The 57671-nt window shown below is 43.5% G+C and carries 57 protein-coding genes (1 of these 57 running past the window's edge); 44 read left to right on the top strand and 13 right to left on the bottom strand.

What is annotated here, in order from left to right; genetic code table 11:
- Positions 1-153 precede the first annotated feature (153 nt).
- The 5 genes from KFT32_RS16480 to KFT32_RS16500 all read left to right on the top strand — a co-directional run bounded on the left by KFT32_RS16480 (position 154) and on the right by KFT32_RS16500 (position 4029).
- A complete protein-coding gene (locus KFT32_RS16480; RefSeq protein WP_211748330.1) occupies positions 154-714 on the top strand; it encodes a C40 family peptidase in 561 nt (186 codons plus the stop codon).
- A gap of 246 nt (positions 715-960) precedes the next feature.
- Complete coding sequence (locus KFT32_RS16485) at positions 961-1674, top strand: cupin domain-containing protein (RefSeq protein WP_211748331.1); 714 nt, start codon at positions 961-963, stop codon at positions 1672-1674.
- Positions 1675-1788: 114 nt separating this feature from the next.
- The gene (locus KFT32_RS16490) at positions 1789-2688 is read left to right on the top strand and encodes an SDR family oxidoreductase (protein WP_211748332.1); all 900 of its coding nucleotides are present in this window, start codon (positions 1789-1791) and stop codon (positions 2686-2688) included.
- A gap of 256 nt (positions 2689-2944) precedes the next feature.
- Entirely contained in the window at positions 2945-3211 is a 267-nt protein-coding gene (locus KFT32_RS16495; protein WP_211748333.1) for a CD3324 family protein, read from the top strand.
- 245 nt (positions 3212-3456) lie between these two features.
- Positions 3457-4029, top strand: coding sequence for a GNAT family N-acetyltransferase (locus tag KFT32_RS16500; RefSeq protein WP_211748334.1), 573 nt, complete (start codon positions 3457-3459; stop codon positions 4027-4029).
- A gap of 99 nt (positions 4030-4128) precedes the next feature.
- Here the strand turns inward: KFT32_RS16500 and KFT32_RS16505 are convergent, their stop codons facing one another.
- Positions 4129-5406, bottom strand: coding sequence for an ABC transporter permease (locus tag KFT32_RS16505; RefSeq protein WP_211748335.1), 1278 nt, complete (start codon positions 5404-5406; stop codon positions 4129-4131).
- Between the two features lie 19 nt (positions 5407-5425).
- Positions 5426-5860, bottom strand: a complete 435-nt coding sequence (locus KFT32_RS16510) for a MarR family winged helix-turn-helix transcriptional regulator (RefSeq protein WP_211748336.1) — start codon at positions 5858-5860, stop codon at positions 5426-5428.
- A 332-nt stretch (positions 5861-6192) separates the two neighbouring features.
- Between KFT32_RS16510 and KFT32_RS16515 the strand changes: the two genes are divergently transcribed.
- Positions 6193-6756 carry a hypothetical protein gene (locus KFT32_RS16515; RefSeq protein WP_211748337.1) on the top strand — a complete coding sequence of 188 codons (564 nt, stop codon included), beginning with the start codon at positions 6193-6195 and terminating at the stop codon, positions 6754-6756.
- Positions 6753-7319: a hypothetical protein gene (locus KFT32_RS16520; RefSeq protein WP_211748338.1), complete on the top strand. Its 567-nt coding sequence runs from the start codon at positions 6753-6755 to the stop codon at positions 7317-7319. Before KFT32_RS16515 ends, KFT32_RS16520 begins: the two co-directional genes overlap by 4 nt.
- A 36-nt stretch (positions 7320-7355) precedes the next feature.
- Here the strand turns inward: KFT32_RS16520 and KFT32_RS16525 are convergent, their stop codons facing one another.
- Complete coding sequence (locus KFT32_RS16525) at positions 7356-7793, bottom strand: Rrf2 family transcriptional regulator (protein ID WP_211748339.1); 438 nt, start codon at positions 7791-7793, stop codon at positions 7356-7358.
- 188 nt (positions 7794-7981) lie between these two features.
- On the bottom strand, positions 7982-8617 hold the full coding sequence (locus tag KFT32_RS16530; protein WP_211748340.1) for an NAD(P)-dependent oxidoreductase: 636 nt from the start codon (positions 8615-8617) through the stop codon (positions 7982-7984).
- 147 nt (positions 8618-8764) lie between these two features.
- On the opposite strand from KFT32_RS16530, the gene KFT32_RS16535 reads away from it, so the two are divergent.
- The 13 genes from KFT32_RS16535 (at position 8765) to KFT32_RS16595 (ending at position 23192) form a co-directional block, all read left to right on the top strand.
- Positions 8765-9949, top strand: coding sequence for a metallophosphoesterase (locus tag KFT32_RS16535; RefSeq protein ID WP_249435938.1), 1185 nt, complete (start codon positions 8765-8767; stop codon positions 9947-9949).
- Positions 9950-10360: 411 nt separating this feature from the next.
- On the top strand, positions 10361-10840 hold the full coding sequence (locus KFT32_RS16540; protein WP_211748341.1) for an Lrp/AsnC family transcriptional regulator: 480 nt from the start codon (positions 10361-10363) through the stop codon (positions 10838-10840).
- A gap of 108 nt (positions 10841-10948) precedes the next feature.
- The gene (locus KFT32_RS16545) at positions 10949-12502 is read left to right on the top strand and encodes an ABC transporter substrate-binding protein (RefSeq protein WP_211748342.1); all 1554 of its coding nucleotides are present in this window, start codon (positions 10949-10951) and stop codon (positions 12500-12502) included.
- A gap of 76 nt (positions 12503-12578) precedes the next feature.
- Positions 12579-13529, top strand: a complete 951-nt coding sequence (locus KFT32_RS16550; RefSeq protein ID WP_211748343.1) for an ABC transporter permease — start codon at positions 12579-12581, stop codon at positions 13527-13529.
- 5 nt (positions 13530-13534) lie between these two features.
- Complete coding sequence (locus KFT32_RS16555; protein ID WP_211748344.1) at positions 13535-14365, top strand: ABC transporter permease; 831 nt, start codon at positions 13535-13537, stop codon at positions 14363-14365.
- A gap of 16 nt (positions 14366-14381) precedes the next feature.
- The gene (locus KFT32_RS16560) at positions 14382-15347 is read left to right on the top strand and encodes an ABC transporter ATP-binding protein (protein ID WP_211748345.1); all 966 of its coding nucleotides are present in this window, start codon (positions 14382-14384) and stop codon (positions 15345-15347) included.
- Positions 15348-15353: 6 nt separating this feature from the next.
- The gene (locus tag KFT32_RS16565) at positions 15354-16379 is read left to right on the top strand and encodes an ABC transporter ATP-binding protein (RefSeq protein WP_211748346.1); all 1026 of its coding nucleotides are present in this window, start codon (positions 15354-15356) and stop codon (positions 16377-16379) included.
- Between the two features lie 57 nt (positions 16380-16436).
- Positions 16437-18050 carry a gamma-glutamyltransferase family protein gene (locus KFT32_RS16570; protein WP_211748347.1) on the top strand — a complete coding sequence of 538 codons (1614 nt, stop codon included), beginning with the start codon at positions 16437-16439 and terminating at the stop codon, positions 18048-18050.
- Positions 18051-18332: 282 nt separating this feature from the next.
- Entirely contained in the window at positions 18333-19556 is a 1224-nt protein-coding gene (locus KFT32_RS16575; protein ID WP_211748348.1) for a multidrug effflux MFS transporter, read from the top strand.
- Positions 19557-19906: 350 nt separating this feature from the next.
- A complete protein-coding gene (locus tag KFT32_RS16580) occupies positions 19907-20512 on the top strand; it encodes a copper resistance CopC family protein (RefSeq protein WP_211748349.1) in 606 nt (201 codons plus the stop codon).
- A gap of 2 nt (positions 20513-20514) precedes the next feature.
- The gene (locus KFT32_RS16585) at positions 20515-21594 is read left to right on the top strand and encodes a copper resistance D family protein (protein ID WP_211748350.1); all 1080 of its coding nucleotides are present in this window, start codon (positions 20515-20517) and stop codon (positions 21592-21594) included.
- 161 nt (positions 21595-21755) lie between these two features.
- Positions 21756-22067, top strand: coding sequence for an ArsR/SmtB family transcription factor (locus tag KFT32_RS16590; protein ID WP_211748351.1), 312 nt, complete (start codon positions 21756-21758; stop codon positions 22065-22067).
- A 141-nt stretch (positions 22068-22208) separates the two neighbouring features.
- Positions 22209-23192: a Gfo/Idh/MocA family protein gene (locus KFT32_RS16595; protein WP_211748352.1), complete on the top strand. Its 984-nt coding sequence runs from the start codon at positions 22209-22211 to the stop codon at positions 23190-23192.
- An 85-nt stretch (positions 23193-23277) separates the two neighbouring features.
- Here KFT32_RS16595 and KFT32_RS16600 read toward each other — a convergent pair whose 3' ends face one another.
- On the bottom strand, positions 23278-23763 hold the full coding sequence (locus KFT32_RS16600) for a CarD family transcriptional regulator (RefSeq protein WP_211748353.1): 486 nt from the start codon (positions 23761-23763) through the stop codon (positions 23278-23280).
- Between the two features lie 184 nt (positions 23764-23947).
- The gene (locus tag KFT32_RS16605; protein ID WP_211748354.1) at positions 23948-25231 is read right to left on the bottom strand and encodes an ammonium transporter; all 1284 of its coding nucleotides are present in this window, start codon (positions 25229-25231) and stop codon (positions 23948-23950) included.
- Positions 25232-25803: 572 nt separating this feature from the next.
- Here KFT32_RS16605 and KFT32_RS16610 point away from each other — a divergent pair.
- Positions 25804-26946 (top strand): AI-2E family transporter, encoded by a 1143-nt coding sequence (locus tag KFT32_RS16610; RefSeq protein WP_211748355.1) that lies wholly within the window; start codon positions 25804-25806, stop codon positions 26944-26946.
- 80 nt (positions 26947-27026) lie between these two features.
- Here KFT32_RS16610 and KFT32_RS16615 read toward each other — a convergent pair whose 3' ends face one another.
- Entirely contained in the window at positions 27027-27401 is a 375-nt protein-coding gene (locus KFT32_RS16615; RefSeq protein WP_211748412.1) for an ArsR/SmtB family transcription factor, read from the bottom strand.
- Positions 27402-27592: 191 nt separating this feature from the next.
- Between KFT32_RS16615 and KFT32_RS16620 the strand changes: the two genes are divergently transcribed.
- Complete coding sequence (locus tag KFT32_RS16620) at positions 27593-29914, top strand: heavy metal translocating P-type ATPase (RefSeq protein WP_211748413.1); 2322 nt, start codon at positions 27593-27595, stop codon at positions 29912-29914.
- 59 nt (positions 29915-29973) lie between these two features.
- On the opposite strand, the gene KFT32_RS16625 is transcribed toward KFT32_RS16620, so the two are convergent.
- Positions 29974-30306, bottom strand: coding sequence for a hypothetical protein (locus tag KFT32_RS16625; RefSeq protein WP_211748356.1), 333 nt, complete (start codon positions 30304-30306; stop codon positions 29974-29976).
- Positions 30307-30522: 216 nt separating this feature from the next.
- Here KFT32_RS16625 and KFT32_RS16630 point away from each other — a divergent pair, with 216 nt between their 5' ends.
- Both KFT32_RS16630 and KFT32_RS16635 read left to right on the top strand, forming a co-directional pair.
- On the top strand, positions 30523-31956 hold the full coding sequence (locus KFT32_RS16630; RefSeq protein ID WP_481856346.1) for an aldehyde dehydrogenase family protein: 1434 nt from the start codon (positions 30523-30525) through the stop codon (positions 31954-31956).
- A gap of 169 nt (positions 31957-32125) precedes the next feature.
- Positions 32126-32872, top strand: a complete 747-nt coding sequence (locus KFT32_RS16635; RefSeq protein ID WP_211748358.1) for a MerR family transcriptional regulator — start codon at positions 32126-32128, stop codon at positions 32870-32872.
- 104 nt (positions 32873-32976) lie between these two features.
- Here the strand turns inward: KFT32_RS16635 and KFT32_RS16640 are convergent, their stop codons facing one another.
- On the bottom strand, positions 32977-33459 hold the full coding sequence (locus KFT32_RS16640) for a GAF domain-containing protein (RefSeq protein ID WP_211748359.1): 483 nt from the start codon (positions 33457-33459) through the stop codon (positions 32977-32979).
- 199 nt (positions 33460-33658) lie between these two features.
- Between KFT32_RS16640 and KFT32_RS16645 the strand changes: the two genes are divergently transcribed.
- Complete coding sequence (locus KFT32_RS16645; RefSeq protein ID WP_211748360.1) at positions 33659-33943, top strand: hypothetical protein; 285 nt, start codon at positions 33659-33661, stop codon at positions 33941-33943.
- Positions 33944-34043: 100 nt separating this feature from the next.
- On the opposite strand, the gene KFT32_RS16650 is transcribed toward KFT32_RS16645, so the two are convergent.
- On the bottom strand, positions 34044-35075 hold the full coding sequence (locus KFT32_RS16650; RefSeq protein ID WP_211748361.1) for an alpha/beta hydrolase: 1032 nt from the start codon (positions 35073-35075) through the stop codon (positions 34044-34046).
- Between the two features lie 169 nt (positions 35076-35244).
- Here KFT32_RS16650 and KFT32_RS16655 point away from each other — a divergent pair, with 169 nt between their 5' ends.
- From KFT32_RS16655 to KFT32_RS16680, 6 genes are all read left to right on the top strand, one after another.
- The gene (locus KFT32_RS16655) at positions 35245-35814 is read left to right on the top strand and encodes a GNAT family N-acetyltransferase (protein ID WP_211748362.1); all 570 of its coding nucleotides are present in this window, start codon (positions 35245-35247) and stop codon (positions 35812-35814) included.
- 24 nt (positions 35815-35838) lie between these two features.
- Positions 35839-36603 carry an energy-coupling factor transporter transmembrane component T family protein gene (locus KFT32_RS16660; protein ID WP_211748363.1) on the top strand — a complete coding sequence of 255 codons (765 nt, stop codon included), beginning with the start codon at positions 35839-35841 and terminating at the stop codon, positions 36601-36603.
- A gap of 121 nt (positions 36604-36724) precedes the next feature.
- A complete protein-coding gene (locus KFT32_RS16665) occupies positions 36725-37327 on the top strand; it encodes an ECF transporter S component (RefSeq protein WP_211748364.1) in 603 nt (200 codons plus the stop codon).
- A 13-nt stretch (positions 37328-37340) separates the two neighbouring features.
- A complete protein-coding gene (locus KFT32_RS16670; RefSeq protein WP_211748365.1) occupies positions 37341-38825 on the top strand; it encodes an ABC transporter ATP-binding protein in 1485 nt (494 codons plus the stop codon).
- Positions 38826-38888: 63 nt separating this feature from the next.
- Positions 38889-40400, top strand: a complete 1512-nt coding sequence (locus KFT32_RS16675; protein WP_211748366.1) for an MDR family MFS transporter — start codon at positions 38889-38891, stop codon at positions 40398-40400.
- A 135-nt stretch (positions 40401-40535) separates the two neighbouring features.
- Entirely contained in the window at positions 40536-40973 is a 438-nt protein-coding gene (locus tag KFT32_RS16680; protein ID WP_211748367.1) for a hypothetical protein, read from the top strand.
- Positions 40974-41052: 79 nt separating this feature from the next.
- Here the strand turns inward: KFT32_RS16680 and KFT32_RS16685 are convergent, their stop codons facing one another.
- Positions 41053-42315, bottom strand: coding sequence for a BaiN/RdsA family NAD(P)/FAD-dependent oxidoreductase (locus KFT32_RS16685; protein WP_211748368.1), 1263 nt, complete (start codon positions 42313-42315; stop codon positions 41053-41055).
- Positions 42316-42582: 267 nt separating this feature from the next.
- On the opposite strand from KFT32_RS16685, the gene KFT32_RS16690 reads away from it, so the two are divergent.
- From KFT32_RS16690 to KFT32_RS27610, 7 genes are all read left to right on the top strand, one after another.
- The gene (locus KFT32_RS16690; protein ID WP_211748369.1) at positions 42583-44280 is read left to right on the top strand and encodes a two-component system sensor histidine kinase NtrB; all 1698 of its coding nucleotides are present in this window, start codon (positions 42583-42585) and stop codon (positions 44278-44280) included.
- A gap of 451 nt (positions 44281-44731) precedes the next feature.
- Positions 44732-45166, top strand: coding sequence for a BrxA/BrxB family bacilliredoxin (locus tag KFT32_RS16695; RefSeq protein ID WP_211748370.1), 435 nt, complete (start codon positions 44732-44734; stop codon positions 45164-45166).
- Between the two features lie 112 nt (positions 45167-45278).
- Positions 45279-46088, top strand: coding sequence for an ammonia-dependent NAD(+) synthetase (gene nadE / locus KFT32_RS16700; protein WP_211748371.1), 810 nt, complete (start codon positions 45279-45281; stop codon positions 46086-46088).
- Positions 46089-46266: 178 nt separating this feature from the next.
- Entirely contained in the window at positions 46267-46671 is a 405-nt protein-coding gene (gene acpS, locus KFT32_RS16705; protein ID WP_211748372.1) for a holo-ACP synthase, read from the top strand.
- A 49-nt stretch (positions 46672-46720) separates the two neighbouring features.
- The gene (gene mutY / locus KFT32_RS16710; protein WP_211748373.1) at positions 46721-47866 is read left to right on the top strand and encodes an A/G-specific adenine glycosylase; all 1146 of its coding nucleotides are present in this window, start codon (positions 46721-46723) and stop codon (positions 47864-47866) included.
- 162 nt (positions 47867-48028) lie between these two features.
- Complete coding sequence (locus KFT32_RS16715) at positions 48029-48433, top strand: CopG family transcriptional regulator (protein WP_211748374.1); 405 nt, start codon at positions 48029-48031, stop codon at positions 48431-48433.
- 12 nt (positions 48434-48445) lie between these two features.
- Positions 48446-50194 carry an ABC transporter ATP-binding protein gene (locus KFT32_RS27610; RefSeq protein ID WP_211748375.1) on the top strand — a complete coding sequence of 583 codons (1749 nt, stop codon included), beginning with the start codon at positions 48446-48448 and terminating at the stop codon, positions 50192-50194.
- Between the two features lie 83 nt (positions 50195-50277).
- Here KFT32_RS27610 and KFT32_RS16725 read toward each other — a convergent pair whose 3' ends face one another.
- Positions 50278-50889, bottom strand: a complete 612-nt coding sequence (locus KFT32_RS16725) for a superoxide dismutase (protein ID WP_211748376.1) — start codon at positions 50887-50889, stop codon at positions 50278-50280.
- Positions 50890-51432: 543 nt separating this feature from the next.
- On the opposite strand from KFT32_RS16725, the gene KFT32_RS16730 reads away from it, so the two are divergent.
- The 6 genes from KFT32_RS16730 (at position 51433) to KFT32_RS16755 (ending at position 56427) form a co-directional block, all read left to right on the top strand.
- A complete protein-coding gene (locus tag KFT32_RS16730; protein WP_211748377.1) occupies positions 51433-51858 on the top strand; it encodes a GNAT family N-acetyltransferase in 426 nt (141 codons plus the stop codon).
- Positions 51859-52031: 173 nt separating this feature from the next.
- Positions 52032-52616 (top strand): signal peptidase I, encoded by a 585-nt coding sequence (gene lepB / locus KFT32_RS16735; protein ID WP_211748378.1) that lies wholly within the window; start codon positions 52032-52034, stop codon positions 52614-52616.
- Positions 52617-52667: 51 nt separating this feature from the next.
- Positions 52668-54485: a tRNA epoxyqueuosine(34) reductase QueG gene (gene queG, locus KFT32_RS16740; RefSeq protein WP_211748379.1), complete on the top strand. Its 1818-nt coding sequence runs from the start codon at positions 52668-52670 to the stop codon at positions 54483-54485.
- Positions 54486-54606: 121 nt separating this feature from the next.
- Positions 54607-54870, top strand: coding sequence for a YneF family protein (locus tag KFT32_RS16745; RefSeq protein ID WP_211748380.1), 264 nt, complete (start codon positions 54607-54609; stop codon positions 54868-54870).
- Positions 54871-54924: 54 nt separating this feature from the next.
- Entirely contained in the window at positions 54925-55518 is a 594-nt protein-coding gene (folE, locus tag KFT32_RS16750; RefSeq protein ID WP_211748381.1) for a GTP cyclohydrolase I FolE, read from the top strand.
- Positions 55519-55632: 114 nt separating this feature from the next.
- Positions 55633-56427 carry a lipoate--protein ligase family protein gene (locus KFT32_RS16755; protein ID WP_211748382.1) on the top strand — a complete coding sequence of 265 codons (795 nt, stop codon included), beginning with the start codon at positions 55633-55635 and terminating at the stop codon, positions 56425-56427.
- A gap of 108 nt (positions 56428-56535) precedes the next feature.
- Here the strand turns inward: KFT32_RS16755 and KFT32_RS16760 are convergent, their stop codons facing one another.
- Positions 56536-57671, bottom strand: partial view of a Fe-Mn family superoxide dismutase gene (locus tag KFT32_RS16760; protein ID WP_211748383.1) — the 3' portion only. It continues 115 nt past the right edge of the window; 1136 of the gene's 1251 nt are visible here — the last part of the coding sequence; its start codon lies beyond the right edge, outside the window; the stop codon is at positions 56536-56538.

The raw sequence follows: 57671 nt of genomic DNA on the forward strand, positions 1-57671 counted from the left end.
ATTATATTAGGTATAAAGTACTATGTTATTTAGAAATACACTAGGCAGATAGTCTGATGCGTAGTCTGTGATTCTCACCTACAATGAGGACGAGTTGAACGACAACAACAGACAGAAAGATTCAAAACCTATAACTTCTAGGGGGACTACATCATGAAGGTTACAAAAAAGATACTTACTGTGGCGGTATCATCCGCTTTACTATTTGGATCACTTAGCATGCCTATGATTGCTAACCAAGCTTCAGCTGCTTCTTCAACAACAAGTACAAAAAGTTCAAAAGTGGAAAAAGTCATTTCCGCAGGTGCCAAATACATGGGAACACCTTATCAATTTGGAGCAGACCGCAGCAGTACAAAAGTATTCGACTGCTCTTCGTTTGTAAGACGAGCATTTATGGATGGTGCAAAAATTACGTTGCCAACCGATTCTCGCAAGCAAGGGACCTATGTTAAGAATAAAGGAAATGCCAAAACAAGCATTTCTAGCCTCAAGCGCGGAGACTTAATGTTCTTTATGTCCTATAAAGGTTCAAGCAAATCTTCTTATTCCAAAGTAAATAAGAGCAAAGAAACCATTACTCACGTAGGGATCTACCTCGGTAATGGAAGAGTGCTACACACCTACTCTAAAGATTCGGGTGGTGTAAGAACGGATTCTGTTAAGGGTAACACTTGGGAATACCGCTTCTTGTTTGGTGGCAGCGCGTTGTAGGTCTTAGCGGACTAATTCTAGAGCATTACCATTCATAAGTTACTATAATTAGGCACTGTGCGATAAAGCACAGTGCCTTTTGTGTTCTTGAAAATTACACCTATCTTTAGTACGTGCTATATCTACATTTTTCGTCATGTATAGAGAATAACTGAGCCATAGGAGAAGTAGACTGTAAAGAATGTGAATTTGACTGAACGGGAATATAGCTTATTCAAATGGACCGATTCCAAGGGAGGATAAACGATGGCAGTCTCTTATATGGATTTCACATCTCCGAATGTACAGTATTCTTATGATTTGAGAAATAATCGAATATTCATTAAAGACAGAGGTAACTATATCAATGCCTTGGGTGTTCAGCAGCTCAATACACTAGGTAACAGCTCGTTACTCGATATTTTTATGACACGAGGCAACGTAGTGGAACCGCATATCCATCAGAATGCAACGGAGCTCGTCTACTGTATTGCCGGATCAGCCGTAATTTCCATGATAAACCCTTTCACGAAAGCAGTCATTCATGTGACCGTTACTCCAGGTCAGGTCGGAAACGTGCCGCAGGGGTGGTTCCACTGGGAGATGGCGACAGAAGACAACACGCACTTGCTGGCCATATTTGATGCGCCCATACCAGAATTCATTGCCATATCTGATTTCCTGCGTCTTGCACCGCCTGAAACAGTTGCCCATACGTATTGTCTTGACTTAGCTACATATAAAGCTGCGATTGCTCCGATCCAAGATACGGTCGTCATAGGTCCGCCAGCGAATTGTGCACAGTACCATCAGCCTCAACCTCAGCCCTATACGCAGGGGGCAAGTGGTACGGTTCCTGCGAATCAAGGCAATTATCAGCAACAGGGAAACTATCAACAGCAGAGGAACGACCCGCCGCCTCAAGGTAAAGGTTACAAAAATCAGGGGCCAAACTACGGTAACCCTAGCCCTTCTTCTTAAATTAAAAAGAAATAAGGTCACGTCCCGGGGCGTGATCCTTTTTGTTGCGAGGCGTCGCAAGTTAGGAACTGGGCGAATATACTGCTTATCATGTTCGTGACAGGAGGTTAACTTATGATTCCTATGTATCCCTATTACGGGAAGATTACTAAATGTGAAGAGGTACCGATAACATTCCCACCGCAGCACCAGGATCGTCTGCCGGGATTTGAATACGTCATGAATCCAGTGCCTATTTCCGATAACCCTGGTTATGTAGGAAGCGGGAAATTGAAAGGGAAAATCGCCATCATTACAGGCGGTGACAGCGGAATTGGCCGGGCTGTGGCGATTGCTTTTGCTAAGGAAGGGGCAAGTGTGTCCATTCCTTATTATGATGAACACAAGGATGCAGAAGATACGAAAAAGATGGTAGAAGCCTATGGAGTACAGTGTCTTCTTCTGCCAGGTGATCTGAAAGAAGAGTCTCACTGCCGTGCCGTAGTGAATGAAACGGTGCAGTATTTTGGCAAGCTGGATACACTCATTATTAATCAGGCGATGCAAATGTCCCATGACAGTATACTGGAGATTACGGCTAAAGAGCTTGATGATACGTTCCGTACCAACATTTATCCCAGCTTTTTTCTTACTCAGGAAGCACTTCGGTATTTGAGGCCTGGCAGTACCATTATTTCGACTACGTCGGTTACTGCCTATAAAGGAAATAAGCTACTCATGGACTATTCATCAACAAAGGGGGCGATAGTCGCCTTTACCCGTTCTTTGTCTGCTCAGCTCGTGGACTATGGAATTCGAGTGAATGCTGTTGCGCCTGGACCCATCTGGACCCCGCTGCAGCCAGCAAGTTATCCGGCTGAATATATCAAGACGCTTGGAGCAGATACCCCGATGAAGCGTGCTGGTCAGCCGTTTGAGCTCGCTCCAGCTTTTGTCTATCTCGCTTCGGATGATTCAAGTTATGTGACAGGGCAGGTTATACATGTAAATGGAGGCACCATTGTAGGCTCCTAAGGATCCAGATGATATAATACTCACGACGATAGCCTCAAGTGAGGAAGGAGCTGATAAGATGACCAGACGGATCCAAAACGGGAAAACGGAAACGTCCCATGCAAAGCCGAGTATTAGAGAGGCGAATCTTTGCATGGGGTGGCATAAGTAACAACTTTTATTTCGCCCGCAAGTAGCTCGTTTTCTTCTAATACGGTTGGCTTTGCACCTTATGAATCCAAATTAATGGAGCAATATTATAAGGGGCGGACCATAAATGAAATATGTTAGAGCAACCACCGTATTACCAGATCACCTGGTAGAAGAAATTCAGAAATATGTCCAAGGGGAAGCGATTTACATCCCGAAGCCAGCAAGCAAACACGAGGGTTGGGGGATGAGATCCGGCGGCAGAAAGGTACTAGATGAGCGTAATGAACGTATTCGTGTGGCTTATCAGGATGGCCAGACGATACGGCATCTCGCGGAGGAGTACTTTTTATCCGTTGATTCCATTAAGAAGATTATATATGGCAAAAAATAACCACAGTCAAAGGCACGAAAGCACATTTTTGGACTTCGAAAATGTATTTTCGTGCTTTTTTTTTGTTCAGCGCTGCTTGCTGCCTTATGTTAGCTCGGGTAGAATCCATATCTTTCTTTTTGCTCGGAGTGTAAAGATTAGTTCTAAGTTGTACTTTCTCTTTAGACACAGGTAGAGCTTAGGATAAAATAAATTCCGAGCCAGATACAGATCAAGAATATGAACGAAAAGGGTGGGATTGGGTAATGACAGCTACCTTTATACCAAAAGCATTACAAGGACAGAAAGTATATCTGAAACCTGTAAATGCCAGTGATGCTGAAGCATACTATCAGCTTCTATTTGATGCGGAAACAAGTAGGCTGACTGGAACAAAAGCGATTTTTAATTTCGAGCAAATAACTGAGTACATAGACAGGAAGTGGAGAGATGATTCCTCAGTTCTACTGCTGATTGCACGGCAAGAAACGGATGAATTGATTGGGGATATTGCCCTTCAAGATTTGGATTATACAAATCGAAGTGCAAACTTGCGGATTATGATTGACCAGGCGAAACACCAGGGACAAGGCTTCGGGACAGAGGCACTACGGCTCATACTGGATTATGCTTTTGGCATATTGCAGCTCCACCGGGTGGAACTGAATGTATATGATTTTAATGAACGGGCTGCACATGTATATAAGAAGGTAGGTTTTAAAATTGAAGGTCGTCAGCGCGATGCATTGTTCTACAACCATGAATATCATGATGCTATTCTCATGAGCATGCTCGAAGAGGAGTACAGGGAGAAATATCTGACTGCTGATCCGAAGTAAACAATGGGGGATCGTTGTTTTTTATAAGAGTGAATAGTTGAAAAAACGGCACTATTTTATAAGCCATACGCTTATAAAATAGTGCCGTTCTACATGTGACTATACTTGGGCTGAAGCAGGAGTCTGAATGGAATTACTCGTTTCCTGCTGCTCATTATTATGGTTTTTTTGATTATCCTTATTTCCCTGATTTCGTTTCAATACGAATATAAGAACGATAACCGCTGAAAAAAGAAGAAAAAAAGCAGGAACGATAGTCATCGCCTTACCCAGGCCAGCTTCCATATTACCATCATAATACAGCAATGAACGCATGCCTTCGAGCATATATCGGATCGGCATAATATTACCAAGGATCCGATGGAAATCCGGAAGGTTTGTAACCGGGATCGCTCCGCCGCTGGCGAAGATTCCTAAGATGTTAACAGGGAATGCGGCCAGCATGGCCCATTTGCCGAATAACATGCCTATCATTTTGAACATAGTGAACATCGTCATCGTGCATAGCGATGTAAATAAGAAAATGGTAATGATGCCTGATGAATGGAAGCTTCCATACAATCCGAACACAGCTAAAGGAATCACTACTGCAACAGCGATCATTAAGATAACACTCAGCAGCATCTCCGTAGCAAATACTTTTGAATAGGTCAGAGGAACACCACGGCTCTTCAAATTTTCACTAATACCACCTAAATACCCATTAATCATCTGTGTTCCCATAAGCCCTGTAATCGATGCGATTAAGACAATCATAAAAGGGGTCATTCCTTTATTGATATCCGAGGGAAGTCCGAGCACGTTGGTCATTGTGTATTCAATAGGGTGGTCAAGTTGAGATGCGGTCATGGGAGATATGAGTGCTTGTTGTTTTGTCATATCTTCTTTTATTCCGCTGCTAACCATATCAGAAATCGATAAGGCTAGGCTTTGCAATACACTCGTCGAGATGCTTGAAGCCATTTGCGAAGCGCCATCATTCAATAATATTTCAACCGGTACGGCGTTAATATCAGCATCTCCGGATAGGAAAGCTTCTTGCAAGGCAGAAGTCCGCTCGCTGAAATTTGCGGGGATGATCAAAGCCCCGTTTGCTTTGTTTTCTTTTATAGCCTGTATAGCAGTTTCCTTCGAACTTTCAATCTGCCACTGAAAAGAGTGTCCGTCTTGCTGCTTCACAAGATTAGAGATGATCGCTTTACCTTCCGGCGAGTCTGCAAATTGTGAGTCCTCACTGACGAGGATGAGCGGAAAATCGTGCATTCGCTGACTGGCGCCACTAAATACGGGCAAGTAAATGATGACCATGCTCAGCATCAACACGGCTACAGACCAGACGGGAAACCAAGCAAATTTAATCTTTAATAAATTTTTCAATAGATGTATTCTCCTTTAATTACTTCAGTTTACGATTTAGTAAACGAATACTCAGGAATACCATTTCTTTATCCTCTTCATCCAATTGTTCAAATTGCTGCTCGACGGACTGATCCATATCTGGAATGAAAAGTACGTCTAAGCCTTTATCGGTAAGCGTAATCCGCTGACTTCTTCGATCCTCCGGATTTTCAATTCGAGTGACATAACCTCTTTGCTCAAGTGAGTCTACCAGGTAAGTGATCGAGGCTGCTTTGATTTTTAGATGCTGGGCCAAGTGTATGGATAGACAAGATCCTTCGCGCTGAATTTTCGTTAGAATGGAAAATTGATTCAACGTTAATTCATTTTCTCGCAAATGATCTACAAAGGCCTTGATGCGGTAGTTTGACATTTTTTGTGCCAACTCAGTATAAGTTTTCATCAGCATGTCTAGAGAAATTTGATGATCCAAAAGTATTGCTCCTATTCGTAAAATGGTATTAGTGATAGTGAACAAACATTATACTTAGAATGTTCTAATTAGTAAACTGTATATTGTGAAAATTAAATTAAAATTATTATTGTTTTTCATAAAAAACTTAGAAGATTTTAAATAATTATCTCTTTTCTACTATAAAGTGGTGGGGGAGGGGCGGCTTCGAAATAACAAAAATAAGTCTAATTACATCCATATATTGGCTAGGTAAAACTAATAGAATGAGGTAATATAAAGGTGAATATCCTAATATTTCTTATATAATTAATAGTTTTACTCATATACATAAAGGTAATGGCGGTGAGATTTTGAAAAAAATAACTTTCATCTGGACTATCCTAGGGTCCGTATTTCTGATCATCTTGTTTGCTGTACTCATTGGTAAGGAATACGATAACCAGCAACATAATGACGGCAAGACTTTCCCAAGCTACTATAATCGCACTTCATATGGACTTCAGGCTTCAACTTATTATACGGATTCCGTCTTGAACAGAGCAGGGACATTGAGTCAAGATGATGCAAGGGAATTATTTCTAGGCTACACCCGCTTGATCGATACAGCTGATCAAGTTAGGCAACTCCGATATCATGTTTCTGGAGAAGAATTAAGAACAGAAGCTTTAGAGAACAAGCTTAAGAAGCTGGGAGCGGAGCTTTTGCTACAATCTTCGAAGATACTGGAAGGGACAGGCGACCGAAGAGAAATAAAGCAAACTCGTAATCTGATTAACGAACTGCAGGAGCAGATTCCTGGGCTACCGAGTGATACAAATTTCAAGGATTTCCCGAAGGAGCAGAAACGGGAAATTATACATCTTCTGAATCGCATTTCGTTACAACTGGAGAAAGGGCAGGGTGAAATCGAGTGAAGAGCTTCTTAGCAAAACACATAAAAGCCATCGCTATAATGATCTTAACCTGTGCTCTTGTGATGGGGGGATGGTACGCATTTCTACTGGTGGATGGAAAATCTCTGATATCGGATGGAGCTGAGGAGAAACAAAGCTACGATCAGTTTCGAACAGAGCTTCTACAAATGAATGAGCTGATGGGTGAATTTAATGAAAGTGAGAAATCGGAGGACAATGTTCTTGTATTGCAGCAAGCATACGATCACTTTAAACAAGCGGCCGTCTATTTGGACCAATTCTTGTCCTATTTTTCATATCGACTCATAGACCCTTATGTATTGCATGAAATACAGTACGAAGGTGAGGGGGAAATATTCAGCGTAACAATCGATTATATAATGGGAGATGGGGACGAGGGAGATATTCTTTACCTCATGGAGTATTCAAGTAAGCTGCTCGATGTATTCCCTGTAGAGTATATAAAGAAGGATCGGAACGAATTCTTTACCCAACTGAATGATGTAGATGACCAAATCAACATGCATCAATTTAAAAATGAATATACATGGCCATACAAGTGAATGCAAAGAGAACCTCTATAGAGACGGGAAAACCGGTTACTCTAGAGGTTCCTTTTCTTTTTGAGAGAGATCATAGATCACATCGGCCATGGATACACCGGCAAGTTGATCTTCCATCGCTTTTTGGGCGGAAATAAAAATAGGAGAGATCGTATTCTGAATATTGCGTCCCACCACACAGGCTGGGTTCGGCGCTTCATGTACAGAAAATAGGGCTTCTTCTTCCACGGCATTGACCGCACGGTATACGTCAAGTAAAGTGATATCTGCTACGACTTTTTTAAGCTTCGCTCCGGCAACCCCTGGCTTTACTTCAACAAGCCCTGCTTTATTTAGCATCCCCATAATTCTTCGAATGACGACCGGATTCGTGCCCACACTACCTGCAAGATAATCCGAAGTATTGACCTCGCCTTTGTTGATCTCAAGTAGTGATAAAATATGAATGCCAACGGCAAATCGGCTTGTAACCATGAACGTTAACCCCTTTATTCTGCCTGCTCATAGCAGGTCATTCTGAACATCAAGTATGTTAATTATAGTCTAATCTATTGTGCCCTGCCTGAACAACTGTAAGACAAAAAATCCCCTTTCGCACAAAGATCTCGGGATAAGAAACAGATCTTTGTACGAAAGGGGAAATGATTGTGAAAACAAGCCGGTTATTTTTGTTCGCCTACCACGGTGAATCGTTCGCCGATATGCGCTGCATTCTCAATTTCATCAACAATAGCAATAGCATAGTCAGCATAACTGATATAGCTATCCCCTTTCGAATTCACGATGAAGTTGTCTTTTCCTTTTTGATACGAACCTGTACGAGCACCTTCCGCATCAAACATAGCTGCAGGACTGACAAAAGTCCATTTCAGATCTGTAGATGCTTTTAAGTCCTCCAAGTTTTTACTTTGATTGCTTGCTGTTGGTTTGTACAAGTCAGGGAATTCAGGCGTATCGATCAGTTTTGTCGTCTTCGCTTCATCCACGAATAAACTTCCTGCGCCGCCAACAACAATTAGGCGAGTGCCCTGAGCACCGCTCAGTGCCTGAATCAGTGTCTGACCTGCTTCCACATGTTTGTGCTCTTCACCTGGTGCTGCGCCAAAGGCGTTAACAACCACATCGTATTTCGTTAGATCTTGTGTTGTCAGCTCAAATATATCTTTCTCTATCACAGGAACACCGCTGACTTTGGATGCATTTCTTACGATTGCTGTAACCTCATGTCCTCTTTTCCCTGCTTCATCCAGAATAAGTTTGCCTGCTTTACCACTTGCACCAATCACTGCGATTTTCATTGTTAATTCCTCCATTATTATCATAGTGTGAATGATTTCGTTTAACTTGTAACCATTATAGTTACAGGTTGTTGGATTTGTCAAACGTTCATTTCTTTCGATTGGATTTAGGTTTGGTTGTGTAATAGAATCAAGGTGTACGGTAATTTGGATGATAAAGGAGCGCGGCAGGAGCTTATGAAGCTTTCTTTTAAAGCAATTCGGAATATTATTCTCATACTGCTTATTTTTCTTGGGTTACAGCTGTTTATAAGTTGGAATGTGTATTTATTCCTTTCTTACTATTATCCTGAAACATCTCTTGCATGGTTAGGTATTGTTCTTACCGTGATCGCGCTGGGATATGTGATCGGGAGGGTAAAGTGGCTTGGTCCATTGGGACGTTTCTTTAAAGTCATTGGCTCATATTACTTTGCTTTGTTTGAGTTCTTCGTCCTTGCATTGCCGATTGTGGATATTATCGGGTGGATTAGTCATATTGCAGGTGCCGATCCTGTGGGGTATATACCTTTGCTGGGGTGGATTACAATAGCGCTACTCGCGATTTTCTTATTGTTTGGATCTTATAACGCGTGGAGTCCTGTAGTGAGGAAATATGAATTATCCATAGCGAAGAAGCCGGAACCGGGTACTCCAAAAACGTATACCATTGCGGTTGCTTCAGATCTTCATCTGGGCAACATTGTAGGTAATCGATATCTGGCGAAGCTGGTTCACACACTCAATGGTTTGGAGCCTGACGTGACCTTGCTTGTGGGAGATGTGCTTGACGATTCTATTGAGCCCTTTCTAAGGAACAATATGTCACAAGAAATGAAGAAATTAACTGCCAAGTATGGAGTTTATGCGGTTCTTGGTAACCATGAATATTATGGTGGACACATTGAACGTTATGTTAAGGAAATGAGTCAGATTGGGATTCCCGTCCTTCAGGATGAAGTCGTGAGCGCAGCGGACGGAGCTTTACATATCGCGGGTCGTAAGGACATGACGGCAGAAAGTGTGGAACCAGGAAAACGTCTTCCTGTAACAGAGCTGCTTGCTCCGCTGGATCATACGAAGCCTATTATTTTGCTTGATCATCAGCCGTATGCATTTGATAAGGCGATGGAAGCAGGCGCTGATTTATTGCTATGCGGACATACGCATAGGGGGCAGTTTGCACCGAATCATCTGATCACAAAACGATTATTTGAACTGGACTGGGGCCACATGCTTAAAGAAAAAATGCATGTTATTGTATCTTCCGGTTTTGGTTCATGGGGACCTCCAATTCGTATTGCAAGTAGATCAGAGGTGATCCATATTGAATTGACGCTCACAGGGGAGTAAATCACATATCAAAAAAAGACGTCCCGATCAGTAGAGGGATGTCTTTTTTTTGTCTATCTGCCCAAAGTAGGTGGAATTCTTACATCAAATTTACATCACTATGTGAATTAAACAAAGTGTTACAACGTTGATTTGGTAAAGCGATAAATGGAGTAAAAAGAAGATATTCACTTAAAAACAGAGAAAAACAGAGAGATAAAAATTATTTATTGTTCTAATAGATTTACTTTATGAAAAAAATGTCGAAAACCAACTGGAAAGTTCTTGATTTTCTGGGGAGGCTGCATTACGATTTGTAAAACCTAATTCGTACCAAATAATCAAAAAAGTATTGTAAATAGGATTAAAACCCTGAAATTGAATTGTGATTAGGAATTGAATTACGAAATCAAGTCGAAAAGGTGGATTGAAATGACGGAGGATGAAAAGCAACAATCCATGTATACCGGACTTGATGAACTGGATCGTGGAATCGTCAGATTTTTGCAAGAAAATGCCCGTATTCCTTTTACCCAGATTGCGAAGGAACTAAATGTAACTGAAAAGACGGTTCGACTTCGTGTCCAGCAAATGCAGGATGAAGGGATATTAAGTCTCGTAGGGATTGTGAATCCAGTAAAAGCGGGAATCCGGATGGAGACACTCATTTTTATTGCTGTCACGGATCAAAAGCTGGAACAGGTTACAAATGAGCTTGAGTCTATGCCTGAAGTAAGACTGATGATTCTGGTAACAGGTGAATATCAGCTCATGATTCAGGTGTTTACGAAGGACAGCGATGAATTCTCTGATTTTATGATGAAAAAACTGAACAAAGTAGAAGGAATTAATCGAACGAATGTCATCATGGAGCTGAAGGTACTTAAATCCAAGCTGAAGTTCATACGTTGAGCTTCTTGCTTTCAACCTCATTGTATATTTATACACTATATACATTGTTATATCGCTCCTTTCCGGGGCTGATTTATAAATGACTACATAAGAAGAGAGGTCGAGAAGATGTTATCAAAAAAAATGTACAAGGTTTTATCGTCGGTTGTGCTGAGTAGTTTTGTCTTACTTACGGCATGTGGGGGAGGTCAGTCCGAATCTGGGAGTGGAAGTACGTCGGGCGCGGCTTCAAGTCAATCCAAAGTTTTAAATATTGGATTAAAATCTGATCCACCAAGTCTTGATCCTATGTCTTCTTCGTCTTTGTACGATCGTCAGGTGCAGAACAGCCTCTATGACAAATTGTTTGATGTAGATTCGGAAGGCAGCATTGTACCTATGCTTGTATCTGAATATACAATTTCGGAAGATGGTCTTTCTTACACTTTAACACTTCATGACGGTGTTGCGTTTCAGGACGGAAGTGAATTTAATGCCGAAGCGGTAAAGTTCAATCTGGAACGCTATATGGAGGAAGGTTCGAAGCGCATTAGTGATTTGAAATCCATAGATCATATTGATGTTAAAGATGAGAAAACGGTGGTCATAACCTTGAAAGAACCTTTTACTCCGTTGCTTTCGGTACTTGCGGACCGTTCAGGGATGATGGTGTCTCCGACCGCTGTGAAGGAGCATGGAGATAATTATGTGAAGAACCCAGTAGGTACCGGGCCATTTGCTTTTGTAGAGCAGGTGAGCGGTGATCACGTTACGCTGAAGAAGAATGAGAACTACTGGAATGGCGAAGTGAAGCTGGATCAAGTCAATTTCAAAGTGTTTACAAACAACAGTGCAGCTGTACAAAATTTACGTTCAGGTGTTGTTGATATCATTGATGATATTCCAGTAAAGGAAATTCCGGCAGTAGAGAACGATTCTAATCTAACGGTTGTTGCTCAGGCCAATATGGGGTATCAAGGTCTTCACCTCAACAATACCAAGGGTGATCTGCAGAATGTGTATCTTCGTCAGGCTGTCGATCTTGCAATCAACCGTGAATCAGTTGTCAAAGTATTATTCGATGGTTATGGTGCTCCAGCGTACTCTCCGTTTGCTCCTGGAAGTATTGCTTACAACGAAGCGACAGATACACCACCTGCTGCTGATGAAGCGAAGATCAAGGAACTGCTTGCCAAAGGCGGTAAACCGGACGGATTCAGCTTCAAAATGCAAATTGCAACAACAACAGCTAATGAACAGTTCGGTGCTGTCATTCAAAATATGCTGAAACAATACAACATTAATGTTGAGCTAGAGAAAGTGGAGTACGGTACGATGCTGGAAAATGGAGACAGTGGCAATTTTGAGGCGATGCAGCTTGGATGGTCAGGCCGGATTGATCCGGATCAGAACACCTATGACTTCCTTGTAACAGGTATGCCGAATAATCAGAGCCGAATCTCTGTACCTGAACTTGATAAAGTATTGAACGAGGCACGTGCTGAAAAAGATGAAGCGAAACGTAAAGAACTTTACAATCAGGCCATGGATCTGGTTCATGAAAATGCATCGTATGTATACATCTATCACAACTACGATAAATTCGGTGTTTCAAATAAAGTATTGAACTTCACCTATATTCCAGATGGTATTATTCGTACCGCAAAACTGGAGAAACAATAATCCACAGTAATCATCATCGATCATAACCCGTCAGAACTTACGCATAGCCAAAAATCAGCAATGGGAGAGAGAGCTCATGATGTATGTAGTAAAACGTATTTTACTCGCGATCCCCATCCTTTTTCTCGTATCCATAATGACATTCTCCCTTATCCATATGATTCCGGGCGACCCTGCCCGGGTCATTCTGGGACAAGAGGCCACACCGGAAGCATACGCAAGCCTCCGGGCAGAACTTGGACTGGACAAGCCGATTGTAGAACAATATTTTACTTGGCTTGGAAAAATACTTCGCGGTGACCTGGGTACCTCCATTACGGATCATGTTCCCGTCAGCGAACTTATCGCCCAGCGCCTTCCCGCCACAATACAGCTTACGATAGGTACCTTTATCGTAGCCTTAATCATTGCCATTCCGGCAGGGATACTGGCAGCCGTAAGACGTAATACCTGGCTTGACTACCTTAGCTCCTTTGGGGCTCTCGGGGGTATGAGTATCCCGAATTTCTGGCTCGCCATGATGCTAATCATTTATTTCACGGTAGAAAATAACTGGCTTCCTTCCTCGGGGTATGTATCCTTCTTTGATGATCCCAAAGCGAATATCATGGCTCTGATTCTGCCATGTATTGCAACCGGACTTCGGGAATCAGCCGTGCTGATGCGGATGCTGCGTTCCTCTCTTCTAGAAGTAGTGAATATGGATTTTGTGCGCACGGCCAAGGCCAAAGGACTTAATGAGTGGGCAACCATTTTCAGACACGTTCTTCGTAATGCACTCATTCCGGTCGTCACTACATCGGGTTTACTTATCGCAGGACTCCTGGGAGGTCTTGTCATTACGGAGTCTATTTTCTCCATTCCCGGTTTCGGAAGACTTATTGTTGAATCTGTATTTAAACGAGATTATGTAACGGTTCAAGGGGCTATTCTTGTATCCGCTCTGCTTGTTGTGGCAGTTAATATCATTGTTGATTTACTGTACGCAGTCATTGATCCGCGCATTAAATCAGGTAAGGGGGCGTAAGTCGGATGAAAATGTGGAAAAAGTTTTTTAAATCCGGACTGGGTGTCCTCGGCGTCCTTATTATTCTGATCCTGTTCATAACAGCTGTATTTGCAAGCTCTATCGCTCCATATGACCCGAATGCACAAGATTACAATATGATCTTGCAAGAGCCAAGCAGTGAGCATCTTTTTGGTACGGATGATCTCGGGCGGGATATTTTCTCCAGAGTGGTGTATGGTGCTCAGATTTCGATTAAAGCAGCACTGATCTCTGTCGGAATTGCGGTTGGTATTGGTGTGCCGATTGGCCTATTCACCGGTTATTACCGGGGATTCTGGGATGAGTGGGTTGTCATGCGGGTCGTTGACTCCCTGCAGGCTTTCCCATTCCTCATTCTCGCACTAGCGATATCGGCCGTTCTAGGTGCAGGATTCGGTAACGCGATGCTGGCTATCGGGATTGGTTTTGCGCCTTCGTTTGTTCGTATTACAAGAGGGCAGGTTCTGACCCTTCGAAATATGGAGTATGTCCATGCGGCAAAGTCCGTAGGCGTAAAAGACATGCGTATTATTTTTAGTCATATTTTCCCGAATGCAATGGGGCCGATTATTATTCAGTCTACGTTGACTATGGCAACAGGGATTTTAGCAGAAGCATCTTTATCTTATCTTGGACTTGGCGTTCAGCCGCCGACACCTTCTTGGGGCAGCATGCTGAATCAGGCACAAAGTCTAATGAGCGTTGCACCTTATGCCACGCTGTATCCGGGTCTTGCTATCTTTATTGTTGTGTTAGGGTTCAACCTGCTTGGTGATGGATTGCAGCAATTCCTTGATCCGAGGGCGAGAAAATAGAAGGGAGTGCTTGCTCATGACAGCCATATTAGAGGTACAGAAGCTAAGAACGCGGTTCAAAACAGACTATGGAAAAGTCGCGGTGGTTGATGGTGTTGATTTTTCCATAAAGGAAGGGGAAACGCTGGGGGTCGTTGGCGAATCTGGTTGTGGTAAAAGTGTGACCAGCCTGTCCATCATGCGTCTACTCGCGGGAAATGGTTCTTCGGAAGGACATATCTTCTATGAAGGAAAGGACCTGCTCCAGATTTCAGAAAAACAGATGCAGAAAATCCGCGGTAATGATATCGCAATGATCTTTCAGGAACCGATGACTTCACTGAATCCTCTGCAGACGGTGGGCCGCCAGATCGAAGAATCGGTGCTGCTCCACCGCAAAAGCTCTAAGGCAGAAGCCAAAAAAAGAGCGATTGAAATGCTGAAGGCGGTTGGGATGCCTAGACCGGATGAGATTTACGGTGAATATCCGCATCAGTTGTCGGGCGGAATGAGGCAGCGGGTCATGATTGCGATGGCCATGTCTTGTGAACCAAAGCTGATCATTGCCGATGAACCGACGACCGCACTTGATGTAACCATTCAGGCACAGATTCTAGAGCTAATGCAAAAGGTAAAAGAAGAAACCAACACATCCATCATGCTCATCACGCATGACCTTGGGGTCGTAGCTGAGATGTGTGACCGCGTCATCGTTATGTATGCAGGGCAGGTTGTAGAAGAAGCGGATAAGTACGAGTTGTTCGAAAATCCGAAGCATCCTTATACGATCGGGCTGATGAATTCAGTTCCGGATCTGGATGAGGAAGTAGAGTTTCTGGAGACGATTCCAGGCTCTGTTCCGCTGGCTCACCAGATGCCGACAGGCTGCCGATTTGCTCCTCGTTGTAGTAAGGCAATGCCGATCTGTCATGAGCAGGAGCCTGAGTTATTTAAACTTCAGGATCAGCAATGCCGGTGCTGGCTATATGCGGAAGGAGTGTAATGAGAGATGGAACCGATACTGCGTGTTAAAGGACTAAAACAGCATTTTCCGATTCATGCGGGTGCTTTTAATAAAGTAGTAGGCCATGTTCGTGCCGTAGATGGGATTGATCTGGAAGTCTATCCTGGAGAAACGGTCGGGATTGTAGGAGAATCCGGCTGCGGAAAATCAACAACAGGCCGCACCATTCTGCGGCTGAATGAACCAACCGAAGGGGAAGTCATCTTCGAGGGGAAAGATTTAGCGAAGCTGAGTAAAGAATCAATGCGTAAGATGAGACGGGACATTCAGATGGTTTTTCAAGACCCTTATGCCTCGCTCAATCCACGTAAAACCATTCGCAAAATTTTGATGGAATCCCTTGAAGTACATCACATCGGGACGGCGAAAGAGCGGAAAGAAACCGTGGAGAAGATCATTCAGGTCGTGGGTCTGCAAAAAGAACATTTGGATCGTCATCCGCATGACTTTTCAGGAGGTCAGCGGCAACGGATCGGGATAGCGCGAGCGCTGGTCGTGAACCCGAAGCTGATTATCGCCGATGAACCGGTCTCAGCGCTCGACGTTTCTATTCAGTCTCAGATTCTGAACTTGCTCAAAAATCTTAGAAAAGATTTTGATCTGACGCTTCTCTTCATCTCGCATGATCTGTCGGTCGTCAAACATTTATGTGACCGCGTTGCGGTTATGTATCTAGGACGGATTGTGGAAATTGCCGATAAGAAAAGTTTGTTTGCTTCGCCAAGTCATCCTTACACGCAGGCGCTTCTGTCAGCGGTGCCGAAGGCGAATCCGAAGCTCAAAAAAGAAAGAATTCTGCTCACGGGTGATTTGCCTTCACCTGCGAATCCGCCTTCCGGCTGTACCTTCCATCCTCGTTGTCGTTTTGCGACAGAGGAATGTAAAAAGAGCGTGCCGCAGCTGCGAGATTTGGGAGGCGGGCATCAGGTGTCTTGTCACTATGCCGAAGAAATTATGAACAAACGTAACGTAGTAGAAGAGACATCTGAATTTCAAGGCGTTTTACACTAGAAATCGCCATACATTAAAATGTATTTTAGTAAATCTATGGATTATGGAGGAATCACCATGAAGATGTTCGACCCTTTATCCTATCCTTATACATCTCAGCGGAATGCAGTTTATGCAAAGAACGGAATGGTGGCTACTTCACAGCCGCTTGCAGCACAAGCGGGGCTTGATATTTTAAAACGTGGGGGAAACGCCATTGATGCGGCTATTGCTACTGCTGCTTGTCTTACTGTGGTAGAACCTACATCCAACGGTATTGGCGGAGATGCTTTTGCCCTCGTATGGACTAAAGGAGAGCTGCATGGTTTGAATGCTAGTGGTCCGTCTCCACAGGGGATTTCGATTGAAGGCGTTCGAGAAAAAGGACATGACAAGATCCCGACCTATGGTTGGATTCCCGTCACTGTACCTGGTGCTCCTTCTGCCTGGAAGGCGCTGTCTGACCGTTTTGGCAAATTGCCTCTTACCGAAGTGCTTCAGCCAGCCATTGATTATGCAGAACAAGGTTATCCGGTCTCACCGACACTAGGATACTACTGGAATGTAGCCTATAAGAAGTTTAAGGAACAGTTATCGGGACCTGAATTTGAGGCATGGTTCGATACCTTTGCTCCAGAAGGCAGAGCGCCGAAAATCGGAGAGATCTGGAAGTCCCCGGGACATGCCAAGACGCTCCGCAGTATTGCAGAGTCAGGAGTGGAGTCCTTTTACCGCGGCGAGCTTGCGGATGCTATAGATGCAGCTTCCCGTGAGCAAGGTGGATTTCTGCGTAAAGAAGATCTCGCTGCGTATCAACCGGAATGGGTCGATCCGATTTCTGTCCATTACAAAGGATATGATGTGTGGGAAATCCCGCCGAATGGTCAAGGGTTGATTGCCTTACTCGCACTGAATATGCTCAAGGAAGATAACTTCAAAGCACGGGATACGGTACATACACATCATGTGCAGATGGAAGCAATGAAGCTTGCTTTTACAGACGGACTGAAATATATTACCCAGTCAGGCCACATGACTGTGAATGTAGAACAATTGCTATCTGATGAATATGCCAAAGAACGTAGAGCACTCATTGGTGAAGAAGCGCTGGAGCCTGAACCTGGAAATCCTGCACGCAGCGGAACGGTGTATCTGGCGACGGCGGATGGAGAAGGAAACATGGTTTCCTTTATCCAGAGTAACTATATGGGGTTTGGCTCTGGTGTTGTCATTCCGGGAACGGGAATCGGACTACAGAATCGCGGGCATTCCTTCTCGCTGGATGAATCACATGATAATAGACTTGTAGGTGGCAAAAAAACCTACCATACGATTATCCCTGGATTCATGACAAAAGATAATGAGGCGATAGGTCCGTTTGGAGTGATGGGTGGATTTATGCAGCCGCAAGGGCACATGCAAGTTGTCATGAATATGGTTGATTTTGATCTGAATCCACAGTCCGCATTGGATGCGCCAAGGTGGCAGTGGACTTCAGGTAAGACGATTGAGGTGGAACCGAATTTCTCGGACCACATTGCACAGAGTCTTGCGAGAAAAGGACATAACATCCAGCGGGCGAATAGTACAGGCGGTTTTGGACGTGGACAGATTATTATCCGGGACAAGGATAATGGTGTGCTCGTAGGGGGTACTGACTATCGGACCGATGGAGCGATTGCATCCTTTTAATTTACATTATTCTGACTATGTTATCTCATGAGGTTAGTAGTTAATATGATGAAATGAACTTATATATAAGTAGTTAAATGAATAAAACCTTAATCGGTAGAATGTTTCATCCGGTTAAGGTTTTTTATCTATATCTGCTCTTTCTATTCGAATTCCAAATGGTTGTAAACTGTCAGAATTCATGTAAAATGAACCAAGGGATTTATGAAAATCATTACATAAATAGCTGTACTTTACGTTGTAAGCTCTATTATTTATATCTATATAAAGGAGAGAACACCAATGAAACAAGCTCAGGCGATCCAGGAAACACCGGATCGTGCGAAGCGGCTCTGGCTGGCATTTATACTCGGAACACTGTCGGCCTTCGGCCCATTCTCACTAGATATGTACCTGCCTGCACTCACCATACTGGCAGAAGATTTAAACACAACTGCGTCGTATGCTCAGCTCAGTCTTACGGCGTGTATGCTAGGACTTGCGATCGGTCAGCTCGTAGCAGGTCCCATTAGTGATGCAAGAGGAAGACGTGGACCGCTGCTGGTCGGACTCGGATTATTTTCTGTATCTTCGGTGCTATGTTTCATAGCTCCTTCTATTGAAATGTTTGTAGTCATGCGATTTATTCAAGGGGCGGCAGGCGCAGCCGGAATTGTAATCTCAAGAGCGGTCGTTCGCGACTTGTATTCGGGCACAGAGCTTACCAAATTCTTTTCTTTGCTCATGCTCATTAACGGAGCGGCTCCGATCATTGCACCTATTGCCGGCGGTCAGCTGCTCACGGTTACTTCTTGGCGAGGTGTATTCGTCGTTCTCACAGCTATTGGGGTGTTATCCCTCATTGGTGTAGTGCTTGGCCTTCCTGAGTCACTATCGAAAGATCGACGCACAGAAGGAGGGCTGCGCCAGACATTTAAAGCCTTTAGTGCGATTATGAGAGATCGGGTGTTTATGGGCTATGCGCTAGCCCAAGGTTTTGTAGGAGCAGCGATGTTTGCTTATATTGCAGGATCGCCTTTTGTACTTCAAAAGATCTATGAAGTTACTCCTCAAACCTATAGTTTGATTTTTGCCATGAATGGAGCAGGCATTATTATAGCTAGTCAATTTGCTGGAAGACTCGCTGGAAGAATTGGAGAATCGAGACTGTTAATTACGGGGCTATCCATTGCTGGTGTAGGCGGGGTCAGCCTGCTGCTAGCCATATTAGCAGACGCGCCGCTGGTTGGTATTTTGATTCCGCTCTTTCTGGTTGTATCCTGTGTCGGGATTGTAAACACCGCCTCTTTTGGACTTGCTATGCAAAATCAGAAAAATTCTGCGGGTAGTGCGTCAGCATTACTTGGCGTTCTTACCTTCCTATTCGGGGGACTGGTAGCCCCGCTCGTCGGACTCGGAGGCGAAGATACCGCTGTTCCGATGGGAATCGTTATTGCAGCTGCCGATGTGCTTGCTATTGTCGTCTATGTTCTGATGATCGGTTTGCGCTCACGAAAATCGTCTTGATGATGATCTTCGTATGGAATGGGAAGAAGAGAGGATTTAGATCCTCTCTTCTTTTTTAGGTTATCTGAGGATTGGAATGGGAAATATTTATACTATGTAAAATAAATATAGGTTCGACAGACACGTGGTTAAAAGGTATAGAATATAGAATGGGTCAATGACATGGGTCATTATATATTGAGATATTTGAAGTGAAGTTTGTTTTTTGTTCAAAATTTATCCTTTATATGATGTTTTTAATGGAACGTATGACCCGACTGGGCTATTCTCCTGTTCTACGAGTATGCGTTATGCTGAGTCGTAAGTTGATACCAATAATCTAGAAGAGAGAGAAAGGATCGATAATAAAAATGATGAAAAAAGGAATTCTTACCCTGGTTCTGTTTCTAATGCTGATGCCAGGCGCCGCTTTTGCACATACCGGACTTGAGAACGCTACCCCTGGAGACGGTGAGACGGTTACTACGGCTGTAAACGAACTGGTGCTTCAATTTGAAACAGCGATTGAACCGCTTAGCGAAGTTAAAGTTGTGAATGAGCAAGGTAATGAAGTTGAACTTGCCGATATAGAGATCAATAAAGATACGCTTACAGGAAAACTGAACGAACCGCTTCCGAATGGTAAATATACAGTGAACTGGACAATCGTTGGAGAAGACGGGCATACGATTAGTAATAAATATGCTTTTACTGTGAATGTGCCGGAAGCTCCTGCTGAGACGGAACAGCCGAATGATACAGCAACAGAAGAAGGAAGCACAGATGGCGATACTCCTGTAACGAATGAAGATACGACAGGACAAGCAAACAACGATAATACAGCTGCTCCTAAAGATGATGTTACACCTGTACAAGAAGCGAACAATACAGGAAACACGGGGATTTGGATTGCTCTTGTTGTTGTCGTGATTGTTGCGGGAGCTTATGTGGTAGTACGCCGTAAAGGGAAGAAATAAAAATGGGTTTTCTTAGCGAAGGCCTGCTCTATATCTGTTACGCTTTCCTAATGGGAACATTGATTGTGCAGCTTGTTCCTGCTACTGCCAAGCCGAACCTTCGTATCCCTCGTCAGGCTGTCCTATGGAGTATTGTAGGCACAATGTTGCTGGCATTTGCGCCCTTGCTGCAAATCATTATGCGTTTTGGTCCAGGAATAGGGTACGGAAAGGCCATATCTACAGTACTCTTCTCTTTTAAAGAAGGAAAAGCGTACCTGCTTGTATTCGGACTTTGCTTATTGTTGCTGCTGACATTTTTGCTCGTTAAAAATGCACTGCAGGATAAGAAGATATTGTATCCGTCTTTACTGATTGTCCTTTGTATTATAGGAACCTTCGGATATGTAAGTCATGTAGGTGCGATCGGAGGAATCGGGGGAGCTGTAATTCAATTCACCCATATGTTAGCTATGGCAGTATGGACCGGAATTCTTTTTTCAGTCGCATGGTTTACGGCGGAAGCTCGCCACTGGGAGCGTTTCTTGAAATGGTTTACGCCTGTATCGATCGCATGTGTCGTACTGATTCTGGTATCAGGACTCCTCACGATGACTTATACGGTACCTGAATATATTAACTCTTGGATATTGCCGTATGGGCAGGCGTTATTAATGAAGCATTTGTTGTTTGTTCCGATTATTATCTTTGGTTTTTGCAATGGGTTTTTGATTCGGAGTAAAATGGAGCTGAAACAAGGCTTTGCTGTAATTCCTTGGCTTAAAGCAGAAACTATCCTCATTCTGTTTGTGTTTCTGTTCACGGCCTTGATGTCTCAGGAAGCACCACCTCATGCTGTAGCTGAAACACTTCAATATAATGACCCTTCGGCGGTTTTCATGGCGCTTCATCCCGAAGCTAGTGTTCCGTTGCAGTGGCAATTTTCGTTCCCGGCAGCTGCCCTTACTGTACTTGCATTGATTGTGCTTGCGGGAATGGTTTACTCTTTTGTTAATAGGAGAAGTAGACCTGGAATGACGCTGCTTATTGGATTTGTTTTTGTGATCACGGCATATGGAGCTCTTATGTTAAGCGTGCAATAAGCGTTGATGGATAAGAACTCGCTGTAATAGGATACCGCCTTTATCAATGTTGATGAAGGTGGTGTTTTTTATTTTTATACAACATTTCATTCACTGCCGATTAGCGATATGAAGGGGATTCTTTTATTTACAAATAGAAAGGAGCATATATAATTAAGCGTATGGAACCTATTACAATTCATAAAGTGTTGTCTAATGAGACAAGGCGGGATATTCTTGAATGGCTCAAAAATCCGGAAGAACATTTCGGAGACCTATATCATACGCCCCCAAACGGCAATCGGGCTAAAGGGGTATGTGTGGGTGATATTCAGGCAAAGGCAGGGCTTGCACAATCCGTTATTTCAAATTATTTGCTAACGATGCAAAAGGCCGGTCTACTCTCGTCGGAACGTGTTGGTCAGTGGACATATTACAGACGGAACGAAGATGTGATTCAGCAATTTTGTGATGACCTCAAAAAAAATCTATAGAGAAAGGAGGCTTTTTTTCATCATAATCATCTAGATTTTTAGATATAGAGATATGTAACCCACGCTAAAAACCCCTCCTATTCATTTATGATACAATGACAAAAAAGATAAAAAGAGCATGAGCATGAGGAGTGATTCGATTTGGTACGCTTCGGTATTATCGGAACCAATAAAATTACAGAGCAGTTTCTGGAAGCAGCGGGTACGCTAGCTGATTTCAAGTTGACTGCAGTTTATTCCCGGACAGAGAATCGAGCTAAAGAGTTTGCCGCAAAACACGGCGCTGAACATATTTATACGAATCTTGAGCTAATGGCTGCAAGTGAAGAGATCGACGCGGTATACATTGCAAGTCCAAATTCGTTACACAGCGAACAAGCAGTGCTGATGATGAATCATGGCAAACATGTACTTTGTGAGAAGCCGATTGCTTCGAACAGTAAGCAACTTCAGCACATGCTTGATGCAGCTGCTGCGAATAAAGTCGTGCTTATGGAAGCAATGAAATCTACGCTTCTCCCCGGTTTTGCTGCTATTCAGGATCAACTGCCTAAGCTGGGTACAGTTCGTAAATTTATGGTGAACTACTGCCAGTACTCATCACGTTATGATGCTTATAAAGAAGGCAATGTACAGAACGCATTTAAACCTGAATTCTCCAATGGGTCTCTCATGGATATTGGAATCTACTGCATTTATCCGATGGTTGTTCTATTTGGTCAACCGGAGAACATTAAGGCCACAAGCGTGATGCTGGATTCGGGTGTGGATGGAGAAGGAAGTATTGTCCTCCAGTATAAAGAGATGGAAGGAGTTATTACATACTCCAAAATTACGAACTCCTATTTGCCATCTGAAATCCAAGGTGAAGCAGGAAGTATGGTTATTGATCATATTAATGTGCCTGGAAAAGTGCAGATTCATTATCGTCAAGGTGAAACAGAGACAATCTCCGAAGCGTTTGATGGTCCTACCATGCAGTACGAGGCAGCGGAATTTATCCGTCTTGTGCAAAACGGGGAACTAGAATCACCTGTGAATTCTCATCATCATTCCAGTGTGACCATGGCCATTATGGATACGGTTCGTAGACAGATTGGGCTCGTTTATCCGGCCGATCGGTAAAGTATTGGTATAGTAGACAAAAAGATACCCGGTACGCTAGATTCGAGGCGGCCGGGTTATTTGTATGCTTTTTTCATAAATGAAATCAGCTCACTGCATTAATGTTGTTGTCGAGCAGAAGGGAAGCTTCTTCTGGGGAGATATTTCTTGCTGTAATAAGCTCGCTAATAACGAGTTTGCGTGCATTATTCAGCATGTTTTTGTCAGTCCATCCAAGAGATTTTCTTGTATTCAGATGGGTTAGGTCCCGAATGACCTGTATTTCCATACAGAGCTCGCCTGTTTTTAGCTTTTGCAGCAGACCTTGCTGCCTTGCGGTTGGATTGGAGGGTAGATCTACGCATTGTTCACGAAAAACGGAGCGTGCGCTTTCCAGCATTTCTTCATCAGCAATATTTCTGATTCCGAGAACTTCGGCATTATGAATAGGGAATGAAACCTCCATTACTGGATGTTTGATGGTTACCTGGTAGTACCACTTTTTCTCCCCGAGAAATTCCTTCTCTTCCATAGCTTCAATATAACCCGCACCATACATTGGATAGAAAATATAATCGCCTACCTGAAACATTGATAAGACTCCCTTTCCTAAAAGACCCTGAAATAAAAAAACGTAATGAGTATTTGCGGCGAGTGTACCTTTATTATAACATATGTTGAATTTAGCCTATTTTCAGGAGAAGTGACGGCACAAAAAAAGAACCTAACGAACGGTATAGCGACCGTCATCAGGTTCTTTTGAATAACTATATGAACTACATAGTAGCGTTGGATTTATTGTTCTCCGCAGAGAGTTGTTCTGGATATCCATAAGTTCCGTGCTCACTCATATCAAGACCAACCAATTCTTCCTCTTCTGATACACGAATACCGATCGTTTTCTTCATGACCCACAGAATAGCGAACGATACAGCGAAAGCGTAGAGTGCACAAGCAACGACACCCAATGCCTGAACACCCAGCTGACCGAAGCCGCCGCCATAGAATAGCCCCGGGTTACCCACCCCAAGTTTTTCTACCAGTTCAGGTGTAGCGAAGAAACCAGTGGAGAGTGTTCCCCAGATTCCTGCGGTACCGTGAGCGGATAGAGCTGCAATGGGATCGTCGATTCTCAACTTCTCGAAGAAACGGATACTGAAGAATACGAGGATACCTGCAATAAGACCGATGACGATCGCTGCCCAGGAATCTACATAAGCACAAGATGCTGTAATCGCAACGAGACCGGCAAGCGCACCATTCAACATCATGCCCACATCAGCTTTACCCATAACTGCCCAAGCAACAAGGAGAGCAGCAACTGCGCCTGCAGCTGCACCAAGCTGTGTATTGATGGCAACAAATCCGAAGAAACTTCCATCTTCTACGGTCAGTGTACTACCAGCGTTAAATCCGAACCAGCCTACCCACAAGATCATTACACCGAGGGTCGTAAAGACTTGGTTATGACCTGGCATATTGTTAGGTTTACCTTCTTTATTATATTTACCGATACGAGGTTTCAACAAAATAGTAGCAGCCAAAGCTGCACAAGCCCCTGTTAAGTGAACTACGGTAGATCCTGCAAAGTCTTGGTCACCATGTTCAGCGAGCCAACCTCCGCCCCAGATCCAATGTGCAATGACCGGATATACGAGGACTGAGAAGAGTACAGCGAAGATCAGATACGCGGAAAGTTTCGCTCTTTCAGCAAAACCGCCCCACGCGATGGACATAGATACCGCAGCAAAAGCCAGTTGAAAGATAAACATGACGCTTGGCGCTATCGTATCATCTGCTGAAGAACCTGTTACATTAAATGCGAAGTAATCGCCCCAACCAATAACTGCATTGCCTTGACCACCAAAGATAAGTGCATAACCGACTGCCCAGAATACGATGGATACAATCCCAACGGTGAAAATCGTCTTACCTGCTACGTGTCCGGCATTCTTCATTCGGGTCGATCCTGCTTCAAGCAAAATAAATCCGCCTTGCATGAACAATACCAAAATGGCCCCCAGCATTACCCAAATACTGTTTATTCCGATGACTTCCATCTGAACCACTCCTCATGTGTATAAAATGCCTTGCATGATCCTGCTGACTTTTTCATATCCGTTACTCTTACCTTAACTGTTGCAAATCACAATCATCTTCATTGAATGAATTCAAATCGTAAGATGTTGATCTGCCATCTGAAAAAAAGGTTTGCTGAATCCGCATAATCCTCAGAAAGGTTAAGGTTCCTGTTTAAAGGCTCTGACCGTATTTTAGGGGTAAAACCAGTTGTTGTCAATATAGCTAACATAAGAACTTTTTATTTTTCCTAAATTTACATAATAATTGTACATTTGTTTGCACTTTTATACACATATAAGATCTGATATGCATTAATCAGTGTGAATATAATCTAAAGGGAGTGACCGAAAGACGGGAAAGGGAGAGATATAGAGTGGAAATATTGATTTTTTTGTTGATAGAATAGCTGACATGGATCGGGGGTGTGCATTCGATTTTTGTTTTTGAAACGGATATCACAGAAAAACGTATGAAAATTAGGCTATTTTCATTAGTATAGTATATATATGAACAAAGATAAGTTTGTATACAGTAAGAAAGGGATGCATTCATGGAACAAGAGAGAGTTTGGCCAGACAGATTTAAACGATTTTTTCTCAATAATAAATTTGTTCTTTTTTTGTTGATTGTCTTGTTGATCGGTCTCAATATTATGATCCTTAACAAGGTCTCATTTGTTTTCCGGCCTCTAGAGGTCCTGCTCAGAACCATTGTACTGCCGATTGTGCTAACGGGTGTTGTGTATTATTTGCTGAATCCGCTAGTTGATTTGCTAGAACGACGTGGCTTGAAAAGAGTGTATTCGATTCTGGTCTTATATCTTCTTATCGCTGCGATTATTACGATTGTAGTTCTGGCTGTTATTCCGGTTGTGCGTCAACAGGTTAATGATCTGATCCACAATTTCCCAACGTATTACGCAAATGTTGTGTTACAGTTTGAACAGCTTATCGGAAGTGAATATTTGACACAGATCCAGGCTGCCATTAATGTGAATTTTGATGACATGATTAAGGATCTATCCAAACAGGCAAGCAGCATTCTGGATACAACTTTTTCGGGGATTGGCGGATTCTTAGGAATTCTTACAGAGACCGTGCTCACGATTGTGACCGTACCATTTATTCTTTTCTATCTTCTGAAAGACGGTAAAAAATTACCGAAATACCTGCTATCCTTCTTGCCAACGAATATGCGACCAGGGACGACTCGGATCCTTTCCGAATCCAACCATCAAATTAGCTCTTATATTCGCGGGCAAATTATCGTAAGTTTCTGTATCGGTGTCTTGCTGTACATTGGTTATGTAATTATTGGCCTTGACTATGCATTGATTCTTGCGACAATTGCGTCTTTTACAAGTATTGTTCCTTATCTCGGACCAGCGATAGCTATTACGCCTGCGCTTATCGTAGCAGCCTTTACATCGCCAATTATGTTGCTGAAAATGATTGCTGTGTGGACCATTGTTCAACTCGTGGAGGGTAAATTTATATCTCCTCAGATTATGGGCAAATCACTAAAAGTGCACCCCATCACTATTATTTTTGTCATTCTGACAGCAGGTAATCTGTTCGGGGTGGTTGGTATCTTACTGGCCGTACCAGGTTATGCGGTATTAAAAGTATTGTGCACTCATTTGTTCCTCTGGTTCAAAGACAGTTCGGGACTATACGAAAATGAAGTAAAATAAAATACAAAAAGAAGCCACCTACAAATCTTCGTATTTGCAGGTGGCTTCTTTTTTTTGTTGTGGTAAAAGGTAAACCGAACTTACTCGTGTTTAATATGCTGGAGAGTCTGAATAAAGATCTGTTCAATATGTCCATCGTCGAGCGAATAGTATACGGTTTTGCCCTCTTTACGCCGCTTCACGATACGCATGTTGCGTAAGGAACGAAGCTGATGGGAAATTGCGGATTGTCCCATATCCAAAAGCACTGTGAGATCGTGAACGCATAATTCTCTCTGTAATAAAGCATCAATAATACGAAGGCGGGTTGGGTCGCTGAATGCTTTGAACCAGTCAGCCATTTGCACCGACGTTGTTTTGTCTAATAATGAAATCTGCACCTTGTCCAGTGGAGTATCTGAACCGGAGCACGTAGCATCGCAATCTTCTATAGGTATTATTTTTTGTTCTTCCATGTGTATCACCGCCTCTTATATAGCTTTATTATAGCCAAAATGAGGGGGAGTGCATAAAAATAAATTTTTTCCACAAGGATCATTGACTTCATCGGCGACAGGTGAATATAATAATCGTATAACATATGAATGGTTGCTCATATATTGTTTTATATCGTTTTCCTAAAGGAAGTAAGAGGGGATGAGTGAGTGTGAGTACTGAAGCGAAACAAGTGAAACGGGAACTGCTTTTGGAAGGTCTTGACTGTGCAAATTGTGCAATGAAGATTGAAGATGGGGTCAAAAAAGTACAGGGAGTTACGTCTGCATCTGTTAATTTTGCGACTTGCAAAATGATCCTAACTGCACAAGAAGACATGGAAAACGACGTGATTGTTGAAGCAAAACGTAAAATTAAACAGTTGGATTCACATATTAAAGTCTCTGTGGTAGGTGAGAAGAGTGGTCATGGGATTAGCGCAGACCAACTGAATCATGGATCTCCTCCAGCTCAGAACAAGATAAAGGGCGGGCACCATCATCATGAACATGGACACGATCATGGACACGAGCACAGCGACTCCGATGAACATGGCCATGAAGGACATACTCATGATCATAGTTCAGGCAAGCTGCGTGGAACTTTGGTCAGATTAGGAGCAGGAACACTTCTTGCTGTCATGGCGGTATTATTACCCGTAAGCGGCTGGGCTGAGATTACACTGTTTTTGCTTGCATATCTACTCATTGGTGGAGATGTGCTATGGCAGGCAGTGCGAAATATATCAAGGGGCCAGGTTTTTGATGAGTTTTTCTTGATGTCGATTGCTACCATTGGTGCTTTTGCTATTCAAGAATTTCCGGAAGCCGTCGCTGTAATGTTGTTTTACCAAATTGGCGAGATGTTTCAAAGTCTGGCCGTTAATCGTTCGCGTAAGTCCATACAGTCGCTAATGAACATTCGGCCGGATTACGCTAACTTGGAGACAGAACAAGGTACTCGAAAGGTATCACCTGAAGAAGTAGAGGTTGGAAACTTCATTATTGTGAAGCCTGGAGAGCGCGTGCCGCTGGACGGCGTTGTTGTGACAGGGACTTCCATGCTGGATACCTCTGCACTTACAGGAGAATCTCTTCCGAGAGAGGCAGCCCCAGGTAGTGATATGCTTAGTGGTTTTGTTAATTTGAATGGTGTCCTGAAAATCGAGGTTACTAAATCTTATGGAGAATCAACGGTATCAAAAATCCTAGATCTTGTTCAAAATGCTTCGAATAAAAAAGCACCAACAGAAACATTTATCAATAAATTTGCAAGAGTTTATACACCGATCGTAGTCATTGTAGCCGTCCTTCTGGCGGTTGTTCCACCGCTTGTCCTAAGTGGAGCAGAATTTTCTGATTGGCTTTATCGTGCTCTTATTTTTCTTGTTATTTCGTGTCCTTGTGCTCTGGTTGTTTCGATTCCACTGGGATTCTTCGGAGGGATTGGAGCCGCGTCCAAAGCTGGGGTACTCGTTAAAGGCGGAAATTATTTGGAGGCCCTAAGCGATGTTAGAACCGTTGTCTTTGATAAAACGGGTACCCTAACGGAAGGTGTTTTTGAAGTTACGGGTATTTATCCAGCTCGCTTTGCTTCTACAGCTGATGTTACGGAGGAAGCAGCAAAACAAAGAGTGCTAGAATATACAGCTTATGCGGAACTTCATTCACACCATCCGATTGCAGAATCCATTCGGAAAGCTTATCAAGACACGCTTCGGGAAGAGCGGGTTACAGATTATGAGGAATTATCTGGTCACGGGATACGAGCTGTGGTAGATAATCATGTAGTTCTTGCAGGGAACACTAAATTAATGGATCAGCAGGGCGTCACGTATGAAGAAGTGGTACAGTACGGTACCGTGATTCATTTAGCCATTGATGGTTCTTACGCTGGGCATATCGTCATTTCTGACCGAATCAAGGCAGATGCTGCACACGCAATCCGTGAACTTCGGTCACTCTCCATTCGGAAGACGGTGATGCTCACGGGCGATGTTCGTTCCGTAGCTGAATCGGTTGCCGGAGAACTTGGAGTGGATGAAGTCCATGCAGAATTGCTTCCGCAGCACAAAGTAGAGCAAATGGAGCGTATTACAGCATCGAAAGGCTCGAAGGATAAAGTGATGTTTGTCGGCGATGGGATTAATGATACTCCGGTTCTTGCCCAGGCCGATGTAGGCGTTGCGATGGGTGGCCTAGGATCCGATGCTGCCATTGAAGCTGCCGACATCGTTATTATGACCGATGAGCCTTCCAAGATTGCAACTGCCATTCGAATTGCTAAACGGACACGAGCCATTGTGTGGCAAAATATTATTTTCGCGCTTGGTGTTAAGGGTGTATTTCTTCTCCTTGGCGCATTCGGTATAGCAACGATGTGGGAGGCTGTCTTCTCAGACGTAGGCGTCACGGTTCTTGCTGTATTGAACTCCATGCGTATATTAAAATATAAAGAGCCTACTGCAACAACAGCTCATTCAGAAACAGTATAATCTTTTAAAAGTCTACACCTTATTGAAAAGGTGTAGACTTTTTTTATGGAGACTCCACACTATTTATTGAGCTCTGTAGATTCCTCTTCCAGACTGGACTTCAGTTTATGAAGCTTGAGTGTTTTACGACGGTGGCTTGCTAAGGCAACTTGTCGCTTAGCTGGAGGTAGGAGGACCCATCGTTTAAATGCAGATGTACCTAATATGCTCGTGATTATTGGATAAGGAGCATGGATGACATGGAGTGCAGCGTATAACGATGTGCTGAAAATCATTTCTGTAAAAAGGAAGTACATAATATCAGAGCTACTGACGATGATAACTGAATATTTCGGGGGACGAGGAGAGGAACTTGCTGAAAAATATTGACCGACAACACGGTATTTCATCATCTCGTTCCTCCTTCCTGTAGGACCTGAATTTTCTTTTTATCCTATGTTTGGAAAGCTTGGTTCTATGTTCATCCATGTGCACAGGTTCAGGTAGAAAAATAAGCTGTTACTGTTTTAATTACAGCCAGAAGGATATTACATTATATAAGCATTTATTCATATGGAACTATCTTTCATAGATGAATCGTACTTTTACACTAAATGGAGGGTTTTATTATGTTGCTACAACATTTATTTATTAACGGACAATGGAGAGAGGGGAAAACATATCAAACATTGCTTTCTCCTTATAGCGGCGAAACCATTGCCCAAGTTGCTATTGCGTCAGAACAAGATGTGGAAGATGCCATTGATGGTGCGGTGGAAGCTTTTAAAGTCACTCGAAAGATGGCAGCGCATGAACGGTCTGCTGTACTGGGAAAAGTAGTTGAACTGCTAAAAGAACGGAAAGAAGAGGCAGCGGAACTGATTGCTAAGGAAGCAGCCAAACCAATTAAGACGGCAAGAGGTGAGGTTGACAGAACGATTGAGACTTATCGTTTTGCAGCAGAAGAAGCAAAGCGGATTCAGGGCGAGACGTTGCCGATGGATGCAGCTCCAGGCGGAGAGGGGAGAATTGCTTACACAGTTAAAGAACCTGTAGGCGTTGTAGGAGCGATAACTCCTTTTAACTTTCCAATGAATCTCGTTGCACATAAGCTGGGACCGGCCATTGCGGCAGGGAATACCGTGGTGCTGAAGCCAGCAGGACAAACCCCGTTGTCTGCATACTTCATTGTTGAACTGTTTGAAAAAGCAGGTCTACCCAAAGGTGCTCTTCAGGTGATCAGTGGGAGCGGAAAAACGATCGGAGATAAGCTTGTTACTGATCCTCGTGTGAAGCATATTACTTTTACGGGCAGTCCAAAAGTAGGTGTTGGGATTCGTGAAAAAGCAGGCTTAAAAGGGGTGACACTGGAACTCGGCTCGAACTCAGCTGTTATTGTTGATGAAGAGGTGGATAACTTAGAGTCAATTGCCGGCCGAGTTGTAACAGGGGCGTACTCTTTTCAAGGACAGGTTTGTATATCGGTTCAGCGGGTGTATGTCCATGAACGTATTGCGGATACATTTACCCAGCTCTTAGCTGAGAAGGTGTCTAATTTACGTATAGGGGATCCACTCGATCCGAATACAGATGTATCTGCACTGATTACAGAGGAGGATACACAGCGAGTACAGGAATGGATCAGGGAAGCCGAGTCAGAGGGTGGAAAAGTGGTTGTTGGTGGAGAAGTGGAAGGCCGTGTGCTCAAGCCAGCGATCCTGACGGGCGTTCCTCGCTCTGCTAAAGTATCGAGTCATGAGGTATTTGGGCCTGTTATGGTACTTCACAGGGTAAATTCGATAAAAGATGCGATAGAGCAGGTGAATGATTCGATGTTCGGTCTCCAAGCAGGTATTTTCACGAAAAATATACATCATGCACTAGAAGCGGCGGAGGCTCTTGAAGTGGGGGGAGTCATGATTAACGATACACCAACGTTCCGGGTAGATCATATGCCTTATGGTGGTGTTAAGCAAAGCGGACACGGTAGAGAAGGTATAAAGTATGCTATAGAAGAAATGACAGAACTCAAACTTGTCGTTATCAATAGAAACGAGCAGTAGTAATCTACGGAGAATGAAAAGTAATCAACCCTATAAATGATGAATCCCATTAATTGTTTTTTTTGTATAATAAGGTTCATGTCGGATAGAACGGGTAACTAACAAGATGTAGAAAAATTCGAAGCTGAGTCATAGAAGGTACTAAAAAGAAAATGAGGGGGTGGTGAAGTTGCCGTACACACTTGATGACCTATCCTTTATTACAGGGGTAGATCAGGAAACGTTGTATTCTTATCATGAAGAAGGTTTGCTTGAATCGCCTGCGGATGCAGACCTAACTCCACAGTACGGGTATGATAGTTTACTTGCATTGCAACAAATTATGCTGTACCGGGAACAATCGATACCTGTGTATGAGATCAAGGAACATTTGAAATCTGAACCGAAAGCACTGCTCGGAAGACTGCATGATCATCGATTATATTTATTAAGAGAGTCTCACCGAATTCATACCTTAATTCAATCCGTTGATCAAACCATAGAGTCTCTTGAACTGAATAAAGAGATCGAACCAAGCCGATTGTTCGAGGGGTTCAGTCAAAGGAAGCAGCATGAACAATTCTCCTCAGACCCTTCCTATTTCTCGAAAAATGAAGGGGGAAATGAGCCCCCTCCAATGAAGATGAAGGAAGATTATCTAGCTTCTCAGAAGACACTGGACACGATTAATGAACAGCTACAACATGCGATGGAAAGAGGGCTGGCACCGGCGACTGAGGAAGTACAAAAAATAGTACGGATGCATTTGGATTGGGTGAGGCAGTTTTATACACCGACAGCAGCGATATATAAAGGTCTGGCAGAACTTTATGTAGAACAGGCAGGATATAGAGAAATATATAATCGTTATCATCCTGGAATGGCGGAGTACTTGCGTGACAGTATGTTTGTATTAGCTGAGGATGAACTTGAATAGTTAAGGAGCTTAATGATTACGTTAGTGAAATAAAATGGAATGAAAAAAAACAGACACCCTGAGAAACATTTTGGGGTGCCTGTTTTTTTGAGATGGAGTTATTTTTATAGCTGCTCAGACAAGATCGCTACAAACTGTTCTAGAAACTTCTGATCTTCTTGATCAAAACGAGATAATGACGGACTGTCGATATCCAGCACACCGAACAATGCTCCATCCTTCACAATAGGTACAACAATTTCGCTATTGGTTGCAGCGTCACAAGCAATATGACCAGGGAACTCGTGAACATTCTCAATCAGTAACGTACGACGTTCCTGTGCAGAAGTGCCGCATACGCCTCTTCCGAGTGCAATGCGGATGCAAGCAGGGAGCCCTTGGAATGGTCCAAGGACGAGCTCTTTGCCATCATAAATATAAAACCCGACCCAATTGATATCCTTCAAAAACAAATTTAGCAAAGCAGATGCATTCGCCATGTTCGCTACCGCATTGTCTTCTTCATAAATAAGGCCTTTCAACTGATCGAGGACAGCTTTGTATTGCTCTTGACGTGTACCTTCGTACGCAGCCGTTTGAAATGACATGTGTAATCACCTTCCCAGAAGTCGTTAGAATATGTTGATTCATGCGTGAAGCATGGAATTGTCGTTATATTCAGTTAATTGTAAGTGATTGATCTATCATAGGCAAGGGTAATGATGAAGTAAACACTGGAATGTGATGTAAGCACAAGATACCTTCGTATTTTGCTTGTCTATTCTAATCATAAGGAGGAATTATCATATGCTCGCAGACACACAAAATTTATTTATCCGAATTCACATGCTTCATATGGCTCAAAGTGAAGATTTGACGGTTACAGGCGTTCTTACCGCACTAGAAACTCAAGGGTACCGAGTAGGAGAGCGCGAAGTTAAACAAGAGCTGGAGAGACTTACGCAGGAAAATTTTCTGACTTCTCATGACGATAAGTTCAGTATTACGGGTGCGGGTATTGCTGAATTTAAAGAAGTTCAGACTGTGCTAGGTTCCATGACAGCTGAGGTCGTAGAGACTGAGGCAGTGTAATTAATTTATTTATATGTAAAAGAAGAAGCACGTGGACCTTTATGTTTTTAAAAGGTTTGCGTGCTTTTTATGTGCTTATTTTTTTGCGAAATGAATAGGCTTATGCCTGAAGAATGTTCAATGAATTCATCGTTTCGGTAGGATGTGCTGGAAAGGGATTCGGGTGCTCAGGCGTAAGTTGTTGATCCGTTTGATCAAGAGCATGAGCGTTCTCTTCTTCCAAATGCATAATCTCCTCGACAAACTGTATGACTTCGGTACGGTATAAAGTCGGATTTGCCATATAGGCGTTAGCATGAACGGCACCTTCCACGAGTAGTAAGCGTTTGAATCCTATCTTACGAGAAAATAAATCTTCACTCATATGGGTCGGTACAAAACGATCTTCCGTTCCATGAATAAACATAACAGGCAGTTCACTTTCTTCGACTGCGCGAAGGGGGGAAACTTGCTCAATTCGAAAACCTGCTCTTTTTAGTACACGACGCTTAACAAGAGGGTAAAACCAAGATATCGCTTGTAATTTTACTCTTCTAATTTGATATTTCATGAGCTCCGTCAAATCAGAGTAGGGGCAATCAGCAATCACAAATTTTACACACGGCTTAGCAATGGAGAGATATTCAAGAACGGTGCCGCCGCCTAAAGATTGCCCATGGAGACCGATGATACAATCCTGACCTGCACGCTTGTTAATAAACTCAATCCATGCCTCAACATCATACTTCTCTTTGAAACCAAAAGTTGTATAATTACCCTCGCTTTTCCCATGCCGACGCTGATCGATGAGTAGCAAATTAAATCCTAGTTCAGAGAACATTTGAATGTATTGAGTCGAGATGGAGTGAGAAGCTGTATAACCGTGCACTATAATAACCCAGCGATGTGAGGAAGGGTGTGGTTCGATCGTAACACCATGAAGTTTCAAACCATCCTGACTTCGTATCCATACAGCCTCTTTAGAAAGTTCATAATAGGCTGAACGATGATACACACCTGCCTTTTCAAGCATGGTGAATAAATAGTCTTCACTGCGGACCTTCATTCGTATCATTTGTCGGAAAGCAAAGGTGATGAGTCCTTCCATCAGAAGAAAAAAAGAAAGTAAAAAAACAAAAGCAAATTGATACATAGCAGGTCATTCCTCCTTCCATGGGCACAGACCGTAGTAGTATTCCTCTAATATTCATTCATATCCCGTTACCTATGATTAACCACTTGTCTTCCTTTTCATCCTGTGATTAGATGACTAGTGAAGCTGCGGTTGGCTTTGCAACAAAAAAGGATAGGAGGCAACTTTCATGTACAAATGCGGAGGGCACCTCCCTGAATTACATACAGAACGTTTATGGCTGAGAAAGCTGAGGGATCAGGATAGTCAGCAAATTTTTAAGATTTGGTCCGACCCATTGGTTACTAAATTTATGAACATCGAATCCATGCACAGCGAAGAGGATGCGAGGGAGATGATTGAACTTCTTCATAAATGTTCCCTTACGGAAGAAGGTTTTCGCTGGGCAATTATCGAAAAAAGCAGCGGCAATGTAATTGGAAGCTGTGGATTTAATCATTGGCAACTCGAAGGTGCATATCGTGGTGAGATTGGTTATGAACTGGCTTCATCCCACTGGCGGAAAGGGCTCATGACAGAAGCTGTAAATGCGATGCTGGATTACGGGTTTACGGTGATGGAACTGAACCGTATTGAAGCTTTAGTAGATCCGCGTAATTCTGCTTCCGCACAGCTACTTGCGTCCTTGTCTTTTACTTGTGAAGGGATCCTTAGGCAGTTGCAATATACATCTACAGGTTATAAGGATATGCAGATGCACTCCCTTTTGTTTGAGGAATGGAAGTATCCGCGCAAATAAACTAGAAGGGACGGAATGTGAGGCATGCTTATTGCTTTTGAGAGAGGGCGTTCGCTATTCCACCGAACGAGTCCGCTTAGCAAGCTTTTTATGCTTGCATGTGTTACCGTCTATATTCTTCATACGGAACAGCTTGTACCTCAGGCAGGGCTTTTTGTAGGGCTTCTCCTGCTGTGTAGGTGGGGAGCAAATATTTCTTGGACAAGACTTAGAAAGGCAGTTATGTTCGTTCTAAGCTTTGGATTGCCGTATTTTGTGCTTACTTCCTTGGCAATTCCGCTCTCAGAAGGAGATACCCTATGGGCAAGGTTCGGCCCTATTTCGATCTCGAGCCAAGGAACCATGCTAGCAGGGGCGCTTACAATACGAATGTTTAACTTGTTTATCAGTTCTCTATTGTTCATTGCTACAACTGACCCAAGAGATTTTGTACAGTCCCTTACTATGCGGCTAAAGGTGCCTTACCGATTTGCTTTTGGGGTATCCATTGCACTTACATTCCTACCCTTACTTGAGGAGGAAGGCCGGTTGATTGCCCAAGCCCATAAGGTGAGAGGAATGAAGCCGCAAAAGGGCTTACGGAGCAAAGTGAGATGGTTTCAAAAATATATAATTTCTATATTGAGCAACAGCATTAGGCGGGTTCAGCAGACAGCGGGAGCGATGGAAGCTAAAGGTTTTGGAGCTTATCCGGAACGCACCTATACCCGAGTAACGGTGTACCCAGTTTCCGGGCTTTGGCTATCGATAGGATGCCTCCTGCTGTTGATACTCGGGTTATTTATTTGACTCTCTTTCGCAATAATCGTTAACCTTATATTTAAATAATGAGTTGACAATAAAGCGGACAGACCCTAAAGTTATGAACAGCTATGTTACATAACTAAGAAGATCTGAGGGAGAGAAAAGAATGTCCAAAATAAAACAACGTGTAGGAAAACATTTTGCTGCTTTTACAACACTTGATATTGTACTTATGGCCATGCTTGCGACGGCCAATGGAGCGATGACATTTTACTTATCTGTCATAAACAAGATGCTGAATAATCTTGGCGGACCTATTGCCACTTCAACCATTACCGGATTATACATCGTTTATGGATTACTTGCTTATTACATCATTCGCAAGCCAGGAACGGCTATCATTACCTATGGAATTGGGGCGGTGGTACAGAGCTTTATCGGTTCTGCGTATGGACTCGCTTCCATCATTGTAGCGGCACTATGTTACATGGTTGTTCTGGAAGTATTATTCTTTATGACGAGATATAAAAAATGGAGCGCATCTTTTATGATGCTCGCGGGTGCTTTACTCGTTCCGCTATGGTTTGTTTTCGCAGCCCAAATGTTCGGCTATACATCTTGGGGTTGGCCCGTACTGATTATAGCTCTTGTGGTAAGAATGATCAGTGGAGCTGTGTTATGTGGATGGCTTACCAAAATAATCGGCGATGGGCTTATCCGTTCCGGTATGCTTCGTAAATATGGAACATCGGAACAGTTCAAAGCTTAAGGAGTGACTAGTTTTGTCTGATGGATACGCCATACAACTAGAAGAAGTAAGTTTTCGATATGAGGGAGAGGCCGGCCATGCGCTGAGGGGCCTCTCTTTTGCCGTTTTGCAAGGAGAATGGGTAGCCGTTATCGGCCGAAGCGGGAGTGGGAAATCAACGTTGTGTCAGTTGCTGAACGGCTACTTGCCACGGTCCGGAGGAGGGAATCGGGAAGGAACGCTTAAGGTGGGTGGTTTAGACCCCTTACATGCTTCTATTGCGGAAATGGCAAATACCTGTGGACTTGTATTTCAGGACCCTGATGCACAGCTTGTGCAAGGCATCGTAGAAGATGAGGTTGCCTTCGGTCCGGAGAACTTGTGCCTTGCTCCTTCTGTCATCATGGAGCGTATTTCAGATGCGCTTCAAGCGGTATCACTTACAGAACTTCGAGATGAACGTATTACTGCCTTATCCGGCGGTCAAAAGCAGCGCACCGCGATCAGCGCAATCCTTGCGCTGGCGCCGCCGATTCTCGTACTTGACGCAGCAACGTCAAGCCTCGATCCACCGGCGCAGCAGCAACTGGTGCAGCTGTGTGCAGCGCTGCACCAGCAAGGCCGGACGCTCCTTACGTCGTCCGGCCGGTTTGACGATCAGGCGCGGCATGCCTCGCGCGTGATCGTCCTGGACGAAGGGACCGTCCGTTTCGACGGTCCCCCGGAAGTGCTGCTCCGCGATCATCACGCGGAGCTAACTGCCCTTGGGCTGCTGCCCCAGCCTGGCCGCATGCCGGCGGCAATAGGGTGGCAGCCTAGCGGTGAGCCCCCGCTTCTGAACATGCGGGGGCTGTCGTTCACCTACCCTGGCGGCCATAAGGCGCTGCAGGAGGTGAACGGTACTTTGTCAGCAGGTCAGTGGACCGTGCTGACTGGAGACAATGGCTCAGGTAAAACAACCCTGAGCCGACTGCTTATGGGGCTCCTTCCAGTCCCCAAAGGAGCCCTCTTTTTGGTAGGAAAGGAGCTTGCACGGTATGACGCATCAGACTTGTCTAGCAAGATTGGTTACGTCTTTCAGCAACCTGAGCATCAATTCGTTGCCAGTACCGTTTGGGAGGAATGTACCTACGATATTAGAGCAAGTCTTGCCTCTAGAGAGAATACAGATATTCCCCCAGAATGGAAAAGCAAAGTAGAGGAGCTGCTTAAGCTAGCGGGCTTATCTCATAAAAAAGAAGCCTCTCCTTATTCACTTGGAGGCGGAGAGAAAAGGCTGCTTAGTGTAATCACTCAGTTCCTTCTGGACAAAAGTATCTATGTTCTGGATGAGCCATCAGCAGGAATGGACTATATAGGGATGGAGATACTAACAGGACTTTGCCAGCTTCAATTATCTAAAGGAGCGGCTATTCTTATGATTACGCATGATCCACATTATTTTTTACCTTATGCAGATCAGCATTGGGAACTGGATAGAGGGATACTAAAAAAGCATAATTCCTTCCATGAGAAGTAAGGTCATGGTAATATGGAGTAGGTTTGCGATAAAGCAAACAAAGGAAAGAAGGTACATATTTTCATGACGAATGCAAATAAAATTCCAGGCAGGGGACTGATCTTGGTTGGAGTTCTGCTCGCCACGTTTTTGTCCGCTATCGAGGGGACGGTTATTGGACCTGCGGGACCTACCATCGTCAGTGATCTCGGGGACGTTACGTTGTTAAGCTGGATATTTACATCCTACTTGCTGACGATGGCGGTCAGTACACCTATTTTTGGTAAGATCAGTGATCTATACGGCCGAAAACCCGTCTTCCTGATCGGTGTCGCTTTGTTTTTACTCGGCAGCATTTTATGTTGTTTCGCAGTAAATATGCAAAGTTTGATTGTTTTTCGGGCGATCCAAGGGATAGGTGCAGGGGCGGTTGTGCCTGTGACCTTTACCATTATTGGGGACATCTATACCATTGAAGAACGAGGAAAGGTTCAAGGGATGATTAGCTCGGTTTGGGGAATTTCTTCCTTGGTCGGCCCTTTGATTGGCGGTTACTTTGTTGATTATCTTGGCTGGCCGTGGATTTTCGGATTTAATGTCCCGTTTGGACTATTAGCCATGTGGTTTGTGGCTAGATACTTTAAAGAAGAAGTGGTTAAACAAACCGCCAAGATCGATTATGCCGGTGCCATTACTTTTATTATCGGAATAACCTCGTTGCTGATTGTGCTGACACTTGGAGGTCAGTCATACGCGTGGACATCTCCTTTCATTATTCTGTTAGTGTTGATTGCTCTTTGTTTTCTTATCCTATTTGTTTATATCGAAAATAAAGCGGAGGAACCTTTGGTTCCACTGAGTCTGTTCAAAATACGAGATATTACCTTGTCCAATATTGCTGGTCTATTAACGAGTGCCCTTCTTATAGGGCTTACCAGTTATCTTCCTCTTTGGGTACAAGGTGTGCGTGGTGGAGATGCGACTTCTTCCGGTTTAATGCTCGCACCAATGTCCGTAGGCTGGCTAATTGGAGGGATTTATGCCGGGCGGCTACTCATGCGTCTAGGTTCACGTAAAACAACACTGATTGGTTTGACTGCTATAGTGATAGGTTCAGTAGGTTTGCTCTTTACGAAAGGCGATACAGCCACTTGGGTTATGTATGTTTATACCTTCATCTATGGTATTGGTTTTGGATTCTCTTTTACCGTGTTTACGATTATTGCACAGTCTTCTGTGGGTCATCGCCAAAGGGGCGCTTCCACAGCACTCAATACGTTCACACGTACGCTAGGTCAAACGATCGGTGCGGCCGCCTTTGGTACTTGGCTAAATATGCGAATCGCAGCTTATTCGGAGAGTATGCACTTGGCTGAGCAAGGAGTAACTCAAGCGGATATTAACCGTGTACTTGCACCACATGGTACGGCATCCTTGCCAGAAGAGCTGAAGATGATGCTTCAGAATGTGCTAGAGCTTAGTCTACACTCACTCTTTATCATTATGATGATCATTGCAGTTGTTGCTTTTCTAGTTACTGCAGGTCTGCGAAATACAGCACCTGAACCGGTAATTGAAGCAGATCAGAAGGGTTAAACTTGTATACATTCGATCCCTCATATCTCTATCGTTACTTAGCTCTCATTTTTTATTTTTCATAAATAGGCTGGGACATCGGCATATTAAGGAATAGCGTGACAGGCATTTCTTGTCTAGGCAGAAGAAGAAAGGATGAAAAATATGGATGAACCTGCGGTAATGATTATGTTCCCTGACCAGACGAAAGCTCGAGGAGCCTTTGAAACACTGCTTGAGCTAGGATATAAACCAGAGATGCTGGGTTCGGGTTTGATGGATGTAAAAATTGAGCAACAGGATATTACAACCGCTCTTGAAATAGTGGAAGCATTCGGAGGAGAGATTCAGGAAGAAAATAGCGATAGCGTTCGCGAGCTGATTACTCCAAGTTTTAGCGGCAAAAACGACACTGAATTTTCTTACCTGTCTATTCCTGCTCACACGGTGAACGAAGATTTGGATGAAGCCTATCTATCCGGGGAAAGCGATTCTCCTTATGAAGATGCTGTCTTGGAAGAGGAACGTAATTATAGCGATGATCATGACTTTGGGGGAGCCTATGGTGGGTTCTCAGGTAGTGTAAAAGCATGAAATATAAAAAGCGATCATTTCATGAATGATCGCTTTTTATAAATATAGTTTTTAATACTTCGTCCGATAAGGCTGTCCGCTATGAAGTTTGTTCAGCGGCATGTTTGCCTGCTGTATACCCGGTTGAGAATGCAGCAGTGATATTATATCCACCGGTATAACCATGGATATCAAGAATTTCTCCGCAAAAATAAAGGCCTTGCATAAGCTTGGATTCCATCGTTTTAGGGTAAATCTCTTTTAAGTTTACTCCGCCTCCAGTTACGAACGCCTCGGAGAGAGAGCGGGTTCCTGTTACAACAATAGGAATGCCTTTTAGTAAACTTGCAAGCGCTTCAACACTGCCCTTGGGCAAATGATGATAAGTCGTATCTTCTTCAAGCTCTGACTTTTGCAGAACCAGCGGAATAAGTCGTTCTGGAACGATGCCTCGCAACGAATTTTTTATCGCTTTTTTAGGTTCCTGTTCGAGTTTGTCCTTGAGTTCTTGAGTCATTTCGCCAAGAGACTTGCCAGGGTACAGATCAAGCTTCATGGTCACTTGATGGGAACCTGTTTTCTTCTGCACCTTACGAATGAACTGGCTGCATCTTAATGCAACGGGTCCAGACAAGCCGAAATGAGTAAAGATCATATCTCCTTCATGACGAATGACGATTTTATCTTTCGCATCGTGAACGGAAAGAGCAATATCACTCAGAGAAAGCCCTTGGAGCTCTTTGGACTGAATGAATCGCTCGCCGGAAACAATGGGTACTTCTGTTGGGTAAAGTTCTGTTATCGTGTGACCTGCTGCCTCTGCCCAAGGGTAACCATCCCCTGTAGAGCCTGTCTGAGGCACCGATTTCCCGCCAGTTGCAACAATGACAGCACTCGATTGAATGGTTTTTCCAGATGCTAGTTTAACTCCTGCTACTTGATGGTCGTCATACACGATTTCAGATACGGGTGAATCGGTATAAATTTTGACACCTAACGCCGTTGCCTTGCCGATCAGCGCATCTACTACCGTTTTAGCTTTATCAGACACAGGGAACATTCTCCCATTATCTTCTTCTTTTAGAGCAATACCTAAACTTTCAAAGAATTGCATGATTCCTTTGTTATCCATATGCTGAAAGGCACTATATAAAAATTTGCCGTTGCCCGGAATATGGCGGATGAGTTCGTCTTGATCTTTGGCATTGGTTACGTTACAACGTCCACCACCTGAGATCCCAAGCTTGCGACCTAATTTGTTTCCTTTATCTATAAGAAGAACGGAAGCACCGTGTTCTGCTGCTGCAACGGAAGCCATAAGACCGGAGGGACCTCCGCCGATTACAATTACATTTACATTCATTGGACTTACTAACCTCTTTCTGTAGCATTTTACTGATTCATAACTCCTACTAATCTCTCATCTTATCGTATCAGAACCGGGAGATGAAGTCGAAATGATGTCATATTTTGTTTATATTTTCAAATGAATCAAAAATAATACAAGATCTACGTGTAGTCTTTCATATCTACACATAGAAAATATTGTAATATGATGTTGCCTATGTTTTAATCAGGTTACATAAGGTTTGTGTCGGTAAACGGTGTTCGAAGGGAGGAATGACGGCCAATGTTTGCGGTCAAAGGCATTTTGTTGCAAGTCCTGCTTGCTGGAATAACTCCGCTTCTATTTACCTTATTTTTGGGGCGCCTCGGGACAGAATTTCAAGAAATAAAGAAAAAAACATCGCAATCCGTTCAGATCCAGCGCAGTTTATTGCTCTCTTGTCTGATTATGATCTTCTTGTGTTTTCTTTTTTCTACTGTCTTATTGAATACGATTTATTTGAATTTGAGCTTAATTCCAGTCATATTATCCATCTTATATGGAACTTATCCTATCGGGATTTTTGTGTCAATTGTATCAATCATATCCTTCTTTTGTCTCACTGACTATTGGACTGAACCCGCTATCTTTTTAGGATCGGGTGCTTTACTTTATCCTGTGTTGATATTGTTCGTGAGTCGTTTCAAAAAAGCAAATGTATCTAAGAAAAAGATGATGTTCACTATAATCTGGCTTAGCTATACTTTTTTATGTTATGGATTCGTCGTTTTGAAAACGGATTTTAGTGAACATGTTCAAGTTGAATTTGCAGTTTATTCTTTGCTCTATATTTTTTCTTCCTTAGTAGTACTGTTAGCGACGATTCATTTAATGGAAAAAACGTTAAGGCATCACGGATTTGCCTCCGAACTTGAAGTGCGTTGGAAAGAATATCGGCACCAATTTGATATGAATGAACATCTGTTAAATACCGTACCTGTGTCGGTCGTTGCATTCGATACAGAGGGGAATATCGTGAATGCAAATACCCGCATGCTTGCTCAGATGGAATCATCTAATAATTTTCAGGCAATCCCGCCTGAAGAAATGATCGGGAAGCGAATTGAAACGATCATCGGAGAAGAGCATGGATTGCGAGTGACAGAACGAATCCAGAGTGCAAACCATGATGGAGAGATTTCATCTGAATATTTAAGAGTCGGAGCAAACACATTCTATACGACGATCTCTCCGGTCAAAGATCCGGTTAGCGGAAGAGTGATAGGTTCTTCTCTGGTACTTCAGGATATGACAGAACTTGAAACCCTTCGAAATGAGCTGGCACACGTGGAAAGATTGGGGCTTGTAGGCCAAATGGCGGCAAGTATTACACATGAGGTACGTAATCCAATGGCAGTAGTCAGAGGGTTCCTTCAGCTCATGAGAGAGAAAAGTCCACGTTCTCTTGATCATTATTATCGGATTGTAATGGAAGAATTAGACCGGGCTAACAGTATAATCAATGATTTTCTCTCGCTAGCTCAGAACCAAGCCTCTGAAAAGGAAGAAGTTCATCTTCATCACATTATTAAGGAACTGACCCCGTTACTGCTGGCTGATGCGAATATGCGAGGTCAAACGATTGAACTCAATTTATGCGATGAAATTCCTAGTAAACATGTAAACCCTAAAGAAATTAAACAGCTTATTCTGAATCTGGCCAGAAACGGAATGGAAGCGATGGGGAACAAAGGAACGTTGATCATTGGAACGGCTTTGGAAGAGGGGAATGTGAAGCTGAGTGTGAGTGATAACGGACCAGGGATATCCCTCGAATCACAGAACAAACTCTTTGAACCATTTTACACGACCAAGTCTAAAGGTACAGGGCTTGGATTATCCCTTTGTTTAGGAATTGCCGAAAGACACAACGCAACGATCTGTATTGACTCAGAGGAAGGAAAAGGTACGACATTCACTGTTATTTTCAAAAATGGATAGCGCCTGTTTGATTTGTGATAGATGCGTGTATCAATACATAAGGACTTAGGGGCATAAGTTAATCTGGGGATAAGATCCCTTATTCAGAGTCATAATAAGCTTGCCATCATGCTAGAGTGCATGGCTGAAGCGTAAGTTCAAGCTTTGTGACGAAGAAAGGAGGGATTCCCTATGTCAAAAAATGATTCCAAACAACAACAGATTCAAAAGGAATCCAACAAGAAAAACCATACAAAAGAACAAGTAACCGACAAAAAACTGCAAGGGGACAATTTCCCTGCAACCTAGGTTTCTAAACTGTCGATTTACTGTGCAACGAGGATGGTGAAACTCTGTATTGGTGAGCATATCTTCCTCCCTTGCGTTCACAACTTATGAATGTATAATAAGGTTAGCATCGAATTTAGACTGATTAATCTATATACAGATATTCATAAGGAGTGAACAATTAATGTCTATGTCTTTTGATCAATACATGAAAGATATGGTTCAACCGATGAGGGATGAACTTACAAACCTTGGAATAAAGGAACTTCGCACTGCTGAAGAAGTGGAAGCGAATTTGCCAGAAGCGAAGGGAACAACACTGGTTGTTGTCAATTCTGTATGCGGCTGTGCAGCGGGTCAGGCACGTCCAGGCGTTGCCCAAGCGCTGGATAATGAGGTGAAACCGGATCAATTATTCACCGTGTTTGCAGGTCAAGATAAGGAAGCAACTGCAAAAGCTCGTGAGTTCTTTGCTCCATACCCACCATCATCACCTTCCATTGCTTTGCTTAAGGATGGGGAGCTGGTTCATTTTATCGAACGCCATCAGGTGGAGAACCGTTCCGCGGAAGATATTGCGGCTGATTTGACAGACGCTTTTAACCGTTACTGCAAATAAGTCAGTTACATAACGCCCCTCGTTTTCGGTTAACCCGAACTCATTGGGGCGTTTTGGCTTTTTCTTTTCTTATTCCCTGTACAATTACTATGGAGAAACTGAGGTGTGAACGATGAGTTTACAAGAGCAGATTATTGCTGAGTTGAAAGTAAAGAAAAGCATTAACGTCGATGAGGAAGTTCGCAAACGTGTGGATTTTCTGAAAGATTATGTGAAGAAATCACACACAAAAGGGCTTCTAATTGCGATTAGTGGCGGTATTGATAGTGCGGTAGCAACTGGACTATGTAAACAAGCTACGGACGAACTTACGAAGGAAACAGGGGAAGAGTACAAGACACTGGGTGTATTCCAACCTTACGGTCAGCAATCCGATATCGAGCACAGTTATGCAACGGCTAAGGCATTTGATCTGAGATATACGGTTGAAACGAATATTGAAGAAGCAGTAAACGAAATCGCACTTGAAGTGGAGCATGGTTTCAAAAACTTGGGAATGTCTCGTCATATGACACCGCAAGGTAAAGGGAATGTGAAAGCAAGAACGCGTATGGTCGTGCAGTATGCGTTATCTTTTGAGATGAATCTGCTCGTTGTAGGTACAGACCATGCGTCTGAAGCGATTACTGGATTTTATACCAAATGGGGTGATGGCGCAGTCGACATCACTCCACTGTCAAGTCTTAATAAACGTCAGGTTCGCCAAATCGCTGCTCATATTGGAGTTCCGGATGAAATTGTTCACAAGGCACCTACTGCAGGTCTGTGGGAAGGTCAAACGGATGAAGATGAACTTGGGATCACATATGAGGATAACAGTGACTATCTAGAAGGCAAGGAAATTCCCGCTGAAGCAAGAGAGAAATTAGAGGCAGCCTACTTACGGACAGGCCACAAGCGTAACGCGATCCCTGGAATCTAGAGCTGAAAGACTAGAGATCCACCCTAACTAGATATCTACGGTGTTGTGAATAGCCGATTAACCCTCGTATTGCTGGCATATGCCGGAAACGGGGGTTTTTGTCATCGTTCGAACATAGATTCTGTGAAGTTAGACTGGTACAATAGATTGGATCTAATAAAGAGGGTGGTGATTTCAGATGATTTATGGGATCGGCAATGATGTGCTGGAAACAGGACGAATTCGACGTATTTTAGAAAGCAACCGCAGAACTTCGTTTATTAAGAGGGTTCTGACCAGCAGGGAACAGGAGATTCTTTTCTCACGAAGTAAGGATGAACTTGCCTATGTTTCAGGTCGTTTTGCTGCCAAAGAGGCAGTAACGAAAGCTTTTGGATGCGGTATTGGACAAATGATTGGATTTCATGATCTTGAAATCTTGCCGGATGAAAAGGGGAAGCCTGTCGTTTCGTTATCAGCGGAAGCTTGGAAGCGTCTTGAACTCAGAGGAGAACCTGTGTATCAAATTCATCTGAGTATTTCACACCAGCCCGCTATGGCAGCTGCCTTCGCTATCGTCGAACGGATAGAACAGATACATTAATGGTTTCAACATAGATTAGATGCAGATATGGATGGGAGAACAAACAGGAATGGATCAAAGTACAGCAAAACAATATTTCAGCACCGAACTGCTGAACTGGTATATGGAGAATAAACGGGACTTGCCTTGGCGCCGCCATCGTGATCCCTATTATATTTGGGTTTCTGAAATCATGCTTCAACAAACAAGGGTGGAAACAGTAAAGCCCTATTTTGAACGGTTTATTACTCGTTTTCCGACCATTTCGGATCTTGCTGAAGCACCGGAAGAAGACGTTCTTAAGCTGTGGGAAGGTCTCGGTTATTATTCTCGCGCACGGAACCTTCAGGCAGCTGCGAAGCAAGTTCTTGAACTGCATGGGGGAGAGGTTCCGAATCAAAAGGATGCTGTCTTTAACCTGAAGGGAGTCGGACCTTACACTGCGGGTGCAATTCTTAGTATTGCCTTTAACCAGCCTGAGCCAGCAGTAGATGGAAATGTGATGCGTGTACTATCACGTTACTTCTTGATAGAAGACGACATCATGAAAGGCAGTACCCGTGTCAAAATGGAGACGCTGGCGCAGGAGCTCATTCCACAAGGACGAGCGGGTGACTTTAATCAGGCACTGATGGAGCTCGGAGCCCTAGTGTGTACACCGAAATCTCCTCACTGTCTTACTTGTCCGGTAATGGAAATGTGTAAAGGACGCATTGAGGGAAGAGAGGACACTTTGCCTGTGAAGAAGAAGGCGAAACCACCTCGCCCAGAACAGCGTATTGCAGCACTTGTAACAGGGACACTACAAAATGAAGGTAAAGTTCTCGTGCGTCAGCGTCCGCAAACCGGACTGCTCGCAAAAATGTGGGAGCTGCCTCATGTACTAGCTTCAGAACCTGGCGCACTGGCATACCAGGTACCGGATGAACCGGCAATGGACATCATAGCAGGGCATTTAATTGAAGAGGGTTATCCTGCGAGGCCAGAAGCGTTCTGGAAGCTCGCAGAACATACCTTCAGTCATATTCATTGGAATCTCCAGTTGTATAGATGTAAGGAAACAGATGAAGTTTTAAGCTCATCTATGGTGGCTGAGCAGATCGAGGCCTATAAGACAGAAGGATATGTATATAAGTGGATTGGTCCAGAAGATATGGAAACGATGGCTTTTCCGAATGTATTCTTGAAGCTGCTCAAAGAACATTTTGCCTTATAAAAATCATATAAATTCACCTTAAGCCTGCTTCGTTGAAGCAGGTTTTTTATTTCACTGAACGCATAAAATAGAAAATAATTGATTTTATTGGAATTAAATGTTATAAAATATAGTATGCATACTCCATATGGAGTATATTTGAACATAAATAAGGGGATTTCAATGATGAGTGAACAAGACAAAATTGAGAAAGTTACGGTGAACGTGGGGATTGTGGATTTGGGTCAGATTGATTTACTGGTAGATCAGGCGTTTTATTCTAACCGGACAGATTTTGTTCGAACAGCGATTCGTAATCAGCTGGAGACTCATCGGAAGGAAATACAAGATTATACTACCCGAAAAATAACGGCAGTTGGCGTTGTCATCTATGACCGGGATGAGCTTGAAATATTACGTGCTTCTAAGACCAAAATTGAAATTCGTCTGATTGGGCAGCTAGTGATTGCTAAGGATGTCGATGCCGGGCTCATTCGAGATACGGTTGAACATGTTCAGCATTTTGGAGTACTGAAAGCGAGCAACGAAGTGAAGGCAGTGATCAAGGAGATCCAATCCAAAGGATAAGGGGCTGTGCAGGTGGCCATTTTTAAAGGTCTCATTCGGAAATACTGGTATTTCTATATTGTCCTTGGTCTAGTAACCATCATTGATATTACGATGAACCTATCGATTGCATGGCTGTTCGGAAACCTAACAGAAACGGCTGTCTCCCGTAATACAACTCAGTTTTTGCCTCTGCTCTATGCGGGAATTGCTCTTATTCTCGTCATGGGAATTAACCAGTATGTGAACGGGTATTTAAAGTCCAGAGTATCTGCGAACGTACAAGATGAACTACGCACACGCACTTTCCGCACATTACTTCGACTACCACAAACCTATTATGACAATCATCATTCAGGAGATCTGTTATCACGTATTACGACGGACAATAAGACCATTGGAGGCGCACTGGGGCATACCTTAATTGAATTGATCAAAAATCCGCTAATGGCACTTTGTGCTTTTATTTATTTGGTAATCATTGAATGGCGACTTGCTCTGATCTCTTTACTGATTGGGCCGATGATCTTGTTGTGTGGACTTCTGCTTGGCCGCAGTATTCGTGAGAGGTCCAATGAATCACAGCAGAAATGGGGGACAATGACCTCTTTTGTACAGGATGTAGCGGGAGCGAGTGTTATTTTTAAAGTATTTCGACTGGAGGCCATCTTTAGCAAGAAATTTAGTACCCAGTCAAGCGCTGTGCGTGTGCAGGAAACAAAACTGGGCGTGACGACAAGTATTCTACAATCTTTGTCGAACATGATCGGTTTTTCTGCTTTTGTGCTTGCGATTACATACGGGGCCTATCTTGTTGCTCAAGATATAATCTCGATTGGAAGTTTGATGGCTTTTGTTCAACTGATGAACTATGTCATTATGCCATTCACGACATTTGCTTCGACCTGGGGAGAGCTTCAGGTATCGCTGGGAGCGGCGGATCGAATTCAGGAAGTGTTGCAGCAGCAGCCGGAAGAGAACGAAAAGACAAATCTTTCTGAGGCGATTCTAACCGATCAAAAGGAAGTTCAGATTACGCTGCAACAAGTTGAATTTGCATACTCAGATAGTAAGATACTGGATAATTTCAGTATGGAAATAGAGCACGGAAAGTTCACTGCAGTAGTTGGGGCGAGTGGCAGCGGTAAAAGCACTCTTTTTCGTTTATTGTTAGGGTTTTATGCACCTGATAAAGGAGAGATTCGTGCGAATGGAGTCAGCTACACTAATCTGAATTATGACGAAATTCGAGGGCTTTATGCGCTCGTACCACAGGAGCCTCAGCTTTTTACTGGAACAATTCGAGAAAATATTCTTTATGGTAATCCCGAAGCAACAGAGGAGGAAGTTGTTGAAGCGGTGATTTATGCGAACGCGCACTTATTTATTCAGCAGTTTCAAGATGGGATGGATACTCAGGTTGGGGAGAGGGGAAGTCAGCTGTCTGGGGGACAACGTCAGCGGATTGCCATTGCTAGAGCCATCTTGAAAAACGCACCTATTTTGTTACTTGATGAAGCAACTGCTTCCTTAGATAATGAATCCGAACATCTTGTGCAGGATGCGCTTCGAAAACTTATGATAGGAAGAACAACCGTTGCAATTGCCCACAGGTTATCAACAATTCAACAGGCTGACAAGATTGTTGTGATTCATGAGGGAAGCATCGTCGAAACAGGTACACATGATGAATTAATGCAGCTAGGAGGACATTACTACGAATTATATCGGGCAAGGCGAGATGATGAGATTTTAGAGCCAGCTATCGGTGTAGTAATCTAATTTTATAGGATTGATTCGGTGCCAATTAATAAAAAAGCCACCTTGTCCAAGACAAGGTGGCTTTTAACGTTTATAAGCTCTGCTTATTTCGCAGCTTCGTAACGTTTGTTTACTTCATCCCAGTTGATTACGTTCCAGAAGGAAGCGATGTAATCAGGACGTTTGTTTTGGTATTTGAGGTAGTAAGCATGCTCCCAAACATCAAGGCCAAGAACCGGAGTCAGACCTTCAAATACAGGGCTGTCTTGGTTAGGTGTGCTTGTAATAGCAAGCTTGCCGTCTTTACCTACAACGAGCCAAGCCCAACCGCTACCGAAACGAGTTGTTGCTGCTTTTGCGAAATCTTCTTTGAATTTATCAAATCCGCCAAGCTCGCTGTCAATTGCAGCTGCGATTGCGCCAGTGGGAGCTCCGCCGCCGTTAGGTCCGATAATTTCCCAGAACAGGCTGTGGTTGTGATGTCCGCCACCGTTGTTACGAACTGCTGTGCGGATGCTTTCAGGTACGCTGTCGAGGTTAGCGATCAGGTCTTCAAGGGATTTTCCTTGAAGCTCAGGAGCGTTTTCCAAAGCTGCGTTGAGGTTAGTAACATAAGTATTGTGATGGCGATCGTGGTGGATTTCCATCGTTTGAGCATCGATATGTGGTTCTAATGCGTCGTTTGCGTAAGGAAGTGCTGGTAATTGGAATGCCATAATGAAATTCCTCCTAATAAAATAGATTTAAGTGAAAGGTACAATCTCTATGTAAGAATTACCCCTCGACAGTTATATTAAACCGTATTCGGCGTATTTAATCAACATTTTTGTTGAATAAGCTGTTCTATAAGGTTTTATACTTTACATGACGTTTACAAAGTGATTTTTACAAATGCTAGCTATCTTAACATGGATAACATAAGTTGGACAAAATGGAAGGCTCGAAATGAAAACGCATTTAATGAAGCGCTTTCAGAAAAAAATTGCGTGTTTTCTGCAACAAAGTGTGGTTTAATGGACCTTGAAGTAGATTCATCTCGTTTTTTGTCGCAATATTATTTCCTGAACATTTCTGGTTGGCCCCTATGGGCGTGACAGATGTTTCAGCCGGCAGTTATGCCGGTTTTTCTGCCTGTATTTGAATACATTATTTAGGTTGTATCTGAATACATACAGAAAAGTGATCATCGGGTTTTTGGTAAAAAGGGTATGCCTTTTTTGTAAAACCTCACTAAAGTTAACGAAAAGGGAGATTAACACATGAACATTCGTTCCTTTCAGTTGAGTGACGCAAATCGCGTGACGGAGCTGTTACAAGTTGCTTTGTCCGAAGATTGCTTCGAGAACACGATGGGGCCTTTTGCACGACAGTTATCCTGGGACTCGGACCTTATTATGGTTGCGGAGGAAGACGGAGAACTTGTAGGTGCATTAATTGGGACTATCGATCAGAATCAGGGTTATATTTACCGTATTGCTGTTCATCCGGATGCTAGACGCCGTGGAGTTGGAAAAGCTCTAGTAAAAGCCGTTGAACAACGCTTTCATCAGCGTAAGGTAAGCCGTGTATGGGTTGCCGGAGATGAACATAACAAGGCAGCTATGCCTTTGTATGAAGCAATGGGATATGGAGCCAACCAGATTATGAAAGCTTTTCAGAATCTGAGTATCCTGGTTCACAACTAACTAGAGAGACAGACAAGCGAGACAGACATAAATAAATAGAAAAATATTGTTCACCATATTAGGCATATCTTGGCTTCCGTTGCAAATGGAACCGAGATATGCTTTTCTATTCATATGGCATTTATAGATATAGATAGATATGGCACTTACAGATTATAGAGGTGACTTAAGGGATGAACCGTGATGTACCACCTGAAAAAGAACGTGCGGTGACGCCTTCCCCCTCAGGCTCTTCAGTGGCAAAAGAGCTCAAGGATTGGCTTAAGACAATCATCATTGCTTTCGTCATCATGCTGCTTCTTAACTTATTCGTATTTAACATTTCCATCGTTAAGGGAGAATCCATGCAGCCTACCCTTACCGAGCAGAATCGACTGTTTATTAACAAAATTATATATGAGTTTGAACAACCGGGACGTCAAGATGTGATCGTGCTTCATGATCCAAGTAATGGGCCCGACCGTAAAGAGTTCCTTGTGAAAAGAGTGATTGGAATACCTGGTGATCTGATTGAGATCAGAGATCATGTTTTATATGTGAACGGTGAAGCGCAGAATGAATCCTATACAGATACAATCATTGAAGATCCTGATTTTGGTCCGATCAAATTGCAGGAGGATCACTACTTTGTAATGGGCGATAATCGCCATGCGGGGATGAGTAAGGACAGTCGTTCTTTTGGGAGCGTTACTGCGGATAAAATTGTAGGTAGGGCTGAATTTATTTTTTGGCCTAAGGAGAACATGAGAAAACTTTGAACGATACAACGTATGATCAAAACGTTCATTATATAACCTAGAGGTGAGAATATGATTAGCGGACAGTCAGTACCGGGCACAGCTGAGCGTTATGAATGGCTGAAACAAGAAATTATTGCTGCAGCGCCGTCGCTCGGTATTGATGATATCGGGTTTGCGGCCGCTGATCCATTTGTATCTTTACGCTCCATTTTGGAAGAGCACCGGGCAAATGGTTATGAATCAGGGTTTGAGGAACCCGATATAGAGAAACGGGTTAACCCTGCTTTGGATAACGAGAAGCCAGCTTCTCTATTGGCCATTGCAATTGCTTATCCTTCCAAGATGAAAGATCCACCGAAGTCTGAGCCAGGTAAATATAGAGGGATATTGGCACGTTCCGCCTGGGGGCAGGATTATCATCACGTACTTCGGGCTGCAATGGACAAACTGTCCGACTTTATTAAGGAAAGAGTACCGGAAGCGCGGATTGAAAGCATGGTGGATACTGGAGTTCTGGTAGACCGTGCTGTATCAGAGCGAGCTGGAATCGGATTTAGCGGTAAAAATTGTTCCATTATTTCGCCCACGCTTGGCTCCTGGATTTTCCTAGGGGAGCTTGTGACGAACATTCCGTTTTCACCGGATACCCCGGTTACGGAAGGGTGCGGAGAATGTACTAAATGTATTGATGCATGTCCTACCGGAGCATTAGTTGGTCCAGGGCAGCTTAATTCACAGAAATGTATCTCTTTTCTAACACAAACCAAAGGTTTTTTGGATGAAGAATATATGAAAAAAATCGGGAATCGGCTCTACGGATGTGATACATGCCAGATTGTGTGTCCTAAGAACAAGGGTAAGAATTGGGATCACCATCCTGAATTTGAACCAGACCCGGAGATCGTGAAGCCATTGTTGATACCGCTTCTTGATCTGAGCAATAAAGAATTTAAAGAACGTTTCGGACATAGTTCTGCCGCATGGCGTGGTAAAAAACCGATTCAACGGAATGCCATTATTGGACTCGGAAATTTTAAGGACAAAAGTGCTGTACCGAAATTAAGTGAAGTGCTCATGCGCGATCCACGGCCTGAGCTGAGAGGAACCGCCGCATGGGCGCTCGGCCAAATAGGAGGGGAAGAAGCAATGAACACAATAACGACAGCTGCTTTAAAAGAGGAGCACGAAACCGTGCTAACGATGTTGCAAAGAGCCGGAGAACGTTTAGCATCGGCATCTCTACCAAAGGACCAAGCCGTACTCAATAGTACTTCTAAAGATAATGTGGACTCTGTCCCACAAGAAGATAAAGTGGATAACAAGGCACAGGAGCAAAATGCTGCAGCTTGGAAACCGACACCTGTAACAAACCTCACGGGCACGCCAGTCTATTATCATGAGATCATTACGGACCTAGGGGAGTTCACTTTATGTGCAACGGAACAAGGACTAGCGAGACTCGATTTTGGAAACTATACCGTGCGTGAGGCACATCTTCAGCAGTGGGCAAGAACATGGCTGGGCGAGTACCATTTTGTTCACGATATCTCACGTTTTCAGGAAGCTGTTTGGCAGCTTGAGGAGTATGTGAAAGGGGAACGCAAAACGTTTGAGCTTCAGTTGGACCTTCGTGGTACACCGTTCGAGGTTCAAGTGTGGAATGCACTTGCTGATATTCCTTATGGGCAAACCGTATCTAGTCTGGAAGTTGCTGAAACGATTGGAAGACCGAAAGCGGTGCGTTCTGTCGTAGCCGCGATAGGAAAAAATCCGCTTCCAATCATTATTCCACATCATCGCATCACAGGTAATGAAGGCGGAGTTGCGATATATCCGGGTGGACTCCAAGTAAAAGAGCGGCTCTTGTCTCTTGAGAAACAAAGCTAATGTAAAGTGGTAAGAAAAACACCAATTTCCGTTTGCTAGCAGCCTTTCTACATGCTATGATATCGTTTGTAAACCGTTTTTAACGATATTAAATTCAAGTGGAAAATAGGGGTGTAGAAGCATGTGGAACATCGTCATACCCATTATTACACTAATTGTGGGCTTGATCGGAGGATTCTTCATTGGTGCATTTTATTTGCGTAAGCAGATGGAGAAAATGCAGAATGATCCTGAGGCTTTACAAAAGATGGCCAAGCAAATGGGCTACAATTTGAATAGCAAGCAGATGCAGCGTGCTCAACAGATGATGAAAACCCAGCAAGGCGGCAATGGTACGGGTAGAATGCAACCGCCTATGCGTAAAAATCAGGGCAGAAAAAGATAGTAGCTGTAATTTGCCTGCCAAATGCCAGATGTAACGGCGGGGAGGAAATACGAAATGGCTGGAGTTAAAGATTACGTGAATTCCTCTGTCGCGAACAATCGCGAGCAGATTGAATACCACGTTGAACAAATATTAAAGCTGATTGGTGAAGATACAAACCGTGAAGGTTTGCTTGAAACACCAGCACGTGTTACACGGATGTACGAAGAAATTTTTGCGGGTTACGAGGTTGATCCTAAAGATGTACTGGGCGTAACCTTTGACGAGAATCACGAAGAACTCGTGATCGTTAAAGATATCGTATACTACAGTCAGTGCGAACATCATATGGCTCCTTTTTTCGGGAAAGTTCATATTGGATATGTACCAAGCGGACAAATTGTCGGTCTTAGCAAACTTGCAAGACTGGTAGAGGCAGTAACTCGCCGTCTTCAGGTTCAAGAACGAATTACATCCCAGATCGCAGATATTTTGGATGAAGCATTGAAGCCGAACGGTGTTATGGTTGTCGTTGAAGGAGAACATCTTTGTATGTGTGCTCGCGGCGTCAAGAAACCGGGAAGCAAGACAGTTACCTCTGCAACACGCGGTACGTTCCGCGAAAATGCAGCATCTCGTGCTGAGTTTCTTTCTTTGCTCAAAGGATAATACCGTTATTCGGGCCTTGGCATATGAAGTACGGATAGAAAGCCTTGACCTTTTAGGTCAGGGCTTTTTTGTATGATATAGCTAAATTCGGTGAGGCGAAGGGGAGAATCTTTTATGTTTGAGGAACTACAGATTGTTGAATCTCCACTCATGAGAAGTACAGAAGATGTGCTTGCGGCTTTTGCATGGGAAGAGGTGCTTTGTAAGCAGGTTGGACTAGGCCACCGCCCTGTCGCTCATCTGTGGCGCCACGAGAATGCGTTGGTAATTGGGCTGAGAGACCGCAGGTTAAAGGGAGCCGAGAAAGTTTTGCGTGCTTATGAGGAAGCGGGGCTCGTAACATGCGTTCGTCCTTCTGGTGGGGCGGCAGTCAAACTGACTCCGGGCGTAGTCAATGTATCATTAATTATGCCAAACCCAGACCATGCGATAAACATACATGATGATTTTAAGAGAATGGTGAGTTACATACAGGAAGCATTGTTACCTTGGGGCATAGAGGCGAAGGCCGGAGAAATTGAAGGTGCATTTTGCCCAGGTGATTACGATGTAAGCATTGCTGGCCGTAAATTTTGCGGAATTGCTCAGCGACGTTTGGCAAAGGCATATCTGATTACCGCATTTATTATTGTTGAGGATGACGGAGATGAGCTGGCGGCAGAGGTTCGTAATTTCTACGATGCAGCTGCTTCAGAGACAGAAGAGCATTTTCCTCAGGTACAGCAGGGTACAATGGGAGGGCTGCGTGAACTTGCAGGGGTCCCTTCCTCGGAAGCTTATATGGAGTCACTTGTTCAGGTGCTTCGTCAGAAGGCCGTTCATGTTTACAATGGGGCTCAGCCAGATGTGCCAAAGGAAGAAGTGGAAAAAATGATAATTACACTTAGAGAACGTTATGATCGGGACTAAAAGGGCCTCCTCTTTCCATATAAAAACAACCTGTTGCTTGTAGCACAGGCTGTTTTTATATGGGTTATTTTTTTGCTTCAAACTGCTTCAATGGATTGTCCTGTGAGCTCAATAAGGAGTCCAGCGAAGTTTGCGCGCCTCCATGAAACGTTCGGATACCTCAGGCCAGTAAACGACATTCCACCAGTCTGTAATATATTTTTTTCGTTCATTCTGATGCTTGAGGTAATAGGCATGTTCCCATACATCCAGTGGAAGTAAAGGTACAATATCATATTGGGATAGATTCTGATGCTTCTCGGCTTGTAGAATTTCTAGACGATGTGCTCTTGGACTCCACACGAGAACCGCCCATCCTCCGCCCTCTACTTTGTTCGCTGCTTCTGTAAAATGCTTTTTGAATGCTTCAAAGCTTCCAAAATCTTTTCGGATTTGCTCGCCAAGGGAGCCAACCGGTTTACCTCCTCCTTTAGGGTTCATGATGTTCCAGAAGATGGTGTGTAAATAATGTCCAGCGCCATTAAAGGCAAGCTCTCGTTCCCAATGTTTTACGAGATCAAAATCTCCATCTTTTCTAGCTTCTTGAAGTTTCTTCTCCGCTTTGTTGAGATCATCTACATAGGCTTTATGATGCTTGTCATGATGAATACGCATTGTTTTTTCGTCAATGTAAGGCTCCAGTGCATTATAGGCGTAAGGAAGTGGAGGGAGTTTGTGTCCTCCGATCGGTACAGGAGACTCAGGTTCGCTTGTTTCAGTTGTACTCTCGGTATGCATCTCTGTCGGAGAAGAAGACGCGGTTAGTGTACCGAAAGATTCCTCGGCAATCCGTCCGGATATAGCCACTTCGGGGTAAGGGAAAGCTTCTTCTTCCTCCCAGTAGCCGCGTTGTTGCGGCTTTGATACCATTTGTGGATTTATTAGCTCTGACACTGCATTTTGGCGATCCAAAGGCTTTAGCTGATTCATGTTTTTTTCACATTGATCCCGGATGTGCTGAATGATTACTTTTGCTGAAGGGTGTTTGGATATAGCATCACTATGACTCATCAGATGATCAAGCTGCCGATGGAACTCTTTGGACTGGGCGAAACAAGTGTGAAGCAAGACATCCATTTGACCGAGTGCATACTCATTAGCATGGTGAGCTTCATTCTTTGTTTTTTTCATCCAGTCATCTGCCGTATAGCTTGTGCGTTCAAAAACCGACTTCCATTCATCTAACAGTTTTGCATAGGGAGTCT

The organism is Paenibacillus sp. Marseille-Q4541, from assembly GCF_018310695.1.
GTDB lineage: Bacteria > Bacillota > Bacilli > Paenibacillales > Paenibacillaceae > Paenibacillus.

Bases quoted from the DNA above. Each gene is read 5' to 3' on its own strand.
- KFT32_RS16480 (WP_211748330.1), top strand. From the start codon at position 154: ATGAAGGTTACAAAAAAGATACTTACTGTGGCGGTATCATCCGCTTTA.
- KFT32_RS16485 (WP_211748331.1), top strand. From the start codon at position 961: ATGGCAGTCTCTTATATGGATTTCACATCTCCGAATGTACAGTATTCT.
- KFT32_RS16490 (WP_211748332.1), top strand. From the start codon at position 1,789: ATGATTCCTATGTATCCCTATTACGGGAAGATTACTAAATGTGAAGAG.
- KFT32_RS16495 (WP_211748333.1), top strand. From the start codon at position 2,945: ATGAAATATGTTAGAGCAACCACCGTATTACCAGATCACCTGGTAGAA.
- KFT32_RS16500 (WP_211748334.1), top strand. From the start codon at position 3,457: ATGACAGCTACCTTTATACCAAAAGCATTACAAGGACAGAAAGTATAT.
- KFT32_RS16525 (WP_211748339.1), bottom strand. From the start codon at position 7,793: ATGGTTACAAGCCGATTTGCCGTTGGCATTCATATTTTATCACTACTT.
- KFT32_RS16530 (WP_211748340.1), bottom strand. From the start codon at position 8,617: ATGAAAATCGCAGTGATTGGTGCAAGTGGTAAAGCAGGCAAACTTATT.
- KFT32_RS16540 (WP_211748341.1), top strand. From the start codon at position 10,361: ATGACGGAGGATGAAAAGCAACAATCCATGTATACCGGACTTGATGAA.
- KFT32_RS16545 (WP_211748342.1), top strand. From the start codon at position 10,949: ATGTTATCAAAAAAAATGTACAAGGTTTTATCGTCGGTTGTGCTGAGT.
- KFT32_RS16550 (WP_211748343.1), top strand. From the start codon at position 12,579: ATGATGTATGTAGTAAAACGTATTTTACTCGCGATCCCCATCCTTTTT.
- KFT32_RS16555 (WP_211748344.1), top strand. From the start codon at position 13,535: ATGAAAATGTGGAAAAAGTTTTTTAAATCCGGACTGGGTGTCCTCGGC.
- KFT32_RS16560 (WP_211748345.1), top strand. From the start codon at position 14,382: ATGACAGCCATATTAGAGGTACAGAAGCTAAGAACGCGGTTCAAAACA.
- KFT32_RS16565 (WP_211748346.1), top strand. From the start codon at position 15,354: ATGGAACCGATACTGCGTGTTAAAGGACTAAAACAGCATTTTCCGATT.
- KFT32_RS16570 (WP_211748347.1), top strand. From the start codon at position 16,437: ATGAAGATGTTCGACCCTTTATCCTATCCTTATACATCTCAGCGGAAT.
- KFT32_RS16575 (WP_211748348.1), top strand. From the start codon at position 18,333: ATGAAACAAGCTCAGGCGATCCAGGAAACACCGGATCGTGCGAAGCGG.
- KFT32_RS16580 (WP_211748349.1), top strand. From the start codon at position 19,907: ATGATGAAAAAAGGAATTCTTACCCTGGTTCTGTTTCTAATGCTGATG.
- KFT32_RS16585 (WP_211748350.1), top strand. From the start codon at position 20,515: ATGGGTTTTCTTAGCGAAGGCCTGCTCTATATCTGTTACGCTTTCCTA.
- KFT32_RS16590 (WP_211748351.1), top strand. From the start codon at position 21,756: ATGGAACCTATTACAATTCATAAAGTGTTGTCTAATGAGACAAGGCGG.
- KFT32_RS16600 (WP_211748353.1), bottom strand. From the start codon at position 23,763: ATGTTTCAGGTAGGCGATTATATTTTCTATCCAATGTATGGTGCGGGT.
- KFT32_RS16605 (WP_211748354.1), bottom strand. From the start codon at position 25,231: ATGGAAGTCATCGGAATAAACAGTATTTGGGTAATGCTGGGGGCCATT.
- KFT32_RS16610 (WP_211748355.1), top strand. From the start codon at position 25,804: ATGGAACAAGAGAGAGTTTGGCCAGACAGATTTAAACGATTTTTTCTC.
- KFT32_RS16615 (WP_211748412.1), bottom strand. From the start codon at position 27,401: ATGGAAGAACAAAAAATAATACCTATAGAAGATTGCGATGCTACGTGC.
- KFT32_RS16625 (WP_211748356.1), bottom strand. From the start codon at position 30,306: ATGATGAAATACCGTGTTGTCGGTCAATATTTTTCAGCAAGTTCCTCT.
- KFT32_RS16630 (WP_481856346.1), top strand. From the start codon at position 30,523: ATGTTGCTACAACATTTATTTATTAACGGACAATGGAGAGAGGGGAAA.
- KFT32_RS16640 (WP_211748359.1), bottom strand. From the start codon at position 33,459: ATGTCATTTCAAACGGCTGCGTACGAAGGTACACGTCAAGAGCAATAC.
- KFT32_RS16645 (WP_211748360.1), top strand. From the start codon at position 33,659: ATGCTCGCAGACACACAAAATTTATTTATCCGAATTCACATGCTTCAT.
- KFT32_RS16650 (WP_211748361.1), bottom strand. From the start codon at position 35,075: ATGTATCAATTTGCTTTTGTTTTTTTACTTTCTTTTTTTCTTCTGATG.
- KFT32_RS16655 (WP_211748362.1), top strand. From the start codon at position 35,245: ATGTACAAATGCGGAGGGCACCTCCCTGAATTACATACAGAACGTTTA.
- KFT32_RS16660 (WP_211748363.1), top strand. From the start codon at position 35,839: ATGCTTATTGCTTTTGAGAGAGGGCGTTCGCTATTCCACCGAACGAGT.
- KFT32_RS16665 (WP_211748364.1), top strand. From the start codon at position 36,725: ATGTCCAAAATAAAACAACGTGTAGGAAAACATTTTGCTGCTTTTACA.
- KFT32_RS16675 (WP_211748366.1), top strand. From the start codon at position 38,889: ATGACGAATGCAAATAAAATTCCAGGCAGGGGACTGATCTTGGTTGGA.
- KFT32_RS16680 (WP_211748367.1), top strand. From the start codon at position 40,536: ATGAAAAATATGGATGAACCTGCGGTAATGATTATGTTCCCTGACCAG.
- KFT32_RS16685 (WP_211748368.1), bottom strand. From the start codon at position 42,315: ATGAATGTAAATGTAATTGTAATCGGCGGAGGTCCCTCCGGTCTTATG.
- KFT32_RS16690 (WP_211748369.1), top strand. From the start codon at position 42,583: ATGTTTGCGGTCAAAGGCATTTTGTTGCAAGTCCTGCTTGCTGGAATA.
- KFT32_RS16695 (WP_211748370.1), top strand. From the start codon at position 44,732: ATGTCTATGTCTTTTGATCAATACATGAAAGATATGGTTCAACCGATG.
- nadE (WP_211748371.1), top strand. From the start codon at position 45,279: ATGAGTTTACAAGAGCAGATTATTGCTGAGTTGAAAGTAAAGAAAAGC.
- acpS (WP_211748372.1), top strand. From the start codon at position 46,267: ATGATTTATGGGATCGGCAATGATGTGCTGGAAACAGGACGAATTCGA.
- mutY (WP_211748373.1), top strand. From the start codon at position 46,721: ATGGATCAAAGTACAGCAAAACAATATTTCAGCACCGAACTGCTGAAC.
- KFT32_RS16715 (WP_211748374.1), top strand. From the start codon at position 48,029: ATGATGAGTGAACAAGACAAAATTGAGAAAGTTACGGTGAACGTGGGG.
- KFT32_RS16725 (WP_211748376.1), bottom strand. From the start codon at position 50,889: ATGGCATTCCAATTACCAGCACTTCCTTACGCAAACGACGCATTAGAA.
- KFT32_RS16730 (WP_211748377.1), top strand. From the start codon at position 51,433: ATGAACATTCGTTCCTTTCAGTTGAGTGACGCAAATCGCGTGACGGAG.
- lepB (WP_211748378.1), top strand. From the start codon at position 52,032: ATGAACCGTGATGTACCACCTGAAAAAGAACGTGCGGTGACGCCTTCC.
- queG (WP_211748379.1), top strand. From the start codon at position 52,668: ATGATTAGCGGACAGTCAGTACCGGGCACAGCTGAGCGTTATGAATGG.
- KFT32_RS16745 (WP_211748380.1), top strand. From the start codon at position 54,607: ATGTGGAACATCGTCATACCCATTATTACACTAATTGTGGGCTTGATC.
- folE (WP_211748381.1), top strand. From the start codon at position 54,925: ATGGCTGGAGTTAAAGATTACGTGAATTCCTCTGTCGCGAACAATCGC.
- KFT32_RS16755 (WP_211748382.1), top strand. From the start codon at position 55,633: ATGTTTGAGGAACTACAGATTGTTGAATCTCCACTCATGAGAAGTACA.